We start from the raw sequence: 56,606 nt of genomic DNA, 5'->3' as shown, positions 1-56,606 counted from the left end.
GAGCCGACGAAGAAGCCGGCCACCGCGTACAGCGGAATCAGCAGGTCTGGGCGCGCGCCAATCGTCGTATAGAGCACATAGGCGCTGATGGCGAGCAGCGTGCCGCCCACCGACAGCGTCAGCCGGGCGCCGAAACGGTCGGCCAGCAGGCCGGCCACGATGCAGCCGACCGACAGGCACAGCGTGGCGATGCTGGTGGCCAGTTGCGCGGTGCGGCCGTCGAAGTGATATGACTTCTGCAGGAAGCCCTGCGTCATCAGGATCACCACCACGATGCCGGCGGACAGCATCCACGTGAGCAGCATCGACACGACTACCGCGCCGCGATGGTCGCGCACGACAGACTTCAGCGGCATTTCGGCGGCGAGTGCCTTGCGCTTCTGGAGTTCGGCGAACACGGGCGTCTCGTGCAGCCAGCGGCGCAGGTACATCGAGCCGATGCCGAACACGCCACCCAGCAGGAAGGGCAGGCGCCAGCCATAGTCATGCAGCTCCGCCGGCGTGAACACGGTGTTCATGCCGGTGGCCACGAGCGAGCCGAGCAGGATGCCGGCGGTCAGGCCCGCCGTGAGCGTGCCGCAGGCGTAGCCGATGCGGCGCGGCGGCACGTGCTCCGAGACAAAGACCCAGGCGCCCGGCACCTCGCCGCCGACGGCTGCGCCCTGAAGGATGCGCAGGATCAGCAGCGCGATCGGCGCCAGCAGGCCAATCGTCGCGTAGGTCGGCAGCAGGCCCATCAGCATCGTCGGCACGGACATCAGCAGGATGGACAGCGTGAACATCTTCTTGCGGCCGAGCAGGTCGCCGAAGTGCGCCATGATGATCCCGCCGAGCGGCCGCGCCAGGTAACCGGCGGCAAAAATGCCGTAGGTCTGGAGCTGGCGCAGCCAGTCCGGCACGGAAGGCGGGAAGAACAGCTCGCCAATTACCGTGGCGAAGAAGACGAAAATGATGAAGTCGTAGAACTCGAGCGCGCCACCGAGGGCGGCGAGGGCAAGCGTCTTGTAATCCTGTCCGGTCAGCGGGCGGGCGGCTTGGCCGTCCTGCGCACCCGGTGCCCCGACAGTACTGCTGGTGGTAGGCATGAAATGACTCGCATGGTGAATTCACATGCGAAGCGCGCAACACGGATGACGTGGAGGGGACGGCCGAACGGATGACAGCGCGGAATGGGCAGGCCTGTGGCCGGCGGGTAGGCCGGCGGGGGCGCCACGGGACGCTTCGCAAAGGCGTAAAGATACCAGAACGACCCCTCGCCCATTTGGTTTTGGCCCTGTCGGATTCAAAATCGCCCGTCGGCCTGCCATAATCCGTCACAATAATGCCAAAAGAAGTGAAATCCGGGATACAAAGCGCCATCGGCGAACCATAAAAAGCCGACCAAATTGGCGTGTGGGGTCAAATCTTCTGGGGTGACATGGCTTTCAAGGATTCCATCCAGGCCGCCACCGGGGCGGCCATGGCGACGCCCCGCAGGCGGGTGGCGTTGCGCGTGGCGGGCGGTGCGGTGGCCGCGCTGGCGATTTTCGGACTCGCCGGCTATTTTGGCGGGCCGCCGCTGATCAAATATCTGGTCGAGAAAAACGCGACTGAGGCGCTGGGCCGCAAGGTCACGCTCGGTGCGGCACAGGTGCGGCCGTTCGAGCTGGCCGCGACACTGAACGACCTGACCATCTTCGAGCCGGACGGCAAGACGCCGATGGTGACGCTGGGGCAGATCGAGGCCAATACTTCGGCGGCCTCGGTGTGGCACCTCGCGCCGGTGGTGGACTTCCTCCATATCGACCGGCTGGCCGTGCATGTGGTGCGTAATGCACAAGGGCAGATGAATTTCGCCGATGTGCAGGAGCGCTTCGCCGCGCAGCCGCCCAAGCCGGCGGATAGCAAGCCGGCGCGGTTCTCCGTCAGCAATATCGCGGTGTCCAACACCAGCTTCGTCTACGAGGACAAGGTGCTGGATACGGTGCAGCGCGTGGAGAATTTCACGCTGACGCTGCCGTTCCTCTCCAACCTGCCGCACGACGCCACGATCAACACGCGCCCGACGCTGTTCGCGAAGATCAACGGCACGCCGCTGGCGCTGGCCGGCACCACGCAGCCGTTTGCTGACACGCGCGAGACCAATCTCAACGTCAACCTGGACGGCCTGGAGGTGGCGCGCTATATGGCGTTCGCGCCGCGCCTGAAGGATGCCGAGGTCAAGGGCGGGCTGGTCGATACGCGCCTGAATATCGGGTTCCGGCAGGATAAGGACAAGCAGGACCTGTTCGTCACCGGTACGGTGACCCTGCGCGATGCCGATGTGCGAACCCACGCGGGCGCGGAACTGGTCAAGGCCGGGAAGCTGACCGTGGACGTGGGCCGGCTCGAGCCGCTCGCGCACAAGGTTCAGCTTCGCAGCATCGAGCTGGAAGGTCTGGGTTTGCAGGCCGCCCGGCGCGCCGACGGCACGCTGAACCTCGCCACGGCTTTCCTGCCGGAAGCCGCGAAGACGCCGGCACCTGCCGCCGCCGCGCCCGCTGCGCCCGCCTCCGCCCCGGCCGCTGCCGGCGTGCAGGCGCCACCCAAGGCGGACGAGGTGCCGTGGTCCTATGCCGTGGAGCGCGTGGCGCTCAAGAGTGCGCGGATTGGCTTTGTCGATGAACTCGCGCCGTCTGGCCCCGGCAAGCTCGATCTCGGCCCGATCAACGTGGACGTGGCCGGCCTGGCCAGCACCGGCGACAAGCCGGCGAAGCTCGACGCCACCGTGACCATCGCCGACGGCCAGACGCTCAAGCACACCGGGGAACTGGCGCTGACCCAGGGCACGCTGGCGGGTACGCTCGAATCCACGGGGCTGCGGCCGCAGGGCTTCGCCGCCTGGTGGCCGCGTGCGCTGCGCAGCCAGTTTGGCGATACCGGCATCAATGCCGAACTCCACTACAAGATGGCGTGGTCCCAGCCGGTGTTCCAGTTCACGCTGGAGAAATCGCGGCTGGAACTGTCGCCGGTCTACGTGGCCACGCGCGAGCCGATCGTCCTGCCGGCGACGCCGGCTGCGGCCGAGCGTCCGGCGAATGCCGAACGGCGTGCCGCACGCGCCGAATCGGCTGCCCGAGGCGACAATGCCGGCAACAACGCGGGCAACGGCAGGGGCCGCGGGCTGCGCGTGACGCGCCGCGCCGCCGATCTGGAGGGCGACAAGCTGCCGCTGGTCCGGGCGGAAAAGCTCGTGCTCGAGAACATCAGCCTCGACCTGGCGCGGCAGAACTTCGAGGCCGGGCAGGTCTCGCTCGTGAAGCCGCAGATCGCCGCCACGCGCGACTTTCACGGCGAACTGCTGGAAATGGCCCGCATCTGGGCGGTGGAATCCGCCGAGCAGAAGGCGGCGCCGGCCAGGCCGGCTGTCCCGACGACTCCGGCTGCGCCCGCTGCCGGCGCCACGAATGGCCGCAACAGCGCCGCCGCCCCGCCGGGCTGGAAAGTCCGTCTGGGCAAGGTGTCGGTCGAAGGGGGCGCCGCGCGGCTGGCGGACTACGCGCCGGCCGAGGGCAATCGTGGCCGGCCGGTCATCCATCAATTCCGCAATATCGGCCTGACCACGGGCACCGTGACGTGGCCGCTCGCGGCCGGCGCGATGCCGATGAAGCTGTACGCGGAGAGTGGCCGCAAAGGCGTGATGAGCCTGGACGGCGATGTCACGCCGACGCTGCCGGCCGCGCAATTGCAGGTGGATTTGCGCGACATCGACATGACATCGCTCCAGCCATACATGGCGGATCGCTTCAACGCGGCGCTGCGTAGCGGGTTGCTGTCGGTGAAGGGCAAACTCGGTGTGGTGGCGCCAACCGGCAAGCCGATCGCGGCGCGCTTCAACGGCAACGTGCTGGCCGGCAACGTCCGCACCGTGGACCGCATCAGCGGCGAGGACTTCCTGCGCTGGCGCGCGCTGGCCGTGACGGGCGTCGACTTCAATATGGACGAGGCCAAGGGGCCGCTGCAACTGGGGATCAACAGCGTGGCGCTGTCCGATTTCTATGCGCGCGTGATCCTCAACGCCAATGGCCGGCTCAACCTGCAGGACGTAATGGCCGGCGGCGCGGAGAAGGGCGAGGCGGCGCCCTCCACGAGCCTGACGCAGGCTAACCCCGCTTCGGCGCCCGCGGCCTCCACGCCGGCGGCACAGGCCAAGGCGCCGGCACCCGCAGGCCCGCGTCCGCAGATCCGGCTCGGCGGCGTGGCGATCCAGAAGGGCAACATCAATTTCTCGGACTTCTTCGTCAAGCCGAACTACACGGCGAACCTGACCGACATGAAGGGCTCGGTGTCGAAGGTGTCGTCGGCGGACCCCACGCCGGCGGATCTCGTGCTCGACGGCCGGCTCGACGACGACGCGCCGGTCAGCATCAGCGGCAAGATCAATCCGCTCGGCGAGCAACTGTATCTCGACATCGCCGCGAAGGCCGCGGGCGTGGAGCTGACGCGCCTGACGCCCTACGCGGCCAAGTACGCGGGCTACCCGATCACCAAGGGCAAGCTCACGGTGGACGTGGCGTACAAGATCGAGAACGGCAAGCTGGATGCCCGCAACCACCTCTACCTGGATCAGCTGACCTTCGGCGAGCGCGTGGACAGCCCGGACGCGGTGAAGCTGCCGGTGCTGCTGGCCGTGTCGCTGCTGAAGGACCGCAACGGGGTGATCGATGTGAACCTGCCGGTGTCGGGGTCGCTGTCCGATCCCGAGTTCAGCATCGGCGGCGTGATCGTGCGCGTGATCGTCAACCTGCTGACCAAGGCCATCACGTCGCCGTTCTCGCTGATTGCCTCGGCGTTTGGTGGCAGTGGCGAGGAACTGGGCTATATCGAGTTCGCGCCAGGTTCCTCCACGCTGACCGATGCCGCACGCGACAAGATCGCCACGGTGGGCAAGGCGCTCAACGACCGACCTTCGCTGCGCCTGGAGATCAGCGGGCGCATCGATCCGGCGACCGATGCCGATGGCGCCCGCCGCGTCTGGCTGGATCAGCGGGTGTCCGAAGCCAAGCAGCGCGAGTTGCGCCGCAGCGCACAAGCCGGTGCGCAGGCGGAAGAGGGCGAGGGCGGCCAGCAGGGCGCGCGGGTGACGGTGTCGCCGCAAGAATATCCGAAGTACGTGGAAGCCGTGTACAAGCGCGAGTCGTTCAAGAAGCCCACCAACTTCATCGGCCTGAACAAGTCCTTGTCCCCGCAGGAGATGGAAAAGCTGCTGCTGGAGCACGCCCCCGTGACCGATACCGAGCTGCGGGCGCTGGCCGACCAGCGCGCGCTGGCCGTCAAGCAGGCGCTGGAACGCGATGGCAAGGTGCCGGACGCGAAACTGTTCCTGACTGCACCGAAGCTGACTGCCGAGGGGATCAAGGACAAAGGCGGACCGAACCGCGTCGACTTCTCGATTCGGCAATGAGGGAGGATGGCCGGACGCCGGGTCCGGTCATCAACGCCCCGTCATCCGGGATGGTGGGGTGGCTCGCGGCAGATGCCCACGCGGCGCCTGCGCTCGCGCGCACAGCGCCGGTAGCGCATCCGGTACGGATGGCTGCAGCGCCAAATGGCGCTCGCGACAGTCACGACGAGCAGCGCCGCCATCAGGGCGGCGAGCAGGGTGAGTGACATCGCGCCTCTCCTTCTCTCTCGCAGAGGCGCCTCGCTGCGTGTCCTGGCTAGATCAGCAGCGGCAGCGCCTCGAGAACCAGCACGCCCAGCAAGACCCCGATGATCGCGCCGGCACAACGGCAACTGATGCGCAGCGCCTTGGCAGCCACCGGAATCGCGCCCATCGCCAGTAGTCCGACGAGCGCCATGGGGATCAGAAATACAAGATCGTGCGCCTGTAGGTGAATCATGGCGGTCTCCTGTCTTGTTTCTTTGTGTTTCCAGTATAGGCCGTGTGTGGCGAATACAAGGCCGCCGCTCTCAGGGTTCACCCGTAGCGTTTGAAACGTGCGTGCAGTGCACGCGACACCCCAGGTATCTCCCAAGAGACTTTGCCCGCCCCAAGGTACGCATATCGGCACGGGCGGCTGCTACGCGGGGGCGCGTGTCCTATGCTGGACTCAGCGCACACCCCGGCGCTGCCGGGCGCTGCGCGTTGGATCGGAATCAATGTTCGACGTAGGAGGACGCCATGGAACTTCACATGCAATCGCACCATTACGTGCGCCGCTTGCCAGACTGGACAGCGGCTGCCGTATCGGGACTCGCAGCCGGCGCGCTGCTGATCGTGCTCGAAATGTTCTGGTCGACGATGGTATCGGGGGTCCATCCATGGGGCACCACGCGCATGATCGCTGCCATCGTGCTGGGGCGGGACGTGCTGCAGACCTCGCTGTTCAGCGTGGGCACGGTGGCCGTGGCCGTCATCATTCACTTCGTGCTGGGCGCGATACTTGGCATGGTGCTGTGCGCGCTCATCGCGCCGTTCCAGCTCGACTCGAGCGTGGGTATGTCGATGCTGGCCGGCGCCGTGTTCGGGCTGGTGGTCTACCTGTTCAACTTCTATGTCATGACGCGAGCCTTTCCGTGGTTCGTGGATGCGCGCGGCTGGCACACGCTGATCGGGCACCTGGTTTTCGGCATGGCCATCGCGCTCTGCTACTGGAAGCTGGAGAGCCGCGACGTATCGCACTAGATCCCTGGCGCGTTTGTGCATCGCCGCACGACGACGCGGCGATGTCGCCTTGCAGTGACCTGAGCCCATGCACTAGTCTTATTCCACCTGCGTGACCTGCGCATCCCTCGCGGTACTGCCTCCGCGTGGAGGAGGGTGGATATGGCGATAGCCATCGCACTCGTCGTCATCGTCGTTGCTTCGGTGCTCTTTCATTTCGTGAGCCCGTGGTGGGCGACGCCGCTCGCGTCCAACTGGAAACAGATGGACGATACGTTGACCATTACGCTGGTCATCACGGGCTTTCTCTTCATCGTCATCAACCTGTTCGTCGGCTACATCGTGTGGCGCTACCGCCATCGCGAGGGGCATCGCGCCGCCTATCAGCCGGAGAACCGCAAGCTGGAGCTATGGCTGATCGGGCTCACGGGCATCGGCATCATTGCGATGCTGGCGCCGGGGCTGATCGTCTACGCCGACTACGTGCGGCCGCCGCGCGACGCGATGGTGGTGGAGGTGGTAGGCCAGCAGTGGCAATGGGCATTTCGCTTTCCCGGGAAGAGCGGGCAACTCGGTACATCCGATGCGCGCTTCGTCACGGCGTCCAATCCGCTCGGGATCAACCCGGACGATCCGCGCGGGCAGGACAACATCGTGGTGGTGGGGCCCGAGGTGCATCTGCCGCTGAACCGGCCGGTGAAGGTGCTGCTGCGCTCGAAGGATGTGCTGCACGATTTCTACGTACCGCCGATTCGCGCGCGCATGAACATGGTGCCGGGCATGGTCACCTCGTTCTGGTTCACGCCAACGCAGGTCGGCAAGTTCGACATCCTCTGCGCGCAGCTGTGTGGCGTGGGGCACTACAACATGCGCGGCCACATGGTCGTGGAGGATCAGGCTTCGTTCGACGCGTGGCTCGCCAAGCAGCAGACCTTCGCGATGACGATGGCCAAGACCGCGCCGCCGATCGCCGCGGCGCCGGGCACGGCGGCAACGCCCACGCCGGAGACCACGGTGGCCTCCGGCACCGACCTCGTCGAGCAGGGCCGCGCGCTGGCGCAGAGCAAGGGCTGCGTGGCGTGCCACAGCGTGGACGGCAAGCCCGGCGTGGGGCCGACGTGGAAGGGGCTGTACGGCAGCACGCAGACGTTTGCCGATGGCAGCAGTGCCTCGGTGGATGACGCGTTCCTGAAGACCGAGATCGTCGATCCGCACGCGCGGCTGGTCAAGGGTTTCGGGCCGCTGATGCCGCCATTGCCGGTCACCGATGCGGAAATCGCCGCGCTGACCGCCTATATCCGTTCGCTCGGCAGCGGCGCGGCCGCCGCGCCGCAGGCGGGCAAGTAACGCGCGGGAGGAGGATGAGATGGCTTACGCCGATGATGCCCACCACGGCCCGCAAACCTTCGGGGCGCGCTACATCTGGAGCCAGGACCACAAGGTGATCGCGGTGCAGTACACCATCGTCGCGATCATCGTGGGGCTGGTCGGCGTCGCGCTGTCCAACCTTATGCGGATGCAGCTGGGCTTCCCGGGCAAGTTCGATTTCATCGACGCCAACCGCTATTACCAGTTCGTCACCATGCACGGCATGATCATGGTGATCTACCTGCTGACGGCGCTGTTCCTGGGTGGCTTTGGCAACTACCTGATCCCGTTGATGGTGGGCGCGCGTGACATGGTGTTCCCCTTCCTCAACATGCTCAGCTTCTGGGTCTATTTCCTGTCGGTGATCGTGCTGCTGGCGAGCTTCTTCGTGCCGGGCGGGCCCACAGGTGCAGGCTGGACGCTTTACCCGCCGCAGGCCATCCTGCCCGGCACGCCTGGCTATGACTGGGGCATCATCCTGATGCTGGTGTCGCTGCTCATCTTCATCGTCGCGGCCACGATGGGCGGCCTGAACTACGTGACCACCGTGCTCCAGGCGCGCACCGAGGGCATGACGCTGCTGCGCATGCCGCTCGCCGTGTGGGGCATCTTCATGGCGACCATCCTCGCGCTGCTGGCGTTTCCGGCGCTGTTCGTCTCGGGCGTGATGATGTTGCTCGACAAGACGCTGCACACGAGTTTCTTCATGCCGGCGATGGTGTCGATGGGGCAGCAGCTCGACTACAAGGGCGGCAGCCCGTTGCTGTTCCAGCACCTGTTCTGGTTCTTCGGGCATCCCGAGGTCTATATCGTGGCGCTGCCGGCCTTCGGCATCGTCTCGGACCTCGTCAGCGTGCATTCGCGCAAGAGCATCTTCGGCTATCGCACGATGGTGTGGGCCATCCTCGCCATCGGCCTGCTTTCCGTGGTGGTGTGGGCGCACCATATGTTCGTCAGCGGCATGAATCCGTACTTCGGCTTCTTCTTCGCCACGACCACGCTGATCATCGCGGTGCCGACGGCCATCAAGGTCTACAACTGGGTCATCACGCTGTGGCGCGGCGATATCCACTTCTCGGTGCCGATGCTGTTTGCGATTGCCTTTATCAGCACCTTCGTGATCGGCGGGCTGACCGGCCTTTTCCTCGGCAATGTCAGCGTGGATATCCCGCTGTCCAACACCTATTTCGTGGTCGCGCACTTCCACATGGTGATGGGCGTGTCGCCGATCCTGGTGGTGTTTGGCGGCCTCTATCACTGGTATCCCAAGGTGACCGGGCGCATGCTCAACGACACGCTGGGCCATATCCACTTCTGGGTCACCTTCATCGGCACCTACGCCATCTTCTTCCCAATGCACTACCTGGGCGTGCTGGGCATGCCGCGCCGCTACTACGCGTTCGACAACTACAGCTTCATTCCCGAGTCGGCGCACGTGATGAATATGTATATCTCGATCGCCGCGTTCGTGGTGGCCTTCGCACAGTTGCTGTTCGTCTTCAATCTCGCATGGAGCGTGCGGCACGGACGGCCCTCCGGCTCGAATCCCTGGCGCGCGGCATCGCTGGAATGGCAGACGCCGGAGACGCCACCCGTGCATGGCAACTGGGGGCCGCACCAGCCGGTGGTCTATCGCTGGGCTTATGCATACAGCGTGCCGGACGCGCCCGAGGACTTCATCGCCCAGAACGCGCCGCCTGAGGCCGGTGGGCATGAGCCCGAGCCATACGAAAGCAAGGGGGCCGTGGCATGAACGCCGAATCGATCGCCACGCAAGCGCCGTCAGGCGTGTTCCGGGTCTCACGCGAGGGGCCGAACGGCGGCCCCGGCGGGGGCGGCGCCATGCACGACCGCGAGGTGCGCGCGCCCGGCAGCGTTGGCCTGTGGGCGTTTATTGGTGTCGTTACGTCGCTGTTCTCGCTGTTTCTCGTCGCCTTTGCAATGCGGATGGATAGCCCGGACTGGCACCGCGTGGCGCTGCCCTGGCAGGTGTGGCTGTCCACGGGACTGCTGGCTGCAGCCAGCGTGGCGATGCAGGTTTCCACGCGTGCCGCGCGGGCGGGTCAGATGGAGCGGGCGCGCAGGGCACTGCGCCTGGGCGGTCTTGGCGCTGCGGCCTTTGTGGCGTCGCAGCTCTGGGCCTGGCAGGCGCTGTACGCGCTGCACGTGGTGCCGGCCAATAATCCGGCCGGCAGCTTCTTCTACCTGCTCACGGCCATGCATGGCCTGCACGTGGTGGGCGGGCTGGTCGCGTTCGCGTACGTGGCGATGGATCGCGGCAGCGGCACGCGCACCGTGACGCGTATCGGCCTGTGCACCCGGTACTGGCATTTCCTGCTGGCGCTGTGGATTGTGTTGCTAGGGGCGCTGGGCTGGCTGACGCCCGAGATCGTTCGCTACATCTGCGGCACCGCCTAGCGGAGAGGGGGAATACCGATGACCTCGCAAGTTTCGTCGCCCACATCGCCGACTTCACCCACGCCGCCGGCGAACGGCATGGCGGACCATCTGCCGTCCGGCATGAAGGGCCTGCTCGCGGACTGGTCATCGGACCAGATGGCCTTCAAGGTGTCGTGGGGCAAGGCCATGATGTGGATCTTCCTGCTGTCCGACACCTTCATCTTCAGTTGCTTCCTGACCGGCTACATGACCGTGCGGATGTCGACGACGGTGCCGTGGCCCAATCCGAGCGAGGTGTTCGCGCTGGAGATTGCCGGCCGGCAAGTGCCGCTGATCCTGATCGCCATCATGACGTTCGTGCTGATCACGAGTAGCGGCACCATGGCGATGGCCGTCAACTTCGCCTACCGGCGCCAGCGCCGCGAGTGCGCAATGTTGATGCTGGCCACGGCGCTCCTCGGAGCATCGTTCGTCGGCATGCAGGCGTTCGAATGGTCGAAGCTGATCCACGAAGGCGTGCGGCCGTGGGGCAACCCGATGGGCGCGGCGCAGTTCGGATCGACGTTCTTCATGATTACCGGCTTCCACGGCTTTCACGTGTCGTGTGGTGTGATCTACCTGCTCGTCATCGCCAACAAGGTGCGGCAGGGGCACTACGACGTGACGGGCAACTACCAGCCCGTGGAGATCGCCGGGCTGTACTGGCACTTCGTGGACCTGGTCTGGGTCTTTATCTTCGCGCTGTTCTATCTCTGGTGAGGCTGGCCATGGCATCGACTCCCACCGCTCCCGATCCGGCCATCGAACCCTCGTCGCATGGCGGGCAGGCCCATCCGATCGGCCTGTACCTGAAGGTCTGGATCCTGTTGTTCATCCTGTCCACGATGTCGTACATGGTGGACTACTTCCACGTGCAAGGCTTCCTGCGCTGGGCGCTGATCCTGATCTTCATGGGGCTGAAGGCGGGGCTGATCGTCGCCGTGTTCATGCACATGGCGTGGGAGCGCATGGCACTGATCTGCGCCATCCTGCTGCCGCCGCTGTGCCTGCTGGTGCTGGTATGGCTGATGGCGGAAGAGGCCGACTACACGTTCCTGACGCGGGGGGTGTTTTTCAAGTAGGGAAGGGCACCTGGATGCTCGGTTGCAAAACAAAGGCTGGGTTTCCCCGGCCTTTGTTCTCAGCTTGCGGACGACGCGCGCCCGCTCTTACGCTCAAATCTGCGTAATAAACTTCGTCACCAGATACCCGTCGAACGTCTCCATCCCGCCTTCGCTGCCGATGCCGGAGTCCTTGATGCCGCCGAACGGCGTTTCGGAGAGGGCCATGCCGAAGTGGTTGATGTTGACCATGCCGGCTTCCAGGCCGTTGGAGACCAGGTGGGCCGTCTTCAGCGAGTTGGTGAAGACGTACGAGGCCAGGCCGAAGGGCAGGCTGTTGGCGCGGCGCAGGACTTCCTCGGCGTCCTTGAAGCGCGTGACCGGCGCTACCGGGCCGAACGGCTCGTCCACCATCAGCTTGGCGTCGTCGGGCAGGTCCGTCACCACGGTCGGGGCGAAGAAGAAGCCCTTGTCGCCGATGCGTGCGCCGCCGGCCACGATCTTGCCGCCGCGGTGGTTGGCATCGTCGAGGAACTGTTCCATCGATGCGATGCGCCGCTCGTGTGCGAGCGGGCCCATTTGCGTGCCATCGTCGAGGCCGTTGCCGACCTTGATCGAACCGATGACCTCGGTGAAGCGCGCCAGGAACTTGTCGTAGGCTTTTTCCTGAACGTAGAAGCGCGTCGGGGAGACGCACACCTGGCCGGCGTTGCGCAGCTTGAAGCGCGCCAGCATCTCGGCGGCCGGCTCGATGTCGGCATCGTCGAAGACGAGCACCGGTGAATGACCGCCCAGTTCCATCGTCACACGCTTCATGTGCGCGCCGGCCAGCGCAGCCAGCTGCTTGCCCACCGGCACGGAGCCCGTGAACGAGATCTTGCGCACGATCGGCGATTCGATCAAGTAGGTCGACACCTCGCTCGGCACGCCCCAGACGATGTTCAGCACGCCCGGGGGCAGGCCGGCGTCATGGAACAGGCGCGCCAGCGCCACTACGGCACTCGGCGAATCCTCCGGGCCCTTCAGGATCAGCGTGCAGCCGGCGCCCAGGGCCGCCACGATCTTGCGGATGGCCTGGTTGAACGGGAAGTTCCACGGCGTGAAGGCGGCGCAGACGCCAATCGGCTCCCGCACGACGATCTGGCGCACGGCCGGGTTGCGCGGCGGAATCACGCGGCCGTAGATCCGGCGGGCTTCCTCGGCATGCCATTCGGCGTGCTCGGCGCAGATCATCACTTCGCCCACGGCCTCGGCCAGCGGTTTGCCCTGGTCCAGCGTGATGTCGCGGCCGATTTCCTTGGCGCGCTGACGCGTCAGTTCTGCCACGCGGCGCAGGATCGCGGAGCGCTCCAGCGGCGAGGTCTTCTTCCACGTCTCGAAAGCGCGCTGCGCCGCGGCCAGGGCGCGATCAAGGTCGCCGCGCGTGGCGTGGGGCAGCTTGCCAAGGACTTCCTGGGTCGCCGGGTTGATGACATCCTGCTCGCGCCGGTCGCCTCCCTTGATGAATTCCCCATCAATATAGAGGGCGAGATCCTGGTACATGCGTGTCTCCTGAGTCGGTCGGGTCGAGAAACCGCAAGCTTAACGCGTCGGACCGGAACGCGCACGGGGTCGTAGTGGCCGATAATCGGCCACTTGCCCGCGGGAATCCACGCTAGACTGGCGGACCCGAGATGCCGCATATCGTCCCAACCGCCCTCCATGAAGCCAGACGCCAGACTGACCACGGGCCCGATCGGCCGCACGCTGTTGCTGTTCTCGCTGCCCGTGCTGGGCAGCAACATCCTTCAGTCGTTGAACGCGTCGATCAACTCGGTCTGGGTGGGCCGCTACCTCGGCGAGGCCGCGCTGACGGCCACGTCCAACGCCAATATCATCCTGTTCTTCCTGCTTGGCGTGGTGTTCGGCATCAGCATGGCCAACACGATCATGATTGGCCAGGCCGTGGGCGCCCGGAATATCGACGAAGCGCGCCGCGTGGTCGGCACCGGCACGACGTTCTTCGTGGGCCTGTCGATCCTGGCGGCGGTGCTCGGTTTCGTCTTCACGCCACACATCCTCGCGGCGATGCATACGCCCGACGATGCCGCGCCACTGGCGGTGATCTACCTGCGCATCATCTTCGTGGCGCTGCCGTTCATGTACTTCTACAACTTCGTGATGATGACGCTGCGCGGGGCAGGGGACTCGCGCACGCCGTTCTATTTCATGCTGTTGTCGGTGGTGCTCGACGTGGTGCTGAACCCGGTGCTGATCTTTGGCGTCGGGCCGTTGCCGGCGCTGGGCATCGCAGGCTCCGCGCTGGCTACGCTGATCGCCCAGCTGGTGAGCCTCGTGGCGATGATCGCGGTGCTGTACCGGCGACGCCATTTCCTGCTGCTGCACAAGGAGCAACTGGCGCTGCTGTGGCCCGATCCGGCAATTCTCCGTGCGCTGGTGGCGAAGGGCTTGCCGATGGGCCTGCAGATGGTGGTGATCTCATCGTCCGCGATTGTCATGATGTCGCTGGTCAATACCTATGGCTCGCAGACCACGGCGGCCTACGGGGTGGCCTCTCAGTTGTGGACTTACGTGCAGATGCCGGCCCTGGCCGTAGGCGCCAGCGTGTCGTCGATGGTCGCGCAGAATGTCGGTGCGGGCCTATGGCCGCGCGTGGCCCGTATCACGCGCATGGGTCTGCTGTTCAATCTGGTGATGACCGGGGCGATTGTGGGGCTGATCTACCTGTTCAACCGGCATTCGCTTGGCATCTTCCTGGGCGATGACAGCACGGCAATCGGCATCGCCCAGCACATCAACCGCGTGGTGCTGTGGTCGTTCATCCTGTTCGGCTTCACCATCGTCGTGTTCGGCACGGTGCGCGCCACCGGGGCGGTCATGGCGCCGCTCGTCATCCTGTTCGTGTCGATGTGGGGGATACGGCTGCCGTTCGCATGGCTGCTGGAGCCGCATATCGGCGCGGAGTCGATCTGGTGGAGCTTCCCGGTTGGTTCGATCGTGTCCGTGGCGCTGGCCTTTGCCTACTACCGCTTCGGCAACTGGAAGCGCAGCCACATCATGCCTGCCGAGCCGCATGCGGAGGCCGTCGGCCTCGCGCCCGATACCAGCATGGGCACGCCTTGCGAAGACGCCGATACCACAACGGCGCCCGCGCGGTGATCGGATGACAGGTGGGTGCGCTTTCACCTGAGAGACATTTGAGTCGCCGCGCGCGCCGCGGTGCAGCAATGTAAGGCATTCGAAAGCCACGCCTTCCCCAAATATCAGAACGCCGCTTCATGCGGCGTTCTTTGCTTTCAGTCCCCTTTCGCCCAGCCTTTCAGTTGACTTTCACGCGCTGTCGATCATATCGATTAAATACATCACAACATGATGTATTTGAGTCGGCCCACTTCTGATAACGGAATCAGGAATTACCCTGAAGCCAGACAAATGAAAGGCGCCTGAAAGATCGCGTCTCTACTGTTCGCTCCGTCGCATCGGATGCTTTGCCTGTCATGCATCCGCAGTGCGGGCGCCAGAGCCGGCGTGCCGCGCGGTACCGATTTTCACCACTTTGAGGAGATTCATTTTGCGCATACGCAGCCAAAAGGACTTTGCCTCCGGCCTGATGTTCGTCCTGGTCGGCCTGGGCTTTTCCTTCGTCGCGCGCGGCTATTCCATGGGAACGGCGGCGAAGATGGGGCCAGGATATTTTCCGTTCCTGCTCGGACTCGTGCTCGCCCTGCTGGGCGCGATCGTGACGGTGGGTTCGCTCTCGACGAAGGGCGAAGACGACCAGCTCGCGCGCTGGGACCTCAAGACGCTGTTGTGGATTCTCGGTTCCGTGGTGCTGTTCGGCCTGTTGCTCAAGCCGCTCGGCATGGTGTTGTCGGTCTTTGTGCTGGTGCTGGTCTCGTCGATGGCGAGCCATGAGTTCAGCTGGAAGGGCGCACTCCTGAACGGCGTGGTGCTCGTGCTGATCAGCCTGGGCGCCTTCGTGTACGGCATCAACCTGCAGATGCCGGTGTGGCCTGCCTTCATTACCGGCTAAGGAGCCCGTCCAAATGGAATTGTTCGATCACCTTGCCCTGGGCTTCTCCACGGCATTGTCCCTGCAGAACCTCGCGTACGCCTTCCTCGGGTGCGTGCTGGGGACGCTGATTGGCGTGCTGCCGGGCCTCGGCCCTCTCGCCACCATCGCCATGCTGCTGCCGGTCACGTACACGCTGCCCCCGGTGGCTGCGCTGATCATGCTGGCTGGTATTTACTACGGCGCCCAGTACGGCGGTTCCACCACCGCCATTCTGGTGAACCTGCCCGGTGAGTCGTCGTCGGTGGTGACCACCATCGATGGCTATCAGATGGCGCGGCGCGGCCGTGCTGGCGTGGCGCTGGCCACTGCCGGTCTCGGTTCGTTCTTCGCTGGTTGCGTGGCTACGCTGATTCTGGCGGCTTTCGCAACGCCGCTGTCGGAACTGGCATTCAAGTTCGGCCCCGCCGAGTACTTCTCGCTGATGGTGCTGGGCCTGATCGGTGCCGTGGTGCTGGCCTCGGGCTCGCTGCCGAAGGCCGTGTCGATGATCGTGCTGGGTCTGCTGCTGGGCCTGATCGGTACCGACGTGAACTCGGGTGCCGCGCGCTTCTCGTTCGACGTGCCTGAGCTGACCGACGGCATCGACTTCGTCGCACTGGCCATGGGTATGTTCGGCTTCGCGGAAATCATCGCGAACCTGGAACAGAAGGAAGCCCGCGAGACGTTCACGAACAAGGTGACGAACCTGTTCCCGACCAAGGAAGACTTCCGACGCATGATCCCGGCGGTGCTGCGTGGCACGGCCCTGGGTTCGGCGCTGGGTATTCTCCCCGGCGGCGGTGCGGCACTGGCTTCGTTCGCGGCTTACTCGCTCGAGAAGAAGACCTCGAAGTACGCGCATGAATTCGGCAAGGGCGCCATCGAAGGCGTGGCGGGTCCGGAATCGGCCAATAACGCCGCGGCACAGACGTCCTTCATCCCGCTGCTGACGCTGGGCATTCCGCCTAACGCCGTGATGGCGCTGATGGTGGGCGCGATGACCATCCACAACATCCAGCCCGGCCCGCAGGTGATGACCAGCAACCCGGCGCTGTTCTGGGGCCTGATCGCCTCGATGTGGATCGGTAACCTGATGCTGATCATCCTGAACCTGCCGATGATCGGTATCTGGGTGAAGCTGCTGACCGTGCCGTATCGCTTCCTGTACCCCGCGATTCTCGTGTTCTGCGGCATTGGCGTGTACTCGGTCAACAACCAGACGTTCGACGTGTTCATGGCGGCTGGCTTCGGCGTGATCGGCTATCTGTTCCTGAAACTCAAGTGCGAACCGGCCCCGCTGCTGCTCGGCTTCGTGCTGGGACCGATGATGGAAGAGAACTTCCGCCGCTCGCTGCTGCTGTCGCGTGGTGACTTCACCGTATTCGTGACGCGTCCGCTGTCGATGGGCCTGCTGATTGCTGCTGCCGCACTGGTGGCCGTGGTGGCACTGCCGTCGATCAAGGCCAAGCGCGAGGAAGCGTTCCAGGAGGAATAGCGCTCCGTGGCGCTCTCCTGAGCAACACCGGCTTTTGCCGGGCACACAACGCAAGCTTTCGGGGTGCCTCGTGCACCCCGTTTTTTTAAGGACTTTCCAAAGCGACTGCGCCCATGATCACGCCTTCGCTCGACCGGGTCGTTTCCCGGCTCTACATCCTCAAGCTCGTCCAGGCCAGCCCCTCTACCGTCTTCAGTCTGATGGAGCGGCTGCGCGAGCGCGGCATCGACAAGAACATCCGCGCACTGCGGCCCATTCTGCGCAGCCTGATGATCGCTCGCTCGATCACGGCGGAACTCGTGGAAGGTAACGGCCGCGTCTATACCATCACCGACAGCGGTCGCGCCGAACTGGACGCGTACCTCTCGCACCTCGACGTACTCAAGTCCGACCTGCCGGGCGCAGGCAACCACGCGCAAAAGAAAGACGCCGCCTGAAGCGGCGGCGTCCTGGCCCGAGGAGAGGGCTCTTGCTATGTAGCGGGGCTTACTGCTGGCTGACCAGTTCCTGCGCCGTGGCGTTGCTCGTGCTGCTCTGTGCCACCAGGACCTTGATCTTGTTCGGCACCACGGCACCGAAGCCGTCGGCCGGGATCGTGGTAATCAGCCAGTCGTCGTTCTTGTTCACGGTCAGCGCGCCCGAATCGAAGATCACGGTCTTGGTACCGGCCGCGGTCACGCGCAGGCGATAGGTGCCGCCATCCACATAGATCGAATCCTGACCCGAAGCCGGCACCGCATTCTTATAGCTGATGGCGGCGATCGTCGGGTTCACGGCGGCGATGTCCTGCGCCGGCGTGGTCAGGTACATGTCCACGTTCTGCGCATTGATCGAGGCGTTCAGACCACGAATCCGGGCGGAGGTGTCCAGCAGGCCCTTGCCGTACGGATCGTCGATCTGCAGCACGTCGGCGGCCGTCGTGCCAGGCAGCGCCACCACGGTGTACTTGTGGCCGGTGTGCGCCGAAACCGTGGTCGCACCGATCTGCGTGGACGTGTTGGCCAGGTTGAACGCGAACAGGTTATTGCCTTCCTCGACGTTGAAATAGCCCGAGACTGTCTTGTAGGGGATGTTCCTCAGCGAGGTCAGCGCGCCGTTCTGCAGCACGTCGACGTTGGGGCCGGCCGTCACGGCGTGGATGACGCGCACCGAGGGCTTGCTCAGGCCCACGCGGTCGTCGATGCCGTCATCGCCGCCACCGCACGCTGCCAGGACTGCCGTGGTCGCGAGCGCCAGGCCCAGAATGATGTTCCGCTTGATTTCCATGGTTCTTCACCTCTTTTACGTTGGGATCATTGGGGCGCGCGACACGCACAAGACCTCACACCGACCCAATGCGCCGGTGCTCTCTCGAATGGCGATGGTGGCGTGCCGCGCGGGCAATCGTTACTGTTGCTGCTGGCAGCCGTGCGTGAATGCGCTTGCCTGATGCAACGATAGACATGCGGGGAGAGGGGAGACAGCCGGGCGACTCCGATATCAATGTCGGAGAATTCCCACAGTTCGGTTACAAAGCTGATACAAGTACGCGTTGTGTCGCGCGCATCGAGCATGGGGAATGCCGCGCGAAGACATGGCGCGGCACGTGGTCCAAAAGGGTGAGGTAGTTCTTACACGGCGCTAGGCGTTGTCGGCCGTGGGGCAAGAGGGGTGGCGCGCGGCGCGGTGCCGCGCGCGGGAAATACTTACACCATCACGACCTGATTGCGGCCGTTGCGCTTGGCCTGATAGAGGCCGGTATCCGCTGCCTGCACGAGGCGGCTGGCATCGCCAGTTTCATCGGGCACGATCACCGCGCCGCCGATGCTGATGGTCACCACGCCACTGGTGGGCGACCCGCTGTGCGGAATCTGCAGCGACTCGATCGCGCGCCGCACCTTCTCCGCGAGCAACCTTGCACCGCCCGCCGAGGTGGCTGGCAGGATCATCGAGAACTCCTCGCCCCCAAAACGCGCGGGCAGGTCAGCCGGCCGCGCGCAGTTGTCGCGGATTACGCCCGCCACGCGGCGCAGCACCTCGTCGCCGGCCACGTGGCCGTAGGTGTCGTTGTAGGCCTTGAAGGCATCCACGTCGATCATCAGCAGTGCGAGTTGCGTCTGCTCGCGCTGTGCGCGCCGCCACTCGGCGCCGAGGTACTCGTCGAAATAGCGGCGGTTCGAGAGCCCGGTCAGGCCGTCGGAGTTGGTCAGCCGCTGCAGTTCGAGGTTGGTTTCGAGCAACTGCTGCTGGCTCTGCCGGAGTGCCCGATACGCTTCGTCGCGCTGCAACAGGTTCAGGTAGGAGCGCGAGTGATAGCGGATGCGCGCCACGAGTTCGATGGTGTCCGGCAGCTTCACGAGATAGTCGTTGGCGCCAGCCGCGAACGCGGCGCTCTTCATCGTCGCCTCTTCCTTGGTGGAGAGCACGATGATGGGGATGTCGCGCGTGCCCGGGTTCTCCCGATAGCGCCGCACAAGCGTCAGGCCGTCGGTGCCCGGCATCACCAGGTCCTGCAGGATGACGGTTGGCTGCGTGCGCTCCGCCACGGCCACGGCCTCGTCCGGCTGCGCGCAGTAGTGGAAGTCGATGTCGGGCTCGCCGGCCAGCGCGCGGCGCACCGCTTCGCCGATGATGGCCTGGTCGTCGACCAGCAGCACCATCGCCATGTATTCGTTGTTGGCGCCTTTTGTGCTGTTCGCGCTATTTGCCGCCGCATCGGCTTGAGGTTTAGGTCTTGGCATTTTCATGCATCCTGTGCTTTGTTCTTGTTCTGGTGGCCGCCGCCGCACGCCTTCACCAGCCGCGCGGCAATCCGCGGCAGCGGCAGGATCTCGATGGCGGCGTCCAGCGCCGCAGCCGCCTTGGGCATGCCGTACACCGCGCTGGTGGCCTGGTCCTGCGCAATGGTGAGGTAGCCACGGTCGCGCATCGCCTTGAGGCCGAGGGCACCGTCGCGGCCCATGCCGGTGAGCAGCACGCCGACCGCCTCGCCGCGCCAGTGCTCCACCACCGATTCGAAGAACACGTCGATGGAAGGCCGGTACAGGTAATCGCCCGGCTCCGGGGTGTAGGCCATCCGCGCGGCATGTATCAACCGCAGATGATCGTTCGTGCCCGCCAGGACCACGGTGCCGATTCGCGGCCGCTCGCCGGCGCGCGCGATGCCCACCGGCAGCGCGCACTGGGCGTTGAGCCACTCGGCCATGCCGGGCGCGAACGCCTCGTCCACGTGCTGCACGGCGACCACCGCCGCGCCGAAGTCAGCCGGCAGCGCGCCCAGCAACGTGGCCAGTGCAGCCGGCCCGCCTGCCGAGGCGCCAATCGCCACCAGGCGGGGCGCGGCCGGCGTAGGCGTGGCGGCAGTCAGGGAATGCGATGCGATGGCGCGGCCATTCAGCAGCCGGGCGATGTTGCGGAGCTTGCGCAGCAGCGGCCCCGCCGCGAGTTGCGCGTCCGGTTCGGTCAGGGTGGGCGTGTCCACCGCATCGATCGCGCCGTGACCCATCGCGGCGAACACCTGGTCCGCGTTGCGCCCGAGGTCCATCGTCACCACGACGATCGCGCACGGCGTGGCGGCCATGATGCGCCGTGTGGCTTCCACGCCATCCATGACCGGCATCAGCAGGTCCATCAGGATCAGGTCGGGCGTTTGCGTGGCCGCCATGCGTATGGCCTGCTCGCCATCGCCTGCCACCCAGATGATCTCGTGCGTGGCATCGAGCGCGATGGCGCGCCGCAGCGCCGCCACGGCCAGCGAAGAATCATTGACGATACCGATCTTCATGCACGTGCCTCGCCGATGAGATCCAGCACGGCGTCCAGCAACGCCGTGTCATGGAAACTGCCTTTGGCCAGATAATAGTCCGCGCCAGCCTGCAACCCGCGTTCGCGATCCTGCTCGCGGTCCTTGTACGACACGATCATCACCGGCAACTGACGCAGGCGCGGCTCCTCGCGGATGCGGGTGACCAGTTCGATGCCGTCCATGCGCGGCATGTCCACGTCCGTGATGACGAGGTCGAAGGGCTCCGCGCGCAGGACGTTCCAGCCATCCATGCCGTCCACGGCCACGGCCACATCGTAGCCACGCCCGGCCAGCAGCTTGCGCTCCAGTTCGCGCACGGTCAGGGAATCGTCGACCACCAGCACCCGCTTGCGGCGGACGTCGGCAGTACCGGCGCCGGCCTGGCGCACGCGCTCGATCCGGCCATCCGACACGAGTTTCTCGACCGAGCGCAGCATGTCCTCGACATCGAAGATCAGGACGGGCGTGCCGTCGTCGGTCAGGCTGCCCGCCGCGATGTCCTTGATCTTGCCCAGCGCCTGCGCCAGCGGCTGCACCACCAGCATGCGTTCACCCAGCAGGCGGTCCACGGCAATGCCGTAGACGCGATCCTGCTCGCCGATGATGACTACCGGCACGGTGTCGGCGTCCGGGGTGGCGGTCTCGGGCCGTTGCAGCAGTTGCGCCGCGCTGACGAGGCCTACGGGCCGGCCGTCATGGCGGAAGTGCTGGTGCTGTTCCACCTGCTCGATCTCGTCCCGGCGCACCGCCACGGCACGCATGACGTGCCCGAGCGGGAAGGCATAGGCTTCGCCGGCGACTTCTACCAGCAGCGTGCGCACGACGGACAGCGTAAGCGGCAATTCGAGATGGAAGTGGAGCCCGCTGCCGGGCTGCTGCGAGAGCCGCAGGCTGCCGCGCACGGCGCGCACCATGTCCTGCACCGCATCCAGCCCGACGCCACGCCCCGAGACATGAGACACCGTCTCGCGCAGGCTGAAGCCGGGCAGCAGCAGGAATTCGAGCAGTTCCGTCTCGGACATCCGCGCCGCCGTCTCGGGCTGCGCCAGGCTGCGGCGCACGATGGCCTCGCGCAACGCGTCGAAGTCCACGCCGGCCCCATCGTCGAAGATCTCGATGACAAGCCGCCCGGCGTTATGGCGTGCGTGCAGCGAGACGCGCCCTTCCTCGGGCTTGCCGGCGGCGCGGCGCACTTCGGGCGGCTCGATGCCGTGATCCACCGCATTGCGCAGCAGGTGGGCCAGCGGGGCGTCGAGCTGTTCGAGGATGTCGCGGTCCACCTGGGTTTGTTCGCCCGCCAGCGCCAGATGCACGGGCTTACCGAGCGCGCGGCCGAGGTCGCGCACCATGCGCGAATAGCCCATGATGCCGTCCGAGAGCGGTCGCATGCGACAGGACAGCGCGGTGTCGTAAAGCTGGCGCGACAGCCGGCTCGCCCGATGATCGTACTGGTCGATCTCCTCCACGCGCTGCGAAAGCTGGCCGTGGCTGTCCTCAAGCAACTGGCGCGCTTCGGCCAGCGCGGCGCGTAGCCGTGGCACGGTACCATCGGCACTGGCCAGCAGGGCCTGGATGCCTTCCAGCGCCTGGAGCGCGCGCATTTGCTGGCGCCGCGCCTGCTGCATGGCGCCGCAGAACGGGCGCAGCCAGTGCGTCTCCACCATGGATTCGCCGGCCATGGCCAGCAGCCGGTCCAGCCGGTCCGCGTTGACGCGCAGCATGCGTTCCTGCGGGTCGGCGGCGGCCGTGGCCTGAGGGGCGGGCGGGACTTCGGGGGGAAGAACCTCGGGCGTTGCTGCGGATACCGCCGGCATCCGCGCGGGGGCCGGCTCCAGTTCAGTGCCGTCGAGCAGCGCGTTGAGGTGCGCGACGCAGGCGTCGATCTCGGCCAGTCCTTCCCGCTCGGGCCAGTCGAGCGCGCCGCCCGGGGGATGGCCGATCCGCTGCAGCAGGTCGGTGCCCTGCAGCAGGGCGTCGATATGGGACGGCGTCAGCAGCAGGCCGCCACGCTGCGCGGCGACGAGGCAGTCTTCCATCACATGCGCCACGCGCACGCCGCCATCCAGCCCGACGATGCGCGCTGCACCCTTGAGCGAGTGGGCGGCGCGCATGCACGATTCCAGGTGCGTGGCCGCCGCAGGCTCGCGTTCGAGCGCCAGCAGCCCCGCGTTTAGGATTTCCGCCTGCGCGTCCGCCTCCAGCGCGAACAGTTCGAGCATCGAGGCATCGCGGAGCTGTTCGGGATTCATGACAGGCTCCGCGACAGCGCCTGCCGGAGCAGGTCGGCATCGAGCAGGCCGACCGTGTGGCCGTCATGCTCGAACAGGGCGCGCGTGTAGTGCGCGGAGGCGCGGGCGAGCGTAGCCGGTAGCGGCAGCAGCGCGGCGTGGGGCACGTGCTGCACGCCTGCCACTTCGGCCACAGGCAGCGCAATGGCATTGCGCCCCTGGCCCAGCATCAGGAACCGTCCCGCGCGGCTGGGATCGGCCGCCGTGCCGCCGAACAGCAGCGCCAGCGACACGCAGGTCAGCAGCGCCCCGCGCACCGATGCCACGCCAACCAGCGCCGCGTGGCGGCGGTGCGGCAGCGAGTGGATCGGCGCGGGCGCGGTGACTTCGCCGAGCACGGCGGTCGGCAGCGCGAGCCATTCATCGCCCACGCGGAAGACCACGCAAGACTGCCCTGCGGCACGGTCGACATGGAACGCACTCCTGGTAGGTTGATCGAGCGTGGCGGCATCCACAAGGTCATCGACGGCCAGCGCGTCGAGCAGCGCCGTGGCGGCTTGCGCGTAGGTCGGGCAGTTGCGGCAGTGGACGTGCGTCGCCAGCAGCGGGCACGAGGCGTCGCCGGACACGCCGATGCGTCGCCAGCAATCGTCGATGGCGGCAAGGTTCGGCAGCAGGGTGGCGGAGGTTTCAACCATGGCTCATGCGGGCGTGACGTTGGGCGCGTTCGCGCAGGCGCGCGGCACCGCCGGCGTCGCCCTCGCTATCGAGCAGGGCGGCAAGGTGGTAGAGGGCTTCCTCGTGGCCGGGATCGAGATACACCGCCTTGCGGTAGGCGGCATGCGCATCGGCGACGTGGCCGGCGGCGTCGTGCAGCACGCCGAGCAGGCAGTAGGCGTTGGCGGATGGGCCGCGCTGTGTCAGGTATTGCTCGCACGCGACGGTGGCGTCGGCCACATCGCCACGGTCAGCCATGGCAGCAATCTCCGCGAGCGCATCGCCGCCGGCTTGCTGCGCGGGCGGGCGCGCGTGCGTGGCGGCGGGCGGCGCGGCGCGCAACGGGGGGGCCGGCTGGGGCCGGCGCGCGGGAGCGGCGGGGGAAGCCGGCAGCGGCGCACGGGGTAAGGCCGATGCCAACGACGCCGGCACGTCCCGCACGGGCGGGCGCACCGCGTGGGGATGGAAGGCGAAGGCGAGCGGCACCCCGGCGCCGGCGAGCCCTTCGCGCGTCAGCAGGCTGGCTTCGGCCGGGCCGACGAAGATCAGGCCGTCCGGGCGCGCCAGGCGCACCAGCGCCTGCGCCGCGCGGCGCTGCGTATCCGGATCGAAATAGATCAGCAGGTTGCGGCAGAACACCACGTGGTAGGGCGGCTCGGCTGCGAGCAGCGACGGGTCGAGGAGATTCCCGGATAGCAGCCGGACCTGTGCCCGGACGCCATCGGCAATCTGGTAGCCCGCCGCCACCGGCGCGAAGTAGCGCTCGCGGAAGTCCAGCGGCCGGCCCCGGAACGCGTTGTTGCCATAGTGGCCGGCGCGCGCGCGCTCCAGCGCCCGGGCGCTGACATCCACGGCATCCACGCGAAACCGTTCGGGCGGCACGCCGGCGTCCAGCAGCGCCATGACGATGGAGTACGGCTCCTCGCCGGTGGAGCAGGGCACGCTCAGCACGCGCAGCATCGGCACACCATCGCCGAAGATACGGTGGGCGGCAAAGCTCGCCATGGCCAGCAGCGCTTCACGATGGCGGAAGAACCAGGTTTCGGGCACCACTACGGCTTCGATCAGCGCCTGCAGCTCGTCTGGCACCGCGTGCAGCACGTTCCAGTAGTTGCCGAGATCGGCGGCGCCCACGGCGATCTGACGTTCCAGCACGGCGCGCGCGATGGTGCCGGCGCCGATGGCGCCCGCATCGAGCCCGATGCGTTCTTTCAGCAACACTTCGATGGGCGTGAGCGGGTGCGGGGCGTCGGTCATGCCGGGGCTGGATCGGGAAACAGCAGGTCGTGCACGGCATCGGGCAGCAGCGCGCCCACGCGCACCCATTGCACGAGGCCGCGCGCGTCGTGCAGCACGGGCCCGAGGTAGCGCACCGGGGCAGGGTCGATGCCGCCGTCGACGAAGGCGGCGGGATCGGCGCGCAGGGTTTCCGTGGCGTATTCGAGCCGCAGGCCGAGCAGGCGGGCGGGTTGATCGTGGGTTGTGCGGCGATAGTGCACCAGCACGGTCCGCGTGCTCCGGCGCGCCACGGCGGGCGTGCCCGTGGCCAGCGCCGGGATGTCGATCACCGGCACCGGCTGGCCATGACGCACCATCAGCCCGGCGACCCATGCCGGCGCCCCCGGAATCTGCTTGAGCGTGGTCAGCGGCAGCACCTCGGCCACCTCGGCGGTATCGAGCGCGTAGTGGTCAGGACCGATGCGGAACAGCAGGAAGAGGGCCATGGCGGGACATGCGCGTCGCGGAGCCCGCGCTCACACCTTGAAGCGGGAGACGCCGCTGCGCAGTTCGTTGGCCACGAGGGTCAGCTCGTCGATGGCCTGGCTCGACTGGCGCAGCGACTCCACGGTCTGCTGCGCGGCTTCGGACAGCTGCATCAGCGCCTGGTTGATCTGTTCGGCGCCGCCGGCCTGCGCCTGCATGCCCTCGTTCACCATCTGCACGCGCGGCGCCAGCGACTGCACCTGGCCGATGATCTGGGAAAGCTGGTCGCCCACCTGGGTCACCTCGGACATGCCCCGGCGCACTTCCTCCGAGAACTTGTCCATGCCCATCACCCCGGCCGAGACGGCCGACTGGATCTCGCGCACCATCTGCTCGATATCGTAGGTGGCCACGGCGGTCTGGTCCGCCAGACGCCGGATCTCGGTCGCCACCACGGAAAAGCCGCGCCCGTACTCGCCGGCCTTCTCGGCCTCGATGGCGGCGTTCAGGGACAGCAGATTGGTCTGGTCCGCCACGCGGGCGATGGTGGTCACCACCTGATTGATATTGCCGGCGCGCTCGTTGAGCGTGGCCAGCCGGGCGTTGACCGAGCCGGCGGCCTCCATCACATGGTGCATGGTCGCCTCCATGCGCGACAGCCCGACCTGCCCGGTGCCCGCCAGCCCGGCGGTCTGCTCGGCGGCATGGGAGACTTCGCCCATTGTCCGCACGAGGTCACGCGAAGTGGCCGAGATCTCGCGCGAGGTAGCGCCGATCTGGGTCGTGGTGGCGGCGGTCTCGGTGGCCGTAGCCTGCTGCTGGCGGGCGGTGGCGGCGATCTCGTTGACCGACGTGGTGACCTGGATCGCCGAGCGCTGCGCCTGCCCGACCAGCGTGGTCAGTTCGCCGGACATCTGGTTGAAGCCTTCCTCGACGGCCAGGAATTCGTCGCGCCGCCCCAGCGCCATGCGCTGGCGCAGGTCGCCGCCGCGCATGCCGGTCAGCAGCGAGACGATGCCGCCCATCGGCACGGTAATCGAACGCAGCAGCAGGTAGCCGCAGACCGCGGCCACTACCACCGCCAGCGTCAGCGCCACCTCGATACTCTTCTTGGCGCCATCCACGGCCTTGCTGATGTCGGTGGCGGCGCCGCTCGCGATGGCGTTGTTGTCGTCGACCAGGGATTGCAGCGCCTTGCGGCCGTCGAGCCAGACGTCGTGGGCCTGCCCGCGCAGGGCGGTCTCGGCGGTGGCGGTGTCGCGCCATTTGGTCGGGTCGAGGTAAAGTTGCGCAGCCTGGTCGTATCGTGCGTGAAGTTCCTTGAACGCCGCGAAACGGGCGCGATCGTCCGCGCGGACGATGGATGCTTCATACAGCTGTTCCATGCGGTGGAAACGCTGGGTGGCGTCCTGGTGCTGGGCCAGCAGGCGGTTGCGCGCGCCGGCGTCGTCGGTGGTCACGATCTGCCAGGCCAGCACGTAGAACTCGCCCCAGATGCCGCGCATGCCCGCGCTGTAGTTCAGGCCGGGCAGGGCATCGTTGCGCATGACATCGCTTTCATGCTCGATGGCGGACAGGCGGTTATAGGCGACCACGCCCATCAGCGCCATGACAAGGAGAATGAGGCTGAAACTCGCCAGGATGCGCGAGCGAATGGTCCAGTTGTTCACGGTCGGGTCCGCGTTGGTCTGCTTGAATGAGCCGCTGGCAGGATTCGCGGCGGGGCGCTATCCGCCGGAAGGCGGATGGCCTTGCGGGTGCGGCAGGCGTTTGCGGCGTAGGGTACTGTAAGCGCCCGGCGCTGACAACGTGGGAGGGTGCCGGGCAGCCGCCCGCCAGCCCGCGCCGTTGCGCGGTTGCGCCGCATTTCTGTACCGCTTGATTTTTCCATGGTTTTCGTCACACTTGCCAAATAGCTTGAGCGGGACATATGTTCATCACAACTGATAGGGCAGGGATGGTGGCCAGGTCGGAGGTACAGGCGACTGGCGCCTTGCCGCCGGCGGATCTCGATCCGCTGACCGGCGTGGTCGCTCGCCAGGCATACTTGACGCGACTGGAGGCGCGCCTGCGCAGCGAGGCGCCGCCACGCTTTGCTTTGCTGCTGGTGGGCATCGACGACTTTCGCGCCTTCAACGACATGCACGGGCATGCCGAGGGCGACGCCATTCTCCAGGGCGTGGCCCGGCGGCTGGCCGACGCCTCCCCGCGCGACGCCATCATCGGCCGCGTGGGCAGCGACGAGTTCGGCGTGCTGCTGACCTCCATTTCGGACCCGACGCTGGTGCGCCACGTGAGCGCCGCCATCCTGTCGATGCTGTCCGCCCCCTATGAAATGAACGGCCGCCGGCACCATGTGCTGGCCAGTATCGGCGCCTGCGTGATGCCGGCCGGCGGCGAGAATTCGTCCGATGTCCTGGCGGCGGCCAGCCTGGCGCTGGCCCGGGCCAAGCACGACGGCGGCCGGACCATCCGCTTCTTCAAGCCGCAGATGCGCACCGACGTGACCACGCGGCTGTCGCTGGTGCAGGCGCTGCGCGAGGCCTATGCCCAGCGCCAGTTCGAGTTGCTCTATCAACCCCAGGTGGACCTGCGCGATGGCCGCGTGGTGGGCGCCGAGGCCCTGATGCGCTGGCGCCATCCCACCCTGGGCCTGCTGACGCCAGCCGCCTTCATCGACGCCCTGGCGGCCAGCAGCGTGGCCGGCGACGTGGGCATGTGGCTGCTGCATACCGCCTGCGCCCAGGCGCGGGCGTGGTCGCTGACCTTCGCCGAACCGCCGCGCGTGGCCATCAACCTGTTCGCCGCCCAGCTATCGGAAAGCCGGCTGCTGACCGAGGTGCGCCACGTGCTGCGCGCGCTGGAGCTGCCGGCGAAGCTGCTGGAGATCGAAATCACCGAGACCATCGCCCTGCAGCAGGGCGACGATGTCTCCGACCAGCTCCAGGCCCTGCGCCGGGACGGCGTGACGCTGACCTGCGACGATTTCGGCACCGGCTACGCCTCCCTGAGCTTCCTGAAGACGTTCCCCGTGGACCGGCTCAAGATCGACCAGTCCTTTATCCGCAACGTCACCCACGACGATGTGGACGCCGCCATCGTCCGCTCGGTCATCAATGTGGGCGAAAGCCTGCGCATCGGCGTGGTGGCGGAAGGCGTGGAGACCGCCGAGCAGCGCGATTTCCTGCTCGCCAACCGCTGCATCGAGGCCCAAGGCTACTTCTATGGCCGCCCGATGCCGCCTGACCGGCTGACCGACTTCCTGCGCAACCAGCCGCGCTGAGCGTTTATGCTGCGTCGCAGCAAACCGGTCGTCCTGTCAGCATCTGCAAGACTTGTTTCCGCGCATATCCGCCCGACCTCAGGACGGTGCGGGGGAAATATGTGCTTACAAAGTCAGGTCCGCAAGTCGCGTTCCCTGCCGTTATCCGATATACGGTGACATTACGGCGACACCCGCCAAACGCGGTGGGTGTCCGGAACAGAGATGATTTGCACGATGCAACCCCTTAATCGCCTGGCGATTGCCCTGGCTGCCGCGCTGGCGGCGCACGGCCTGATGGCGCAGGCCCAGGATTACGCACCGCCCGGCTACGCGCAGGGCGCCCCGGACGGCTCCGTCCTCGGCAACCCCGACGCACTGGCGCCGAACGGGCAATATGCCGATCCGTCATCCCGGATCGCCACCCTGACCGATGCAGCCGGCGGCATCAGCTTCGCGCCGGCCGGCTCGGACGAATGGGCGGCCATCGGCCTGAACCGGCCCGTGACCACCGGCGACCGGCTCTGGGTCGATCCGGGCGGCCGGGCCGAAGTCCATGCCGGCACCACCACGGTGCGGCTGGGCGGCGGCACGGCCGCCAGCATCCTCAACCTCGACGACGACACCACGCAGGTCAAGCTCACGCAAGGCTCGCTGCAACTGCGCGTGCGCGCCCTGCCGCAGGGCCAGCAGGTGGAAGTCGATACGCCCAACCTCGCCTTCGTGCCCAATGAACCGGGCGATTATCGGATCGACGTCTCGCCCGATGGCAGCACCACGCTGGTCAGCATGCGCCACGGCAGCGCAGTCGTGTATGGGGATTCGCGCTCGGTCGAGCTGTCGCGCGGCCAGCGCATGCGCTTTGCCGGCACCGACCTTGCCGATGCCGGCGCGGGCGCGTACCCGCCGCCAGACGGCTTCGACCAATGGACCGCCGCCCGTGACGCCCGCGAGGACCAGTCCGTCGCCGCGCGCTATGTGCCGCGCGAGATGACCGGCTACGCCGCGCTGGATGACTATGGCGACTGGCAGCAGGACGCCGGCTACGGCGCGGTGTGGTTCCCGCGCGCGGTGCCGAGCGGCTGGGCGCCGTACAGCACGGGGCACTGGGCCTGGGTGGCGCCGTGGGGCTGGACCTGGATCGATGACGCGCCTTGGGGCTTTGCCCCGTCGCACTATGGCCGCTGGGCCCATTTCGGCAACCGCTGGGGCTGGGTGCCCGGCCCGGCCAGCGTGCGCCCGTACTACGCGCCGGCCGTGGTCGGCTTTATCGGCGGCAGCGCGGCCACTATCCGGATTGGCGGCGGCCCCGGGGTCGCCTGGTACCCGCTCGGGCCGCGCGATGTCTACCGGCCGGGCTATCGGGCCAGCCAGAACTATGTCTCGCGGATTAACTACGCCCCGATCCACCACTATGGGCGGGGCGGGGACGGCCGTGACCGGGACCGGGAGCGCTGGGTTAATCGCAACGTGCCGGGCGCCATCACGGGCATGCCGTCGCGCAATTTCGTCGAAGGCCGGCCTGTGCCGCGCGGGTCCCACCACGACGCGTGGCGGACCTTGCCGGTGGGCGAGGGCCGGGGCGCGCCGCCGATGGCGCCAGTCAAGCGTAGTTATATAGGCGAGGCGCCGACGCGTGCGCTGCCGCCGATGGCGCGGCAGGGGTTCGAGCGGCAGGCCATCGCCACGCACCTGCCGGGCCGTCCGGCGTTCGACGACCGGCGCCCGGGGCGCCCGCCGTCTCAACAGGCGGGGCAGGCCGATAGAGGTGATCGCGGTGACCGAGGGGGGCCGGGCGGCCAAGGTGGACAGGGCCGGCCGGACGTGCGCCTGACCGAGGCCGCGCTGGCAGCCCGCCATCGTGGCGGCGATCCGAGCCGTGACGGCGCGCCGCGCGGCTTCGTGAACCCGGTGCAGGGTGGCGCCCAGCGTCCCGACGACAATCCGCGCGACAACGGCAGGAACTGGAGCACACGCCCGGACCAGATGCGCGGCGTGCCGCCCGAGGCCCAACGCCAGCAACAGGCCGTGCAGCGCCAGCAGTTCGAGCAACAACGGCAGTTGGGCGAGCAGCAGCGGCAATCGGCCGATTTCCAGCAACGCCAGCAGCAGGCGCTACAGAATCAGCGCCAGGAGCAGCAGCGGCAATTGCAGGAGCAGCAGCGCCAGGGGCAGGATCTGCAGCGGCGCCAGCAGTACGACCAGCAGCGTATGGCGCAGGAGCAGCAGCGCCAGCTTCAGGACCAGCAGCGCGAAGCGACCCAGCGCCGTCAGTTCGACCAGCAGCGGGCGCAGCAGGAGCAGCAGCGCCAGCAGCAGGACCAGCAGCGCGAGGCGATGCAGCGCCACCAGTTCGACCAGCAACGGGCGCAGCAGGAGCAACAGCGCCAGCAGCAGGATCAGCAGCGGCAGCAGCGCCAGCAGTTCGAGCAGCAACGCGCGCAGCAGGAGCAGCAACGCCAGCAGATGGAACACCAGCGGGCCGCGCAAGAGCAACAGCGCCAGCAGATGGAGCACCAGCGCCAGGCTGCGCAACAGCAGCGGCAGGCGCAGGAGCAGCAGCGCGCGCAGCAGGACCAGCAGCGCCAGCAGATGGAGCAGCAGCGTCAGGCCCAGCAGCAGCGGCAGGCCCAGGACCAGCAGCAACGGGCGCAGCAGCAACAGCAACAGCAGCAGGAACGCCAGCGGCAGTTCCAGCAGCAACAGCAGCAGCAACAACAGCGCGGCCAGAATGAGCCGGGTGACCGGGGCGGCCACGGCAACCGCGGGGCGATGCAGGCGCGCAACGACGATCGGCGCTAACCCGCGCGACGCGCACCAAAGACAAAGGGCGTCCGGAGCCACCGGACGCCCTTCGCTTTCTCTCCACATTTCACGCCGGCTGTGCCGCCGGCTGGTACCGCCTTGCTACGCCTTCTCCCTCCGTAGAAGCCTGTTGCTGCGCCGCCTGGCTTACTTCGCCAGTTCCGACAGGCGCACCGGTGCGATCTTGCCGTTCTGGACCCAGCCGACCACGGTGTCCGCCACCGAGCCGCCCTTGGCGTCGATGCCCTCCACCTCGTTCGGGTTCACGTCCTTCGGCAGGGCCTTGACGGCCTCCGGAATCTTGGCGCGGATGGCCGCCGAGTCGGTGGTCGTGCCGGCCAGCTTCATCGCATTGGCCAGCGCCCACGTCATCGTGTAGTTCAGGGACATCTCCGTGGTGGCATCGCGGCCATCATGGAGCTTCTTGTACTTGGCGTTGTAGGCCTGCGCGGCCGGGCGCGTGTCGTTGACCAGCGGCATCACGCCGATCGAGCCCTCGAGCATGCCGAGCCCGTTGGTGACCTTGGCCATCTCGTCCATCTTGGCCTGGTCCATGACGATGAAGCCGCCCTTGAAGCCCAGCTCGCGCGCCTGCTTGACGACCAGCGCGGTCGGCTCCGAGGGGCCGCCCACGAACATCACGTCAGGCTTCTCGGCGATGGCGCGCGACACGCCCGTGTAGAAGTCGGTCGCCTTGGTGTACGACATCGGGTTGTTGCCCACGATCTTGCCGCCGGCGCCTTCCCAGGCCGGCACGAAGGCCTGCACCCATGCCTTGGCGTAGTCATGGTCGGCCGGCACCAGTGCCACGTTCTTGCCGTAGCGCTTCATCTGGGCCTTGATAAACGGCTCGATATAGCCGGTATAGGCCGGCGGGATGCGGATGGTCAGCTTGTTGCCGGCATCGGTGATGCGCGGCACGCTCGAGTAGGCCATGACCAGGAACTTCTCCTGCTCGTTGAAGGCCTGCAGCGCGAAGATGCCGCCCGAATGCGGCACGAAGACGGCCGGGGTCTTGTGCTGCTGCACCAGGCGGCGGGCGTTGATGGCGGCCTCGGCCGGCGCGTACTTGTCGTCCAGCGCCACCACTTCCAGCTTGACCTTCTTGCCGTTGACGGCCAGGCCCTGCGCGTTGATCTCGTCCACGGCCATCTGGATGCCGGACAGCACGTTCTTGCCATACAGCGCGGCGCCGCCGGAGAGCGGGCCAGTGTAGCCAATCTTGACCACTTCCTGCGCGAGCGCGGGCGTGGCGGCGAAGAGCGCGGCCACGGCGCATGCGGCCAGCGGGAAGAAACGACCCATCGTCTTGTGCTGCATTGCTGTCTCCTTTTTGGATTTGGTACTGCGCTTGTCTGGTGTTGTTCGATCTACCCGCCGATGTAAGCCTTCCGAATGCCTTCGTCCTTGAGCAGCGACTCCCGGTCGCCTTCCATCACGATCCGGCCGCTCTCGATCACGTACGCGCGGTGCGCGATGCCGAGGGCGGCGTAGGCGTTCTGCTCGGCCAGCAGCACCGTGGTGCCGGCGCGGTTGATGCGCTGGATCACCTCGAACATCTGCTTGACCACCAGCGGCGCCAGCCCCAGCGACGGCTCGTCCAGCAGCAGCGCGCGCGGGCGGCCCATCAGCGCGCGGCCCAGCGCCACCATCTGCTGCTGCCCGCCGGACAGCGAGCCGGCGGGGTCGTCCTTCTTCTGGCGCAGGATCGGGAACATCTCGAAGACTTCCTCGAGCGTCTCCCGGATGCCCGCGCTGTCGCGGCGGTGCACGTAGGCGCCCAGCGTCAGGTTCTTCTGCACGCTCATCGCCGGAAACAGCTTGCGGCCTTCGGGGCAGTGCACCAGCCCGGCCTGCACGATCTGCGACGGCTTCATGCCGGACAGTTCCCGGCCATCGAAGCGCATGCTGCCGCCGCTGGTGCGATGGATGCCGCTCATCGCCAGGAAGATCGAGCTCTTGCCCGCGCCGTTGGCGCCGAGCAGCACCACCAGTTCGCCGGCCTTGGCGTGCAGCGAGACGTTGTCCAGCGCACGGAAGCTGCCGTACGACAGCGAGACGCGTTCAAGCTGCAACATGGTCGGCTCCCAGATAGGCTTCGATGACGCGCGGGTCCTGCTGGACCTGCGCCGGCGTGCCTTCGGCGATCTTCTCGCCGTAGTTGAGCACCATGATCTTGTCGGCCAGCCGCATGATCATGTCCATCTTGTGTTCGATCAGGCAGACGGTCTTGCCGTGCCGCACCATCTTGCGGATCAGTTCGGCCAGCCCCACCGTTTCCTCGGGGTTCACGCCGCCGGCCGGTTCATCGAGCAGCAGCAGTTCGGGGTCCGTGGCCAGCGCCAGCGCGAAGGCCACGCGCTTGCGGGCTTCCTGGGTGATGTCGGCGGCCACCTCATGGGCCAGATGCGTCAGGCCGACGAAGTCGAGCGCCGCCTCGGCCTTCTCGCGGCACAGCCGCTCTTCCTGGCGCAGGCGCCGGGAGTTGAACAGCACGTCGGCCAGCCCCGACGACGTGCGCAGCCGGTGGCCGACGATCAGGTTGTCGAGCACCGTCGCGCGGTCGAACAGGGCCGTGGCCTGGAACGTGCGCGCCACGCCGAGCCGGGCGATCTGGTCCGCGCGCAGGCCGGCCACGTCCTGCCCCTTGAACAGGATCTGGCCAGAACTCGGCGCGTGCGTGCCGGCAATCAGGTTGAAGAAGGTGGTCTTGCCGGCGCCATTCGGGCCGATGATCGCGTTGATATGGCCGGCTTCGAACGCCACGGACACGTCGTGCACCGCGGTCAGCCCGCCGAATTTCTTGGTGAGGTTGCGGATCTCAAGCATTCTCGGCTCCGGGGCGGGTGGTCGGGACGGGCGGCTGCACGTTGCCGGGGCGCGCGGCGGCATGCTGGCCACGGCGTGCGGCGGCGGCGCGGCGGGCCTGCTTCTTCAGGTACGAGCCGACGATGCCATCCGGGAAGAAGATGATCAGCAGGATCAGCACCGGGCCGAACACGAGCATGCGGTAGTCCTGCAGGAACTGGAGCGTCTGGGTGACCCAGGGCACCAGCACCGAGCCGAGCAGCGGTCCGAGCAGCGTGCCGGTACCGCCGACCAGCATCGCCATGACCATGTCGAACGTGACATCGGTACGGGCGATGTCCGGGCCCAGGAAGCGCACCTGCCCCGCGTAGAGTGCGCCGGCATAGCCGGCGAAGCCCACCGACAGCACGAACGACAGCACCTTGGTGCGCATCAGGTTGATGCCCAGCGCTTCGGCCAGCGCGTCGCTGTTGCGTACCGCCAGGAAGCTGCGGCCCAGCAGCGAGCTGACGATGCGATGCATGATGAACATGGCGATCACCAGGAAGGTCAGCACGAGGTAGTACTGCGCCGGCACGCTGTCGAAGGTGATCGGGCCGATGGCCGCCGGCACCGGAATGCCGATCAGGCCGACCGTGCCGTGCGTGAGGCCTTCCCACTTCTCGATCAGCAGGTAGATGATGTAGCCGACGCACATCGTGAAGATCGAGAAGTAATGGCCCTTGAGGCGCAGCGACACCACGCCCACCACGTAGCCGAACGCCATGCAGACCACGCCGGAGAGCGCGAAGGCGAGCCAGAACGGCAGTTGGTGGTCCACGGTCAGGATGCCCACCGTGTAGGCGCCAATCGCCATGAAACCGCCGTGCGCCAGGTTGAGCTGGCCCGTATAGCCGGTCAGCAGGTTCAGGCCGAGCGTGGCGATGCCGTAGATGAACGCCAGCGTCATCACGGTCAGGAAGTAGCTGTTGGGCACGACCAGCGGAAACGCGATGGCGGCCGCCAGCAGCAGGGCCCAGCCGGTCTTTCCTTGCAGTGCTTTCATGGATCGCTCCTTACGCCGTCTTGGCGGCGAACAGGCCCTGCGGGCGGATGGACAGGATGATCACCAGCAGCATGAACGCGATGATGTCCTTGTAGTCGGTGGAGATATAGAAGCCGCCGAAGCTCTCGGCCATGCCGATGATCAGGCCGCCGACGATCGCGCCCGGGATGCTGCCCATGCCGCCGAGGATGATGATCACGAACGCCTTGGTGATGACCAGGTTGCCCATGCTCGGGTAGACGAGGTTGATCGGCGCGTACAGCGTGGCGGCGATGGCGGCGAGCGCGCCCGAGATGGCGAAGACCAGCAGGGTGACGCGCGTGGCGTCGATGCCGACCAGCGCGGCGCCCTCGTGGTTCTGGGCCATCGCCATGATCGTGGAGCCGGTGACCGTGCGCGTCAGGAACAGGTGCAGCAGCACCATCAGGCCGAACGCGGCGACGATGATCAGCAGGCGCTGCATCGGCGCGGTGAGGCCGAGGAACTCCACCATCTGGCCGTACGGCGTGGGCATGCGGTGGAAGTCCGCGCCCCACAGCGCCTGCGCGCCGGCTTCCAGGAACAGCAGGATGCCGATGGCGGCAATCATGTCGTGGATCTCGGGCGCGTTGCGCAGCGGATGAAACACCAGGCGGTCCGCCAGCATCGACAGAACGGCCACCACGGCCGCGGCGGCCAGCATCGCCAGCCAGTAGTTCAGGCCCAGCGTGGTCATGGCGTAGTACGACACATAGGCACCGGCCATGTACAGCGCGCCATGCGCGAAGTTCGGCACGTGCAGGATGCCGTAGACCAGCGTGAGCCCCAGCGCCACCAGGCTATACACGCCGCCCAGCGTCAGGCCGTTGAGAAACTGTTGGAAAAACAATGCCACGGGATTACCTCGTACGGTTCGCGAAACAAGGTGCGCGCCGGCGCGGGACCGGGGCGCGTGGAGGTGCGTTGCCGTTGGGGCGGCAGCGCGGGCCGGATCGGCGTTGCGTCAGCCTGACCGGCGCGGATGCTGGCGGTTCAGCGCTGTCGCGGGGTGGCCGTCGATGTGGCGGGCAAGCGCGGCCAGCCTGGCGCTGGTGCCGCGTGTCGGTTGTCTTGCATGTGTTGTCTCCTTGCGTTGCCGCGCCAGGTGGCGCGCCACTCTCCTGGAACCCGGCAGGGCCGAGGGTCCGGTGACGCCGTGTCGTTGCCGCGAATCCTGTCTCCCGCAGCGGGGCAGTGGAGGCGGTTCGCGTTCTAGCACGGTCGTTCGTTTTCAGCGAATTTGCATGGCGATTCGACCAGCGTCAAGCAATCGGGCGATGCATTCCGCTGTGCGAAATACGCATCCCGCGCCAGTGCTCGGGGTCTTGGTGTTATCCCTGATTCTTTGGGGGTAAACGGGGGGCGGCGTGCGCTGGCGTGGGCATCCGGATTGATGCCTGGCGGGAAACACTGTGCGCGCCGAGTCGGTCTGGCGTGGGGTCCACGCGCCACCTACCATGGTCTCAGGCATCGACCACAGGAGAAACGTCATGACCCAACGTACGAACTACTTCCAGCAATCCCCGGAACTGACCAAGAAGCTCATCGAGTTCGGGGCCCTGTTCCAGAAGACCACGATCGAGGCACCGATCCACGAGCTCGTCGAGATTCGCGCGTCGCAGCTCAATGGCTGTGCGTTCTGTGTCGACATGCACATCAAGATGGCCAAGATCCACGGCGAGCGGGAACTGCGCCTGCACCACGTGGCGATCTGGCGCGAATCGACGCTCTTCTCGCCGCGCGAACGCGCCGCGCTGGCTTGGACCGAAGCGCTGACCCACCTTGCCGCCGACGGCGTGCCCGACGCTATCTACGAGCGCGTGCGCACCCAGTACAGCGAAAAGGAACTGTCGGATCTGACCTTCCTGGTCGGGGCCATCAATGCCTGGAACCGCCTGAACGTGGCGTTCCGCATGGTGCCCGGTTCCTCGGACAAGGCGTTCGGACTCGACAAGGCCAACCTGGAGTAATGCCATGAAGACAGTCGCATCCGTTGCTGCAACCCTGATGCTGTCGTGCCTGATGGTGGCCGGGCCGGCAGCCGCCGCGCCGCAGGCCAGCGTCAAGCAGTTGATGACGAAGCCGTTGCCCGAATATCCGGGCAAGGAAGGCGAGATGATCGTCGTGGACTATCCGCCGGGCGCCGTGGATCCCGTGCATCGCCATGATGCGCACGCCTTCGTCTATGTGCTGGAGGGCAGCATCATCATGGGCCTGAAGGGCGGCAAGGAGGTCACGCTCAAGGCGGGCGATACCTTCTACGAAGGCCAGAACGATATCCACACGGTCGGGCGCAACGCCAGCAATACCGAGCCGGCGAAGTTCGTGGTGTTCCTGATCAAGAAAAAGGGCGCGCCGATCCTGACGCCGGTGAAGTAACCGGACAGGGGCCTCCGCGCGTCCCCGTCAACGTCATCTGACTTGGCAACATTTGCCTGCCCCGGACCCATCCCCTAGGGGGTCGTGCGTTTGGGGCGGGTGTCGTGCACGGTGGAGGGCGGCGGGTACACGTCGTCGCTCGCGGCGATGGGCTCGCGCGGGGGCGGGGGCGTGGAGGAGGTGTCCCGGGGCGGCGTGTCGCAGCCGGCCACGCCAAGCCCGAGCAGGGTAATGAGAATGCATCCGGCCAACGCGCTGCCCAGGGCGCGGCCAGGACGGGGATCTCGGTGATAGGCCATGAATGGTCCCGGTGAATGTGCTGTCTTCCAGCATAGACCACCGGTGTTGCCTGCGGATGACTTGTGAATGCGAACCGATTCTGCCCGTCCCTGGGGCTGACATGCCGGTTCAGCGCGCCTTGGCCCAGCGATCGAACACGGCGCAGGCGAGCAGCAGGGCGCTGGTAACAAAGAACACCGCGCGCATGCCAAGGTGCACGCTGATCTGCGCGCCGATCAACGGCCCGATCACCTGCCCGGAGAACTGCGCGGATTGCAGGTAGCCGAGCATCTTGCCGGACTGGTGCTCCTTGACGGCCTGGCGTACGAGCTTGCCGATGGCGGGGAGCAGCCCGGCGAGCGCCATCCCCATTACGCCGCGCAGCGCGGCCAGCGTCCACCAGTTGGTCACGAACGCCTGGGGAATCAGGACAAGGGCGGTGGCCACAAGGCAACCGATGATGACATGCCAGGCACCGACGCGGTCGGCCAGCGCCCCTAGCCGCGAGGCCGTCAGTACGCTGCCAAATGCCGAGCAGGCCATGACGATGCCGGCCACCGTGGCCAGCCGGTCGTGCGGTACATCGAGTTGTCCGATATAGACGGTGATGATTGGCTCGATCGACATATTGGCCAGCAACACCATCGCCGCGGTCACCAGCAAGGCCGGCAACGCGAAGCGATGCGCGCTGCGGGTAGCACCGTCGGAGGGCACGGGTTGGCTGGCGGCCTTCGGCGGACGCGTGAAATCCTCGCGCACGCCAAAGATCGTCAGCAGCGCCGCCACGCCGATCATGGCGCCGCCGGCGAAGAACGTGCCGCGAATCCCGATCAGGTTCGGCAGCAGGCCCCCAATGAGCGGGCCGACCAGATTACCCGTCAGCGCACCGGTGGACAGCACGCCGAGCGCCCAGCCCGCCCGCTCGGGCGGCGCCTGCGTGCCGATCATCACGGTGGCCGCCGACGCATAGCCGCCGATCAACCCCGCAGCGAAGCGCAGCGCAACGAGTTCATAGACGTTGTGGGCCAGCCCGATCATCGACATCACGATGGCCATGCCCACCGCGGCGCGTACCAGCATCGGCTTGCGCCCGAAACGGTCGGCCAGCTTGCCCCACAGGGGCGCGGTCACGGCGGTCGCAAGGAACGTGATGCCGAACGCCACGCCTGACCACTGCACCACTTCGTCCTGCGACGTCACGCCGAGTTGCTCCACGTACAACGGCAAGAACGGCAGCAGCATGCTGAGGCTGACCAGCGTGGTGAAGGAGCCGAAGACGGCAACCGCCAGATTCCGTTGCCAGTAAGCGGCATTGCGGCCGACGTAGCTGTCAGTCGGGTGCCGGGTTGCGGGAGAGGGGAGGGAGGGGGCGGATTCAGTCATTGCGGCGGACGTCTGCGATCGGTGGGGGGCACGGGCCAATCTAGCTGCCCGGCGCCGAGCGAAGAAGACACATCGCGGATCAACAGTTTTGTGCGTTGGTAAAGAATGCGGCGCGCCGGCCCCCCCGATGGCCGGATATCGAACACCACTTGCGCGGCGCTCGTTGGTTTGGCCGTTGCGTCCCCCATAATGAGCCGCCGACTCGCGCGGCAATTCAAAGAAACAGAATCGGAGACAGCAATTGAGTATCAAGACACGCGCCACGGGCGCCGCACGCATGGCGGCCATCCTCATTGCGGGACTGGCCATCGGCCAGGGGGCGAGCGCAGCAGAATGGCCGACGAAGCCGATCAAGGTCATCGTTCCTTATACGCCGGGCGGGTCGACCGACACCGTGTCGCGCGTGGTGTTCGAGCGGGTCTCGCAGACCCTTGGCCAGCCCATCATCATCGAGAACAAGCCGGGCGCCAACAGCACGCTTGGCGTGGGTGTCGCGGCGCGTTCCGCGCCTGACGGCTATACGTTCGTGTCGGTGCTGGCCGCCTACAGCGCCAACATGTCGCTCTACTCGAAGCTGAGCTACAAGCCGTCTGACCTGGTGCCGGTGGCCGAGATGGCGGAACTGCCGCTGTTCCTGTTTGCCAGCAAGCGGCTGCCGGTAAAGACCGTCGGCGAACTCGTCGCCTATGGGCGCAAGAACCCGGACGCGCTGACCTTCGGCTCGAGCGGCGTTGGCAGCTCGGCGCACCTGACCGGCGAACGTCTGGCGATGGAGTCGAAGCTCAAGATGACGCACGTGCCCTACAACGGTAGCGCGCCGATCCTGCCGGCGCTGGTGTCTGGCGAGGTGTCGATCGCGTTCGATCCGCTGCTGGTGCCCATGCCCCACGTGAAGACCGGCAAGATCAACGTGCTGGCTGTGGCGTCGGCAAAGCGCTGGCCCGGAGAACCGCAGATCCCGACCATGGAGGAGTCCGGCTTCCCCGGGTTTGTCATGAGTTCGTGGACCGGCCTGCTGGCGCCGGCCGGCACGCCGCAGCCGGTGGTGGACCGCATGGCGAAGGCCATCGCCGCCGCCACTACCAGTCCTGAAGTATCGAAGAAGCTGACCGAGCTCGGCTTCGTGCCGGTCAGCGATACGCCGGAGGCCTTCCGCAAGCTGATCGAGCGCGACACGGTGCGGTACGGCGAGATCGTCAAGGCGGGGAAGATCTCGCTGGACTGAGTGGCGTCGCTTTTGTGCACATAGCGGGCAATTGCGCATACGCGGGCGGGCGCGGTAGTAGAATCGCGCCATCCCCACTCAGCGCGCTCGCAGTGTTCCATGTCCGATGAAAAGAAGAGCTTGTCCGAGACCATCCGTACGGCGATCGAGCAAGACATTCTGAGCGGGAAGTTGCCCAGCGGCACGCAGCTGGAGGAACAGCAGTTGCTCGCGCGCTTCAAGGTGTCGCGCACCCCGGTGCGCGAGGCGCTGATCCAGCTCGAATCCGCCGGACTGGTCGATCTGGTGCCGCGTCAGGGCGCCATCGTGGCATCGATCACGCTGCGCGAATACGTGGCGATGAGCGAGATCCTGGTGCAGTTGGAGTCGCTGGCCGCCCGGCTGGCGGCACGCCGCATTTCGGCGCCGCAGCGCAAGGCGATCCAGACGGCACTGGAGGCATGCCGGGCGGCTGCCGAGCAGGCCGATGGCGGGGCGTACCGCAAGGCCAACGACACGTTCCATCACATCATCTACGAAGCCAGCTGTAACGACATCCTGTCGCGCCAGATCCTCACCATGCGCGCACGGATGCGCGGCATGCGCGATCTGCGCTTCGAAAAGCCTGCGCGCATCCGCGCCTCGCTGGCGGAGCACGAGGAAGTGCTGGAAGCGATCCTGCGCGGCAGCGAGGACGCCGCCGCGGCGGCCATGGTGCGCCACATCGCCACGGGCGGCGATGTCTATGCGGACATGATCGCCTCGATGCCCGGCGACGGTGCGGGGCGGGGGCGTGGCCGGCGCTGATCGGCGCCGGGGCTCTTCATCGTCGGATCTTCGTCAATCAAGCTTCACGCCGGCCTGCACGATACGCTCCAGCGCATTGCGCCCATCGGCGGAGGCCCACGCGCCGAACTCCGCCGGCGATTCCGATAGCGACACTTCGCTGCCATTGGCGGCCAGCTTGGCGCGGATTTGCGGGTCGGCCATGACCTTGCGCGTGGCCGCGAAGATCTTGTCCCGAATCTCCGGGGGCAAGCCCGCCGGGCCATAGAGGCCGAACCAGAACGTGAAGTTGAACCCCGGGAGCCCGGTTTCGGCCAGCGATGGCAGGCCGGGCGCCACTTCGGACGGCTTCGGCGTCGTCACCCCAATCATCTTCACGACACCTTGCGTGCCCATCGGCAACACCGAGGCGGCCGTCCCGAATGACATTTGCACTTCACCGGCTGCCACGGCCTGCAAGGCCGGCGCGCCGCCCTTGTACGGCACATGCGTCATGCGCACGCCCGTGGCTTTCTCGAACTGCAGCCCCGCCACGTGCGGCGAACCGCCAATGCCGGACGACGAGTAGTTGAAGCCGCCCGCATCGGCCTTCGCCTTGGCCACGAGCGCCTTGACGTCCGCGACACCCAGGTTCTTGTTGACGGCCAGGATCAACGGCGAGACGGTCAGGCGCGTGATGGGCGTGAAATCCTCCCCTTTATAGCGCGCCTTGTAGAGCCGCTGGTCGATGCCATACAGCGTGGCCGTGGCCAACGCCAGCGTATAGCCGTCCGGCGGGGCGCTGGCCAATGCGGTGGAGGCCAGCGTGCTGCCCGCACCGGGCTTGTTATCGACGACGATGGTCTGTCCGAGTTGCTTGGACAAGGCTTCGCCGAAGATGCGCGCCACGTAGTCGGCCGCGCCGGCCGGCGTGTAGCCCACCAGCACGCGAATGGGGCGATTCGGGTAGTCGTCGGCCGCGAGCGCGGGCGAGGCGAACGTTGCCGCCAGCGCCGCCATCGCGAGTACGCGCCTGGCGCGCAAGTATCGAGGGTTCATCGCTTGTCTCCGCCTATTGTTTTGGCTTGTCGGGTGCGGCCGGTCACGCCGCGATATTGGCTTCACGCAATCGGCCGATGCGGGCATCGTCGTAGCCCAGGTCGCGCAGGATGGCGTCCGTATGGGCACCGGGGTCGGGCGCCGCGCTGAAGAATCGCTCGGGATGCGGCGCGGCGGAGAGGTTGATCGGCGAACGCAGCAGCGCCAGCGGTCCCAGTTCGGGGTGGTCGGCGGGGCGTGTCATGCGCAGGTGCTGGACCTGCGGATCCTCGAACGCCTGGCCGATATCGAAGACCGGGCCGCACGGCACGCCGACGGCGTTGAGCCTGTCCGTCAGCTCCGCAGCGGTGAACGCGGCTGTGCAATCGTTGATTGCCGCGTCGACCCGCTCGCGCTGTGCATTTCGCCCGGCGGCACTGTGCAGCGAGGTATCGGCCAACAGCGCATCCGCGCCGAGCGCCTGGCAGAAGTGGGTCCACATGCGGTCGGTGCTGGCGGCGATGTTGACGACGCCATCCTGGCATCGATACGTGCCCATCGGGGCCAGCGTGGGGTGCGCATTGCCTTGCTGCGTGGGCACCACGCCTTCCACCGTGTAGCGTGCGCCCTGGAAATCGAGCTTGTTCAGCATCGCCTCGATGAGCGAGGTGTGGACCCATTGGCCGCGTCCCGTGCGCTCGCGTTGCAGCAGCGCCAGCAGGATGCCTTGCCCCAGGAACATGCCGGCCGTGGTGTCCGAGATGGCGATACCCACGCGTAGCGGACCGTCCCCGGGCATGCCGGTCACCGAACTCAGTCCGCACATGCCCTGCACGATCTGGTCGAGCCCGGGGCGCTCGCAGTACGGGCCGTCCTGCCCGAATCCGGAAATGCTGGCCAGGATCACACGCGGGTTCAGCGCGCTCAGGCGTTCATAGGTCAGGCCCAGCCGCTCCTTCACCACGGAACGGAAGTTTTCCACCACCACGTCCGCGCGGCGCACCAGCGTGGCCAGGATCTCAGCCCCTTCGGGCGTCTTCAGGTCCAGGCAGAGGCTGCGCTTGTTGCGATGCAGATTCTGTTCGTCCGAGCCCCGGCGGCGCCCGGTGACCGAGCCGCGGTCGCGCGGCGGTGGCGGTTCGATGCGGATGACATCCGCCCCCCAGTCCGCCAGCAGCCGCACGGCAACCGGGCCGGCGCGGGCGATGGAAAGATCCAGGACGGTGTAGCCGGACAGCGGTGCGTCGTGAGTCATCGGTCCTCTTCGAGAATTCGTTATCGCCGGTAAAGTATACGAATAGGCAGCATAAATATACGTATACGGATTTACCATGATGCGACTTGACCGCACATGCGCTACGCTTCCCCCGGCCCACCTACGGCCAATAGGCCACTTTTTGCAGCGGAGCCGGGCATACCTCCCGCCGGCTTGGAGACCACAGACCGTATGCATACGAACGCAGTCCGTATAAGAAAGCATGGCGACGCCGACGTGCTCGAACTCGACGAAGTGCCGGTTGCTGCGCCCGCAGCCGCCGAAGTCCAGATCCGGCAATCGGCTATCGGCCTGAACTTCGCCGACATCTACCAGCGCAGCGGCGCCCATGGCCCGCACACGCCGACGCCGTTTCCCATCACGTTGGGATCGGTCGGCGCGGGCATCGTCACGGCGGTCGGGCGGGAGGTGTCGGGCGTTGTGGTCGGGCAGCGCGTGGCGGCCATGTATCCGGGCGCGTATCAGGTCACGCGCAACGTGCCGGCCGATCGCGTCGTGCCGCTGCCGGACACGATTTCCGAGGAGGTGGCCGGCGCCACCCTGTTGCGGGGACTGACGGCCGAGTACCTGTTGCGGCGGCTGTATGTGGTGCAGCCCGGCGATGGGGTGCTGGTGCATGCGGCGGCCGGCGGAATGGGCGTGCTGCTGTCGCAATGGGCGCGCTCGCTCGGCGCGACAGTGATCGGCACCGTGGGCAGCGAAGCCAAGCGCCGCGTGGCGCTGGACCACGGCTGCCATCACGTGATCTGCTATCGCGACACGGATTTTGTCGCGGAAGTCATGGCGCTGACACAGGGCAAGGGTGTCGCCGTCGTCTACGACGCGGTCGGCAAGGACGTCTTCGTGCCATCGCTGCAATGCCTGAAGCCATGCGGGATGGCCATCAACTACGGCACCGCGTCCGGCGACGTGGAAGCATTCGACCTGCAGCTGCTGCATGCGAAGTCGCTGATCGTGTCGCGGCCGACGCTGCGTACGTTCATCGCCGATGCGGCGTCGCTACGTCGCGCGGCGCTGGCGCTTTTCTCGGCGGTGGAAGCAGGGCACCTGCGATTGGAGGTGGGGCAGCGCTTTGCCTTGTCCGACGTCCGGGAGGCCCATCGCAGCCTCGAAGGCCGCGCCACGACAGGCGCCACCGTGCTGATTCCCTGACCGGAGATCGCCCACATGAGACTGTTCCACGGCTGGTTATCCAGCGCGTCGCGCCGCGTGCGGCTGTGTATGGCGGAGAAGGGCGTCGATTACGAGAGCGTGCCTGTCGATCTGGCCGCGCAGGAGCACCATTCGCCAGCGTTCCTGGCGATGAATCCGAACGGCGTGGTGCCGGCGCTGGTGCTGGACGATGGCCGTTTCCTGTACGAAAGCGGCACGATCTGCGAATACCTCGACGACGCCCTGCCGCATCCCCCGCTGCGCCCGGCCGACCCGTATGCGCGGGCCACGATGCGCAACTTCGTCCGCTGGACCGACGACAAGCTGCTGCCTAACCTGCTGATCCTGAACTGGAGCATCGCGCTGCAGCCCGTGGCGTCGCAATGGAGCGATGCGGATCTGGCGGGGAAGCTTGCGCGCATCCCGACACCGGAGCGGCGCGAAGCCTGGCGCCGTATCGCACGCAAGCCGTACTCGGACGAGGAGAAGCGCGCGGCGCTCGACGCCTTGCTGGCATTGCTGCCGAAGATGGCATCGATGCTCGACAACGGGCCCTGGCTGATGGGCCCACACTATTCGCTGGCCGATATCGCCGCGGTGCCGTTTATCGCGCGGATTGCCGAACTCGCGCCAGAGGCCATGGCGGCAGACCGCATGCCGGCGGTGGCCGACTGGTGGCAGCGCGTGCAGCAGCGTCCGGCCTTCGCGCAGGCGCGCATCGAACGATTCGACGTCGCGCTGCGAGCGCGAGAGACTACCCTTTCTTGATCCGGAGATTTGACGCATGGCTTCCGAAGGTTCGCTTCCCACGCTCGATATTGCCGCCCATGTGGCCACGCTGACGCTGCAGCGCCCCGATGTGGCCAACCGGCTGGGCCCTGACGATCTGCAGGCATTGCTGCAGCACATTGAAACCGTGAACGGCAGCGATGTCCGCGTGCTGATCCTGCGCAGCACGGGCAAGTACTTCTGCAGCGGCTTCGATATCGGCAAGCTCGCCGCCGGCCAGCGTGGCGCGGGCTTCGAGCCGCTGGTCAATGCGATGGAGGATTGCCGCGCGGTGACCATCGCCGAAATCCAGGGTGGCGTCTACGGCGGCGGCACGGACCTGTCGTTGGCGTGCGACTTCCGGCTCGGCACCGACGCCGTGGAGATGTTCATGCCAGCCGCGCGCCTGGGCCTGCATTTCTATGAGCGCGGCATGCGCCGCTACGTGACGAGGCTGGGCCTGAATGCCGCCAAGCGCCTGTTCCTGACCGCTGAACGGATCCAGGCACCCGAGATGCTGGCGTGTGGGTTCCTGACCGAACTGCTCCCCGCGGATCAACTGCGCGAGCGTGCGGCGCAGTTGGCCGGGACCATCGCCGGGCTGGCGCCCATTGCCGTGCAGGGCATGAAGCGGCATCTGAACGCGATCGCGCGCGGAGACCTGGACACCGCGGCGCTTGCCGAGGACATCCGGCGCGCGACGCAATCGGAAGACATCCGCGAAGGCGCGCTCGCGTGGAAGGAAAAGCGCAAGCCAGCTTTTACGGGCAAGTAAGGTCGCATCACGCAGCAGACAAACACAAGACCAAAAGAAAGGGAGGGGCGATGGAGCACAAGGGAATGTCGCGCAGGCAGTGGCTGAAGTCGGCTGCCGTGCTGACGGCGGGGAGTGCGGTCACGGGAAGCGTGCGCGCGATGGCAGAAGATCCGGTGTTCTCGGTGGTCGAGACCGCCGATGGCAAGGTGCGGGGCCTGCGGTCAGGGGGCGTGCACGTGTTCAAGGGCCTGCGCTACGGCGCCGACACAGGCGGTGCCAACCGCTTCATGCCGCCGCAGCCGGTGGCGAAGTGGAGCGGCGTGCGCGATGCCACCGCCTACGGCAACTACGCGCCGCAGATGCCGGCCGACCGGCGCCGTGCCTACGCGGACCTGATCGCCTACGATCTGCAGCCGGGCGGCATGGGCGAAGACTGCCTGGTGCTGAACCTGTGGACGCCATCGCCCGCAAAGGCCGCGAAGCGGCCGGTGCTCGTGCATCTGCACGGCGGCGGGTTCTATGCGGGATCGGGCAATTCGCCGCAGTTCGACGGCGAGATGATGGCGCGCTTTGGCGACGTGGTGTTCATCACCATCAATCACCGGCTTGGCTCGTTTGGCTATCTGAATCTGGCCGAGGCCGGCGGCGAGCGCTATGCGCAGTCGGGCGCGGTGGGCATGCTCGATATTGTCGCGGCGCTGCGCTGGGTGCGGGAGAACGTGGAGTCGTTCGGCGGGGATCCGTCGCGCGTGCTGGTGTTTGGCCAGTCGGGCGGCGGCCTCAAGACCAGCACGCTGATGGCGATGCCGTCGGCGCAGGGGCTGTTTCATCGCGCTGGCGTCATGAGCGGTTCGGGCATTCGTGTGCTGACGGCGGCGCAGTCCACGGAGGTCGCGGCCAAGTACCTGTCCACGCTCCAGATCGGCAAGGGCTCGGTGGACCGACTGCATACGCTGCCGTTCGAGCAACTGCTGGCGGCGCAAATGCGCTTCGAAGCCGCAGACCGATTGAAGGGCGAGGCGCCACGCGCCTTCGCGCCGTCGATAGACGGTGTGGCGATTCCCCGCCATCCGTTCGATCCGGATGCGCCGGCCATCTCGTCGCAGGTGCCGATGATCATCAGCACGACGCTGGACGAGCGCGCGTACCGCCAGATCAATTTCGATCTCGACGATGCCGGGCTGCTGCGATTCGCGCAGACGCGCGTGGGCGACGACGCGTCGCGTCTGGTGGCGATGTATCGGGATGAGGATCCGCGTGCCACGCCGTTCGTGCTGCAGGCGCGGATCGATACGGACATGACGTTCCGTCGCATCGCCCAGCTGCAGGCGGATCGCAAAGCCGCCGCGCACGCCAGTGGCAATAGCGCGCCGGTGTGGACATATCTGTGGAAGACGCCGAGCCCGGCTTACGGCGGCCGCTATGGCGCGCCGCATGGCGTCGATATCGGACCGAGTCTGCACGACATCCGCATGGGGCTGAACGGGCCGAGCGATACCAGCCTGCGTCTGGCCGATCAACTGGCCAGCGCCTGGGTCAGCTTCGCCGCGACGGGCGACCCCGCCAATGCCAAGACCCCGCAATGGCCAGCGTATTCGGCTACGCGGCGCACCACGTTGGTATTCGATGGCGAGGCCTCCGGCACCCGCGCGCAGGAGGATCCTCGCCGGGCGTTCCGGGAGTACTGGGCCGGGCGGCTGTAGGCCACCCGTGCCGGCTAGGGCTTGAAGAACGACACCGGCGTCATCAGCCGGTTTTCCTGGCTGATCAGGTAGGCGGCGTCGGCGCTTATCTTCAGGTACTCGCCCCAGGCCGGATCCTTCTGCAGCGCCTGGCGCTTGGCCTCGCGGTCGGCCGCGCTTTCATAGACCCAGATGTGCGTGTAGCTGTTCACATTGCCGGTCTCGGTTTGCATATAGGCCAGCGGCTTGCCCAGATGGCGGCTCTGGGTCTCGTAGCCGTGCTCGGCATACAGCGCCAGGTGTTTCTTGATCGTGCCGGGGCGGCAGGTGTAGGTGCGAACGTCGTACAGCATGGGGTTTCCTCCAGGGATAGCGATGGCGATGGCGATGCGTGGCGTCAATCGACGGTGGCGCCGGACTGCTTGACCAGCACGGCCCAGCGCGCCACTTCCTGATTCACGTATTTCTGAAATGCGGGTTGATCGTCCCCGACCGGGTCGGCGCCCAGCCCTTTCAGCCGATCCTTGACGGCGGGGTCGGCCACGCTCTGGACGATGGCCTGCGAGAGCTTCTCGACGGCAGCTTTCGGCGTGCCGGCCGGTGCGAACAGGCCGAACCACGAGCGCGCGGTCATGCCCTGGAACGGCGTTTCGGAGAAGGCGGGCACGTCGGGCAGGGCGGCGTGGCGCTTGTTGCCCGTCACCGCCAGTGCCTTGAGCTTGCCGCTCTGCACTTGCGCGAGGACTTCGGGCAGGTTGGCGAACATGACCTGCACCTGGCCACCCATCACGTCATTGAGCGCCTGCGCCCCGCCCTTGTAGGCCACGTGCGTCATCTTCGTACCAGCCAGCGTGCTGAACTGCTCGCCGGCCAGATGGGAGGCGGTGCCGGTGCCGCCCGACGCGTAATTGACACGGCCGGCGTTGGACTTGGCGTAGGCGGCGAGTTCGGCCGCCGAATTGACCGGTACGGTCGGATTCACCACCAGCAGCAGGGGGACGGACGCCAGGTTCGACAACCCTACGAAATCCCGCGTGAGACTGTAGTTGAGCTTCTGGTAGAGCGATGCGTTGATGGCATGGCTCGACGTGGCCATCAGCAGCGTGTAGCCGTCGGCGTCCGCGCGTGCGGCCGAGACGGCGCCGATATTGCCATTGGCGCCGGCCTTGTTCTCCACCACGACCGACTGCCCGAGCCGGGCCGACATGGCCTGCGCCACGGTGCGCGCGATCACGTCGGTGGCGCCGCCAGCGGCGAACGGCACGATGATGCGCAGGGGATGATCGGGGTATTCCGCCATCGCGCTGAAGGGGATAACGGCCAATACGGCGGCCACGGCAAGGCCCCGCAACGGGGCGATGACTCGGTACATGTCTGTCTCCTGTGCTTTTGGTACTTTTTGGTGCTTATGGATGCACCATGAGGAGCACTGTACGCACGCGCGTGGCGGCAGTGTTAGGACGGATCAGACGTTGAGTTGGACTTTTTCGCGCGTTAGTCGAGCGGACGGCAGTGCTTCCTGCGGAAATCGCCCGGCGTGAGGCCGGTCTGCTTCTTGAAGAAGCGCGCGAAGTAGGCCGGATCCTCGATATTGAGCCGGAACGCGATCTCGGCGATGCCGGTTTCGGTGTTGCTGAGCCAGCGCTTGGCTTCCAGCACCACGCGTTCCTGTACCACCTGGCTGGCGGTGCGCGCCAGGGTGCGCTTGACTGCCTCGTTGAGCTGGCGCTCGCTCACGCAGAGCGCCTCGGCGTACTGGCCGATCGTGCCGAAGCGCAGGTAGTGGGTTTCCACCAGCATCGTGAAGCGGCGCGTGAGGGCCTGATGCGGGCCAACGCCGCCGGCGGGCTCGTTCTCGGGGCACAGGCGGCGCAGGCGCGTGAGCAGGATCAGCAGGCAGGCCTGCACCACGTCCGGGAAGCCGGGCTGGCGATTCCGCGCCTCCTGCTCCATCTCGTCGAGCAATGGCAGCAGGCCGTCATGCTGGTCCGGCGTGAGATAGAGCGCGCTCTGGGTGCGCGTGGGGTGGTAGAACGGGAATTTCGCGGCGTCGTCGGCGCGCGGAAACATCCGGGCGAAGAAGTCAGTGCTGAAGTTCAGCACGTAGCCGTGCGGCTTCACGGATGACGTCCAGGCATGCACCTGCCCGGGCGAGAGGAAGAACACCGAGTGGTCGCGCACGTCGAAATGCGCGAAGTCGAGCATGTGCGTGCCGCTCGCCCGGGTCATCCAGAGCAGGTGATAGTAGTTGTGCCGATGCAGGAAGCCGCGCGGGATGTCGTCGCGGTCCTGCAGCCGTACGAGGTCGAAGTAGAACGACCCATCGCCCGCGAAATCCGATGTCTCGAAGGTGGGAATCTCGCCGGCGGGGCTGGCGGGGAGGGCTTCGGGCAAGCGCGGGTCTCCTTGTGTTTCTGATCCTGGTTACCGGCGCCATGCTATCGCAAAACCGTGCTCACCATCCCCCGAAACGAGGCCATTGCGCTTCCACCACAGTGCTGCCCGCGACGACCGTGTAGGCGCCATGCTGCGCCCCAGTGGCGCACGCGTGATTGGGCAGCACGCGCAACAGCGTGCCGACCGGCAGCATCGGCGTGGCGGACGGATCCGTGCGATGGCTGACGATGCCATGCTCCTGGTTGGCATCGACCATCACCAGATCCGGCAGCGGCTTGCCGTCGATATCGCACACCAGCCCGTAGCCCTGGTCGATCGGCTGCTTCGCGGTGCCACGGTCGCGCGACATCGCCATCCATCCCGCGTCCGTGATCAGCCAGCCTTTCTCGCGCTGGTGGCCGATCACCGTGCACAACACCGACAGGGCGATGTCATCCACGTTGCAGACCCCGATGCCGTGCATCACCAGATCGAAGAACACGAACACGCCGGCCCGGACCTCCGTCACACCTTCGAGCGAGCGGGCGAAATGCGCGGTAGGCGTGCTGCCGACGCTCACCACCGGCGCCCGGTAACCGGCGGCGCGCAGCCGTTCCGCCGCCTGGACCGCGCCGGCGCGCTCCTGCTCGGCGACGGCTTCGATGGCCTCGGCCGAACGGCAATTGTAGGAATCGCCCGCATGGGTGAGCACGCCCGCGAGCCAGGCGCCCGTGCCTTCGTCCTTGCCCAGTGCGGCGGCGATATCGAGCAATGCCGGGTCCGCCGGCTTGACGCCCGAGCGGTGCCCGTCGGTATCGATCTCGATCAACACCGGCACGTTCAGGGCGCGTTCGCGACACCAGTCGGCGAGTGCGTGGGCGGCCTCGACGTTGTCCAGCAACAGCGTCAGCGCGGCGCCGCGTCGCAGAAGGTCTTCGACATGGGGCAGCTTGGACGGCACGATGCCCACTGCGTACAGGATGTCGCGCCAGCCGTGGTCGAGGAAGTAGCCTGCTTCCTTCAACGTTGACACGGTGATGGGCGTGCCCGGTGCGCCGATGCGAGACGCGACGTCGGCGGACTTGTTGGTCTTGGCGTGTGGTCGCAGCGTGACGCCGAAGGGCGCAAGGCGGTCTCGCAGCCGCGCGATATTGCGCTCCATCTTCAGGCGGTCCAGCACGAGGACCGGCGTTTCAAGTGCTTGCAAGTTCATGGGAATCCGTTATGCGAGTGCCAGTACGCGCTGGAGGTTCGAGCCTTGCAGTGTAGAGGGGCCGGACCCTCAGGTGGTTAATGCCATAGAATGGCTTCATTCACCTACAGGTTAATAATGAAGCTGGACATCGAGGATCTGCGGTTCATCCTGGCGCTGGACCGTCTGGGGAGCCTGGCCGCCTTGGCCCGGGAAGAGAATGTCACGCCGCCGGCCGTGACCAAGCGGCTGAGCCAGTTGGAGGCGCGCCTGGGGATCCGGCTGGCCCAGCGGACCACGCGGCGCCTGCAACTGACGCACGAAGGACACCTCCTGGCGCAGCACGCCACTGGCGTTCTGGAGCAGATGCAGGTGATCGAAGAGGCGCTACAGCAGCGTAGTCAGGTTGTGGCGGGCAAGCTGAAGGTCCACGGGCCGTTTGGCTTCGGGCGCCGCTACCTCGGACCGCTGTTGGCGCAGTTTCACAGCACCCATCCTAATCTCGAGGTGCAGTTGTACCTGTCGGACAACCTGATGCTGCCGCGCCAACCCGTGCATGGCCGCGATGCCTTCGACGTGCTGGTCAGCATCGGCACGATCCCGGATTCGCGCTGGATTGCGCATCGCCTTGCCCCGAACCGTCGCATCCTGTGCGCCGCGCCCGAATACCTCGCCAAGGCCCCGCCGTTGGAGACGCCGGCGGACCTTGAACGGCACGCCTGCCTGGTGCTCAGGGAGAACGACGAGGATGTGACGCTGTGGCGCTTTGCCGAAGACGACGGCGACGGCGACAGGAACCATCGCCCAGCGCGATCACGGGAACTGACCGTACGGGTGCGTCCCACGATGGAGAGCAATGATGGCGACGTGGTTCATCACTGGTGCCTGACCGGCAAGGGCATCATGGCGCGGTCGGAATGGGATGTGGCCGATGAACTGGCCGCCGGGCGGCTGGTGGCGCTGCTGCCAGCGTACCGGCTGCCCGATGCGGATGTGATGGCGCTGGTGCCGCAGTCACGCCAGTCGTCCATGCGCACGCAACGATTCGTCGAGATGCTGCGCAACGTGCTGGGGCCCAGGCCGCCGTGGCGCATGACCCGCCAGCCGTAGAAGGCGGACGGGTCAAGCCAAGGCAGGTTACGACAGCTGAGCCATGGCCGGATCGCTCACCGTATCCTTGCCGGTCTCGATACGGCCCGCGATACGGCGGCGGAGCGACGGTGCCAGATCGCAACTGATCTCGAAGTCGTACCAGTTGCCGCTGTCACCGAGCGTCCAGGTCAGCTCGCCCACCTTGCCGGCCTCGACCTTCTGGCCCCACGGGCCGTCCGTGCGATAGGCCTTGGCGCTCGCGCTGAACGTGCAGGCCTTGTCGCTGCGGTTGTACAGCTTGACCTGCAGCACGGGCGGATCGCACGGTTCGTAGCAGACCTGGATTTCCGTGCCGCCGGCAGCCGACTGCTCGTTCAGGTCGCCCACGAATTCGCGGTGATAGCCGTTCGGGCCCAGCACCCACAGATCGTACTTGCCGTTGTCGGCCGCCACGTTCCACAGGCCGTCCAGACTCTTGCCCGCCTCCACCACGTAGCGGCGCGGAATGGCGTCGAGGTGCAGCTTGTCGTAGACGTGGAAGACCGTGCCAGCCGTTCCGGTGTTCGAGAACATCAGCGTGACGGTCTTGGCGCCGGCGTCGATGCGGGACGTGGTGTGCAGCTCGTACGGCAGCGCGCGCGAGGGACGCGTGCCGGCCACCTGCGGCGGCAACACGGGCGTGGCCGGCACGGGAATCGCGACCGAAGCCTTTTGCGTCAGCGCAAGGTTGTCGACCGTGACCTTGGTGCTGCGGCCCGCCAGCGTCGGCAGGGCGTCCTTGTTCGGGCTGACGAAGTTGAAGGCCGAGGTCAGGTCACCGCACACGGCGCGGCGATAGGCGCCGATCTGCGGCTCCTTCACGCCGAAGCGTTTTTCCAGGAAGAGCAGCGTGGACGTATGGTCGAAGACCTGCGAGTTGACGAAACCACCGCGGCTCCACGGCGAGACGATCCACATCGGCACGCGCGGGCCCGGACCGTAAGGCTTGCCATCGCTGGCCGACTGGTTCGTCGTGGCGGGCGCGTAGTTGTGATACTCGAAGGCCATGTCGGCATCGCTGAGCGTGCTGCCGCCGGCGAGCGTGGCATCGGCATTGCGCGACGGGGCCGAGGGCGGCGGCAGGTGGTCGAAGAAGCCGTCGTTCTCGTCGTAGTTGATCAGCAGCACGGTCTTGCTGAAGACCTCGGGGTTGGCGGTCAGCGCGTCCAGCACCTGCTGCACGTACCAGCCGCCCTGCGCCGGGCTCGACGGCCCCGGGTGTTCGCTATAGAGCGACGGCGGGATGATCCACGAGATTTCCGGCAGCGTGCCGTTCTGCACGTCGTCACGGAAGGACTGGAGCAGGCCGTCGGGCATGGTGTTGCCAAAGCCCTTGGCGAGCGGGCTCAGCGCGTCGTCGATCGTCGGATCGTAGGCGGGCGAGGTGCCGGGCAGCGCCACCGGGCGCCGTGCCACCGGCATCGACTCCATCGCCGTGCGCCAGTGCTGGAAGCTCATCATCTCGTTGCAGCCGTAGTTGTCGGCCAGGCTCTGATACACCTTCCAGCTCACCCCCGCATCCACCAGGCGGTCGGCGTAGGTCTTCCACGTCCAGCCCTGGGTCGACGGTCCCACGTCATTGCCGCCATTGAACTCGTTGACCATGGCCGCCACGTTGGCGCCGCTCGGGCCGTTCGTGCCGGTCCAGTAGAACAGGCGGTTCGGGATCGTGCCGGTGTGCATCGAGCAGTGGTAGGCGTCGCACAGCGTGAACGCATCGGCCAGCGCGCGCTGGAACGGCACCTCGGCGGTGTCGTAGTACGACATCGACAGCCGGTTCTTGGCCACGGGCCAGCGATTCATGCGCCCGTGGTCCCACGCCGCCTGCCCATCGGGCCAGGTATGCGGGGTGCTGCCCGCGCGCTGCGCGTTGCCCAGCGTGGCGTCAAGCCGATAGGGCGTGATCGTGTTGTTCGTGGCGTCGGTCTGGAAGAACGCGTTCTTGCCGTTCGCCAGAGGGATCGCGAAGCGGTCGCCGTAGCCGCGCACGCCCTTGAACGTGCCGAAATAGCTGTCGAAGGAGCGGTTCTCGAGCATCAGCAGCACCACGTGCTTGACGTCCTGGATCGTGCCAGTGGCGTTGTTCGCCTCGATGGCCAGGGCGCGGCGGATGCTGGGCGGGAACGATGCGAGCGTGGCAGCCGCAGCCGCGGTGCCGAGCGTGTTGCGCAGGAAGCTGCGCTTGGACGGGTTGAATGTCATGCCGGGTCGGTGTCGGTTGGATGGGGAGGGCGCGGGCGGCGCGGGGTTAGCGGTCAGGGAGCGGGCGCGCAGTGCGCCGTGGTGCAGGCAGCGGGCGTGGTGCCGGGGCCGCCGTTGCCACCGTCGCCGCCACCCGGGGCGGGCGGCGGGGTGTTGTTGTCGTCGCCGCCGCAGGCGCTCAACAGCAGGGCCAGACACAGTGCACCGGCACCGAGCACCGGCCTGTATATGCGCGAATGAACAGGTTTTGTGGTTGTCATGGGTTCTAGGTCAGAGAAGTTCAGGTGACGGATCGGGTCGCAATCGCCCGCATTCCGTACGGATTCCACGCCGCCTTTGTCTGCTAATGTCTTGATGGACAAGGATCACCCTACTCAGGTGGGGTGCCGGTGGGCGAGACGTGGAGTCTGTCTTCTTGATATGTCAATGATGTGACCAAATCCATACGAAGCGACCGTTTGAAAGTAAAGACATTTCAAATGAATGTCACTTTTTGGGGGTTGGAGGCAGGTGGCGGGGAGGGCATTTACTGGCATTCGTCGGGGACTTGAACGCCAACGGTGATACCGTGATGCGATTACCGTGGGCGTGCAGAACGGTCTCGATATCTTCACCGCGGCGGCGCAGCCGAAGAGCTATGTGTCGCTCGATGGCGCCGATCATCTGTTGCAGGACCGGGCGTCGGCGGCCTACGCGGCGAACCTGATTGAAGCGTGGTCGCAGCGCTATCTGCCGGCTGGCGATCGAACCTCACTACCGGAGACACCATGACCTCCCTTTCATCCTCCCGCCGACAGGCATTCCGAAAACAGGTGGCGGCGAAACAGGCGCTGCTGGTGCCCGGCGCGTTCAACGCCATGAGTGCGCGCGTGATCGAGGACCTGGGCTTCCAGGCGGTCTACCTGACCGGCGCGGGCGTCACCAACATGTCATTCGGCCTGCCTGACCTTGGCTTCATCGGCCTGAGCGACATCGCCGAACATACCGCGCGCATCCGGGATGCCGTGGCGTTGCCGATGATCGTCGATGCCGATACAGGGTTTGGCAACGCACTGAATGTTCAGCACGCGGTGCGTACGCTCGAGCGCGCCGGGGCGGATGCGATCCAGCTCGAGGATCAGGTGATGCCCAAGAAATGCGGGCATTTCGCGGGCAAGCACGTCGTCAGCACGAGCGAGATGGTCGCCAAGATCCGCGCGGCGGCCGACGCCCGGCAGGATGACGCGTTCCAGATCATCGCCCGTACGGACGCTGCGGCGGTGCACGGCATCGAGGACGCCATCGACCGGGGGCACCGCTTTGCGGAGGCGGGCGCCGATATCCTGTTTCTCGAGGCGATTGAAGACTTGCCCGACATCGAGCGCCTGCCCGGACTCTTCCAGATTCCGTTGCTGATCAATATCGTCATCGGCGGCAAGACGCCCGTTCAGGATCGAGACGCGCTTCATCGGCTCGGCTACGGGCTGGTCCTCTACGCGAACGCGGCGCTGCAGGGCGCGGTACGCGGCATGCAGCAGGCACTGGGCCAGTTGCAGTCGAACGGCCAGATGAACGAGGACCCCGCGATCGTGGCACCGTTCAGCGAGCGCCAGCGCCTGGTCAGGAAGCC

At 66.7% G+C, this 56,606-nt stretch carries 51 protein-coding genes (2 of these 51 only partly in view); 24 read left to right on the top strand and 27 right to left on the bottom strand.

Annotated features, from left to right (window positions below):
- A protein-coding gene (locus AC1EJR_RS05950) for an MFS transporter (protein WP_092294459.1) crosses the window boundary here: on the bottom strand, positions 1–1,085 show its 5' portion. Its footprint begins 226 nt before the window's first position; the window shows 1,085 of its 1,311 coding nt (coding positions 1–1,085); its start codon is at positions 1,083–1,085; the stop codon falls past the left edge of the window.
- 332 nt (positions 1,086–1,417) lie between these two features.
- Between AC1EJR_RS05950 and AC1EJR_RS05945 the strand changes: the two genes are divergently transcribed.
- Positions 1,418–5,422 carry a DUF748 domain-containing protein gene (locus AC1EJR_RS05945; protein WP_092294461.1) on the top strand — a complete coding sequence of 1,335 codons (4,005 nt, stop codon included), beginning with the start codon at positions 1,418–1,420 and terminating at the stop codon, positions 5,420–5,422.
- Positions 5,423–5,463: 41 nt separating this feature from the next.
- Here the strand turns inward: AC1EJR_RS05945 and AC1EJR_RS05940 are convergent, their stop codons facing one another.
- On the bottom strand, positions 5,464–5,631 hold the full coding sequence (locus AC1EJR_RS05940) for a hypothetical protein (RefSeq protein ID WP_177219909.1): 168 nt from the start codon (positions 5,629–5,631) through the stop codon (positions 5,464–5,466).
- A gap of 47 nt (positions 5,632–5,678) precedes the next feature.
- Entirely contained in the window at positions 5,679–5,861 is a 183-nt protein-coding gene (locus AC1EJR_RS05935; protein WP_066736414.1) for a hypothetical protein, read from the bottom strand.
- A 281-nt stretch (positions 5,862–6,142) separates the two neighbouring features.
- On the opposite strand from AC1EJR_RS05935, the gene AC1EJR_RS05930 reads away from it, so the two are divergent.
- From AC1EJR_RS05930 to AC1EJR_RS05905, 6 genes are all read left to right on the top strand, one after another.
- The gene (locus AC1EJR_RS05930) at positions 6,143–6,646 is read left to right on the top strand and encodes a hypothetical protein (RefSeq protein WP_092294463.1); all 504 of its coding nucleotides are present in this window, start codon (positions 6,143–6,145) and stop codon (positions 6,644–6,646) included.
- A gap of 141 nt (positions 6,647–6,787) precedes the next feature.
- Complete coding sequence (locus AC1EJR_RS05925; protein WP_092294465.1) at positions 6,788–7,972, top strand: cytochrome c oxidase subunit II; 1,185 nt, start codon at positions 6,788–6,790, stop codon at positions 7,970–7,972.
- A gap of 19 nt (positions 7,973–7,991) precedes the next feature.
- Positions 7,992–9,746, top strand: coding sequence for a cytochrome c oxidase subunit I (gene ctaD / locus AC1EJR_RS05920; protein ID WP_092294467.1), 1,755 nt, complete (start codon positions 7,992–7,994; stop codon positions 9,744–9,746).
- Positions 9,743–10,411, top strand: a complete 669-nt coding sequence (locus AC1EJR_RS05915; protein WP_092294469.1) for a cytochrome c oxidase subunit 3 family protein — start codon at positions 9,743–9,745, stop codon at positions 10,409–10,411. The genes ctaD and AC1EJR_RS05915 overlap by 4 nt, the downstream gene beginning before the upstream one ends.
- Positions 10,412–10,429: 18 nt before the next feature.
- The gene (locus AC1EJR_RS05910; protein ID WP_477113811.1) at positions 10,430–11,152 is read left to right on the top strand and encodes a heme-copper oxidase subunit III family protein; all 723 of its coding nucleotides are present in this window, start codon (positions 10,430–10,432) and stop codon (positions 11,150–11,152) included.
- An 8-nt stretch (positions 11,153–11,160) separates the two neighbouring features.
- Positions 11,161–11,514: a cytochrome C oxidase subunit IV family protein gene (locus AC1EJR_RS05905; RefSeq protein WP_092294473.1), complete on the top strand. Its 354-nt coding sequence runs from the start codon at positions 11,161–11,163 to the stop codon at positions 11,512–11,514.
- A 93-nt stretch (positions 11,515–11,607) separates the two neighbouring features.
- Here the strand turns inward: AC1EJR_RS05905 and AC1EJR_RS05900 are convergent, their stop codons facing one another.
- Positions 11,608–13,035, bottom strand: a complete 1,428-nt coding sequence (locus AC1EJR_RS05900; RefSeq protein ID WP_092294475.1) for an NAD-dependent succinate-semialdehyde dehydrogenase — start codon at positions 13,033–13,035, stop codon at positions 11,608–11,610.
- Between the two features lie 159 nt (positions 13,036–13,194).
- Between AC1EJR_RS05900 and AC1EJR_RS05895 the strand changes: the two genes are divergently transcribed.
- From AC1EJR_RS05895 to AC1EJR_RS05880, 4 genes are all read left to right on the top strand, one after another.
- A complete protein-coding gene (locus AC1EJR_RS05895; RefSeq protein WP_477105300.1) occupies positions 13,195–14,652 on the top strand; it encodes an MATE family efflux transporter in 1,458 nt (485 codons plus the stop codon).
- Between the two features lie 412 nt (positions 14,653–15,064).
- Positions 15,065–15,526 carry a tripartite tricarboxylate transporter TctB family protein gene (locus tag AC1EJR_RS05890; protein ID WP_092294478.1) on the top strand — a complete coding sequence of 154 codons (462 nt, stop codon included), beginning with the start codon at positions 15,065–15,067 and terminating at the stop codon, positions 15,524–15,526.
- Between the two features lie 13 nt (positions 15,527–15,539).
- The gene (locus tag AC1EJR_RS05885) at positions 15,540–17,042 is read left to right on the top strand and encodes a tripartite tricarboxylate transporter permease (protein ID WP_092294480.1); all 1,503 of its coding nucleotides are present in this window, start codon (positions 15,540–15,542) and stop codon (positions 17,040–17,042) included.
- A 113-nt stretch (positions 17,043–17,155) separates the two neighbouring features.
- Positions 17,156–17,479, top strand: a complete 324-nt coding sequence (locus AC1EJR_RS05880; protein WP_092294482.1) for a helix-turn-helix transcriptional regulator — start codon at positions 17,156–17,158, stop codon at positions 17,477–17,479.
- 49 nt (positions 17,480–17,528) lie between these two features.
- Here the strand turns inward: AC1EJR_RS05880 and AC1EJR_RS05875 are convergent, their stop codons facing one another.
- The 8 genes from AC1EJR_RS05875 to AC1EJR_RS05840 all read right to left on the bottom strand — a co-directional run bounded on the left by AC1EJR_RS05875 (position 17,529) and on the right by AC1EJR_RS05840 (position 27,145).
- Positions 17,529–18,308 carry a DUF4397 domain-containing protein gene (locus tag AC1EJR_RS05875; protein ID WP_092294484.1) on the bottom strand — a complete coding sequence of 260 codons (780 nt, stop codon included), beginning with the start codon at positions 18,306–18,308 and terminating at the stop codon, positions 17,529–17,531.
- A gap of 419 nt (positions 18,309–18,727) precedes the next feature.
- Positions 18,728–19,762, bottom strand: a complete 1,035-nt coding sequence (locus AC1EJR_RS05870; protein WP_477105299.1) for a diguanylate cyclase domain-containing protein — start codon at positions 19,760–19,762, stop codon at positions 18,728–18,730.
- Positions 19,763–19,764: 2 nt separating this feature from the next.
- The gene (gene cheB, locus AC1EJR_RS05865; RefSeq protein WP_477105298.1) at positions 19,765–20,805 is read right to left on the bottom strand and encodes a chemotaxis-specific protein-glutamate methyltransferase CheB; all 1,041 of its coding nucleotides are present in this window, start codon (positions 20,803–20,805) and stop codon (positions 19,765–19,767) included.
- Entirely contained in the window at positions 20,802–23,075 is a 2,274-nt protein-coding gene (locus tag AC1EJR_RS05860) for a response regulator (protein ID WP_477105297.1), read from the bottom strand. The genes cheB and AC1EJR_RS05860 overlap by 4 nt, the downstream gene beginning before the upstream one ends.
- The gene (locus AC1EJR_RS05855; protein WP_441593680.1) at positions 23,072–23,752 is read right to left on the bottom strand and encodes a chemotaxis protein CheW; all 681 of its coding nucleotides are present in this window, start codon (positions 23,750–23,752) and stop codon (positions 23,072–23,074) included. Before AC1EJR_RS05855 ends, AC1EJR_RS05860 begins: the two co-directional genes overlap by 4 nt.
- On the bottom strand, positions 23,745–25,028 hold the full coding sequence (locus AC1EJR_RS05850) for a CheR family methyltransferase (protein ID WP_477105296.1): 1,284 nt from the start codon (positions 25,026–25,028) through the stop codon (positions 23,745–23,747). The genes AC1EJR_RS05855 and AC1EJR_RS05850 overlap by 8 nt, the downstream gene beginning before the upstream one ends.
- On the bottom strand, positions 25,025–25,495 hold the full coding sequence (locus AC1EJR_RS05845) for a chemotaxis protein CheW (protein WP_441592845.1): 471 nt from the start codon (positions 25,493–25,495) through the stop codon (positions 25,025–25,027). The genes AC1EJR_RS05850 and AC1EJR_RS05845 overlap by 4 nt, the downstream gene beginning before the upstream one ends.
- Before the next feature lie 30 nt (positions 25,496–25,525).
- Positions 25,526–27,145 (bottom strand): methyl-accepting chemotaxis protein, encoded by a 1,620-nt coding sequence (locus AC1EJR_RS05840; protein WP_441592844.1) that lies wholly within the window; start codon positions 27,143–27,145, stop codon positions 25,526–25,528.
- Positions 27,146–27,432: 287 nt separating this feature from the next.
- Here AC1EJR_RS05840 and AC1EJR_RS05835 point away from each other — a divergent pair, with 287 nt between their 5' ends.
- Positions 27,433–28,758 carry a putative bifunctional diguanylate cyclase/phosphodiesterase gene (locus AC1EJR_RS05835; protein WP_092294498.1) on the top strand — a complete coding sequence of 442 codons (1,326 nt, stop codon included), beginning with the start codon at positions 27,433–27,435 and terminating at the stop codon, positions 28,756–28,758.
- Positions 28,759–28,974: 216 nt separating this feature from the next.
- Positions 28,975–31,539, top strand: coding sequence for a DUF6600 domain-containing protein (locus tag AC1EJR_RS05830; protein ID WP_441643778.1), 2,565 nt, complete (start codon positions 28,975–28,977; stop codon positions 31,537–31,539).
- Positions 31,540–31,689: 150 nt separating this feature from the next.
- Here AC1EJR_RS05830 and AC1EJR_RS05825 read toward each other — a convergent pair whose 3' ends face one another.
- The 5 genes from AC1EJR_RS05825 to AC1EJR_RS05805 are packed head-to-tail and all read right to left on the bottom strand — an operon-like array spanning position 31,690 to position 36,269.
- Positions 31,690–32,862: an ABC transporter substrate-binding protein gene (locus AC1EJR_RS05825; protein WP_092294500.1), complete on the bottom strand. Its 1,173-nt coding sequence runs from the start codon at positions 32,860–32,862 to the stop codon at positions 31,690–31,692.
- A 50-nt stretch (positions 32,863–32,912) separates the two neighbouring features.
- Complete coding sequence (locus AC1EJR_RS05820; protein ID WP_092294502.1) at positions 32,913–33,620, bottom strand: ABC transporter ATP-binding protein; 708 nt, start codon at positions 33,618–33,620, stop codon at positions 32,913–32,915.
- Positions 33,607–34,371, bottom strand: coding sequence for an ABC transporter ATP-binding protein (locus AC1EJR_RS05815; protein WP_092294504.1), 765 nt, complete (start codon positions 34,369–34,371; stop codon positions 33,607–33,609). The genes AC1EJR_RS05820 and AC1EJR_RS05815 overlap by 14 nt, the downstream gene beginning before the upstream one ends.
- On the bottom strand, positions 34,364–35,395 hold the full coding sequence (locus AC1EJR_RS05810; protein ID WP_441592842.1) for a branched-chain amino acid ABC transporter permease: 1,032 nt from the start codon (positions 35,393–35,395) through the stop codon (positions 34,364–34,366). Before AC1EJR_RS05810 ends, AC1EJR_RS05815 begins: the two co-directional genes overlap by 8 nt.
- 10 nt (positions 35,396–35,405) lie before the next feature.
- The gene (locus tag AC1EJR_RS05805; RefSeq protein WP_477113094.1) at positions 35,406–36,269 is read right to left on the bottom strand and encodes a branched-chain amino acid ABC transporter permease; all 864 of its coding nucleotides are present in this window, start codon (positions 36,267–36,269) and stop codon (positions 35,406–35,408) included.
- A gap of 634 nt (positions 36,270–36,903) precedes the next feature.
- On the opposite strand from AC1EJR_RS05805, the gene AC1EJR_RS05800 reads away from it, so the two are divergent.
- Both AC1EJR_RS05800 and AC1EJR_RS05795 read left to right on the top strand, forming a co-directional pair.
- A complete protein-coding gene (locus AC1EJR_RS05800) occupies positions 36,904–37,383 on the top strand; it encodes a carboxymuconolactone decarboxylase family protein (protein WP_092294510.1) in 480 nt (159 codons plus the stop codon).
- Between the two features lie 4 nt (positions 37,384–37,387).
- Positions 37,388–37,792, top strand: coding sequence for a cupin domain-containing protein (locus tag AC1EJR_RS05795; protein WP_092294512.1), 405 nt, complete (start codon positions 37,388–37,390; stop codon positions 37,790–37,792).
- 74 nt (positions 37,793–37,866) lie between these two features.
- Here AC1EJR_RS05795 and AC1EJR_RS05790 read toward each other — a convergent pair whose 3' ends face one another.
- Positions 37,867–38,091, bottom strand: coding sequence for a hypothetical protein (locus AC1EJR_RS05790; RefSeq protein WP_143093890.1), 225 nt, complete (start codon positions 38,089–38,091; stop codon positions 37,867–37,869).
- Between the two features lie 109 nt (positions 38,092–38,200).
- Entirely contained in the window at positions 38,201–39,454 is a 1,254-nt protein-coding gene (locus AC1EJR_RS05785; RefSeq protein WP_092294514.1) for an MFS transporter, read from the bottom strand.
- Between the two features lie 277 nt (positions 39,455–39,731).
- Between AC1EJR_RS05785 and AC1EJR_RS05780 the strand changes: the two genes are divergently transcribed.
- Together AC1EJR_RS05780 and AC1EJR_RS05775 are read left to right on the top strand one after the other, a co-directional pair.
- Positions 39,732–40,679, top strand: a complete 948-nt coding sequence (locus AC1EJR_RS05780) for a Bug family tripartite tricarboxylate transporter substrate binding protein (protein WP_177219924.1) — start codon at positions 39,732–39,734, stop codon at positions 40,677–40,679.
- 99 nt (positions 40,680–40,778) lie between these two features.
- Positions 40,779–41,465: a GntR family transcriptional regulator gene (locus AC1EJR_RS05775; RefSeq protein WP_092294518.1), complete on the top strand. Its 687-nt coding sequence runs from the start codon at positions 40,779–40,781 to the stop codon at positions 41,463–41,465.
- Between the two features lie 33 nt (positions 41,466–41,498).
- On the opposite strand, the gene AC1EJR_RS05770 is transcribed toward AC1EJR_RS05775, so the two are convergent.
- Positions 41,499–42,482: a Bug family tripartite tricarboxylate transporter substrate binding protein gene (locus AC1EJR_RS05770; protein WP_369823418.1), complete on the bottom strand. Its 984-nt coding sequence runs from the start codon at positions 42,480–42,482 to the stop codon at positions 41,499–41,501.
- 43 nt (positions 42,483–42,525) lie between these two features.
- Positions 42,526–43,716: a CaiB/BaiF CoA transferase family protein gene (locus AC1EJR_RS05765; RefSeq protein WP_092294522.1), complete on the bottom strand. Its 1,191-nt coding sequence runs from the start codon at positions 43,714–43,716 to the stop codon at positions 42,526–42,528.
- Positions 43,717–43,908: 192 nt separating this feature from the next.
- On the opposite strand from AC1EJR_RS05765, the gene AC1EJR_RS05760 reads away from it, so the two are divergent.
- The 4 genes from AC1EJR_RS05760 (at position 43,909) to AC1EJR_RS05745 (ending at position 48,117) form a co-directional block, all read left to right on the top strand.
- On the top strand, positions 43,909–44,889 hold the full coding sequence (locus AC1EJR_RS05760) for a quinone oxidoreductase family protein (protein WP_477113093.1): 981 nt from the start codon (positions 43,909–43,911) through the stop codon (positions 44,887–44,889).
- A 15-nt stretch (positions 44,890–44,904) separates the two neighbouring features.
- Positions 44,905–45,657 carry a glutathione S-transferase family protein gene (locus tag AC1EJR_RS05755; RefSeq protein WP_092294526.1) on the top strand — a complete coding sequence of 251 codons (753 nt, stop codon included), beginning with the start codon at positions 44,905–44,907 and terminating at the stop codon, positions 45,655–45,657.
- 16 nt (positions 45,658–45,673) lie between these two features.
- Positions 45,674–46,432, top strand: coding sequence for an enoyl-CoA hydratase/isomerase family protein (locus AC1EJR_RS05750; RefSeq protein ID WP_441592838.1), 759 nt, complete (start codon positions 45,674–45,676; stop codon positions 46,430–46,432).
- Positions 46,433–46,497: 65 nt separating this feature from the next.
- A complete protein-coding gene (locus AC1EJR_RS05745) occupies positions 46,498–48,117 on the top strand; it encodes a carboxylesterase/lipase family protein (protein ID WP_255370809.1) in 1,620 nt (539 codons plus the stop codon).
- 14 nt (positions 48,118–48,131) lie between these two features.
- On the opposite strand, the gene AC1EJR_RS05740 is transcribed toward AC1EJR_RS05745, so the two are convergent.
- The 4 genes from AC1EJR_RS05740 to AC1EJR_RS05725 all read right to left on the bottom strand — a co-directional run bounded on the left by AC1EJR_RS05740 (position 48,132) and on the right by AC1EJR_RS05725 (position 51,685).
- Positions 48,132–48,449, bottom strand: coding sequence for an NIPSNAP family protein (locus AC1EJR_RS05740; protein WP_092294531.1), 318 nt, complete (start codon positions 48,447–48,449; stop codon positions 48,132–48,134).
- 44 nt (positions 48,450–48,493) lie between these two features.
- Positions 48,494–49,468 (bottom strand): Bug family tripartite tricarboxylate transporter substrate binding protein, encoded by a 975-nt coding sequence (locus tag AC1EJR_RS05735; RefSeq protein ID WP_092294532.1) that lies wholly within the window; start codon positions 49,466–49,468, stop codon positions 48,494–48,496.
- Between the two features lie 122 nt (positions 49,469–49,590).
- Entirely contained in the window at positions 49,591–50,490 is a 900-nt protein-coding gene (locus AC1EJR_RS05730) for a helix-turn-helix domain-containing protein (protein WP_441592835.1), read from the bottom strand.
- A gap of 61 nt (positions 50,491–50,551) precedes the next feature.
- Positions 50,552–51,685 (bottom strand): DSD1 family PLP-dependent enzyme, encoded by a 1,134-nt coding sequence (locus tag AC1EJR_RS05725; RefSeq protein WP_441592834.1) that lies wholly within the window; start codon positions 51,683–51,685, stop codon positions 50,552–50,554.
- A 90-nt stretch (positions 51,686–51,775) separates the two neighbouring features.
- On the opposite strand from AC1EJR_RS05725, the gene AC1EJR_RS05720 reads away from it, so the two are divergent.
- A complete protein-coding gene (locus tag AC1EJR_RS05720) occupies positions 51,776–52,774 on the top strand; it encodes a LysR family transcriptional regulator (protein ID WP_477113092.1) in 999 nt (332 codons plus the stop codon).
- Positions 52,775–52,801: 27 nt separating this feature from the next.
- Here the strand turns inward: AC1EJR_RS05720 and AC1EJR_RS05715 are convergent, their stop codons facing one another.
- Together AC1EJR_RS05715 and AC1EJR_RS05710 are read right to left on the bottom strand one after the other, a co-directional pair.
- Positions 52,802–54,997: a phosphocholine-specific phospholipase C gene (locus AC1EJR_RS05715; protein WP_441592832.1), complete on the bottom strand. Its 2,196-nt coding sequence runs from the start codon at positions 54,995–54,997 to the stop codon at positions 52,802–52,804.
- Positions 54,998–55,050: 53 nt separating this feature from the next.
- A complete protein-coding gene (locus tag AC1EJR_RS05710; protein ID WP_441592831.1) occupies positions 55,051–55,359 on the bottom strand; it encodes a hypothetical protein in 309 nt (102 codons plus the stop codon).
- 220 nt (positions 55,360–55,579) lie between these two features.
- Here AC1EJR_RS05710 and AC1EJR_RS05705 point away from each other — a divergent pair, with 220 nt between their 5' ends.
- Both AC1EJR_RS05705 and AC1EJR_RS05700 read left to right on the top strand, forming a co-directional pair.
- A complete protein-coding gene (locus AC1EJR_RS05705; protein ID WP_177219911.1) occupies positions 55,580–55,768 on the top strand; it encodes a hypothetical protein in 189 nt (62 codons plus the stop codon).
- Positions 55,765–56,606, top strand: partial view of an isocitrate lyase/PEP mutase family protein gene (locus AC1EJR_RS05700; RefSeq protein WP_477113091.1) — the 5' portion only. It continues 43 nt past the right edge of the window; the window shows 842 of its 885 coding nt (coding positions 1–842); the start codon lies at positions 55,765–55,767; its stop codon lies beyond the right edge, outside the window. The genes AC1EJR_RS05705 and AC1EJR_RS05700 overlap by 4 nt, the downstream gene beginning before the upstream one ends.

It is taken from the genome of Cupriavidus sp. 05T42 (assembly GCF_056396345.1).
The sequence above is the reverse complement of the archived record's forward strand: the minus strand, read 5'-3'. Positions and strand labels throughout refer to the sequence as shown.

Bases quoted from the DNA above. Each gene is read 5' to 3' on its own strand.
- AC1EJR_RS05925 (WP_092294465.1), top strand. From the start codon at position 6,788: ATGGCGATAGCCATCGCACTCGTCGTCATCGTCGTTGCTTCGGTGCTC.
- AC1EJR_RS05910 (WP_477113811.1), top strand. From the start codon at position 10,430: ATGACCTCGCAAGTTTCGTCGCCCACATCGCCGACTTCACCCACGCCG.
- AC1EJR_RS05780 (WP_177219924.1), top strand. From the start codon at position 39,732: ATGGCGGCCATCCTCATTGCGGGACTGGCCATCGGCCAGGGGGCGAGC.
- cheB (WP_477105298.1), bottom strand. From the start codon at position 20,805: ATGAAGATCGGTATCGTCAATGATTCTTCGCTGGCCGTGGCGGCGCTG.
- AC1EJR_RS05755 (WP_092294526.1), top strand. From the start codon at position 44,905: ATGAGACTGTTCCACGGCTGGTTATCCAGCGCGTCGCGCCGCGTGCGG.
- AC1EJR_RS05880 (WP_092294482.1), top strand. From the start codon at position 17,156: ATGATCACGCCTTCGCTCGACCGGGTCGTTTCCCGGCTCTACATCCTC.
- AC1EJR_RS05725 (WP_441592834.1), bottom strand. From the start codon at position 51,685: ATGAACTTGCAAGCACTTGAAACGCCGGTCCTCGTGCTGGACCGCCTG.
- AC1EJR_RS05815 (WP_092294504.1), bottom strand. From the start codon at position 34,371: ATGCTTGAGATCCGCAACCTCACCAAGAAATTCGGCGGGCTGACCGCG.
- AC1EJR_RS05715 (WP_441592832.1), bottom strand. From the start codon at position 54,997: ATGACATTCAACCCGTCCAAGCGCAGCTTCCTGCGCAACACGCTCGGC.
- AC1EJR_RS05795 (WP_092294512.1), top strand. From the start codon at position 37,388: ATGAAGACAGTCGCATCCGTTGCTGCAACCCTGATGCTGTCGTGCCTG.
- AC1EJR_RS05915 (WP_092294469.1), top strand. From the start codon at position 9,743: ATGAACGCCGAATCGATCGCCACGCAAGCGCCGTCAGGCGTGTTCCGG.
- AC1EJR_RS05750 (WP_441592838.1), top strand. From the start codon at position 45,674: ATGGCTTCCGAAGGTTCGCTTCCCACGCTCGATATTGCCGCCCATGTG.
- AC1EJR_RS05775 (WP_092294518.1), top strand. From the start codon at position 40,779: ATGTCCGATGAAAAGAAGAGCTTGTCCGAGACCATCCGTACGGCGATC.
- AC1EJR_RS05830 (WP_441643778.1), top strand. From the start codon at position 28,975: ATGCAACCCCTTAATCGCCTGGCGATTGCCCTGGCTGCCGCGCTGGCG.
- AC1EJR_RS05905 (WP_092294473.1), top strand. From the start codon at position 11,161: ATGGCATCGACTCCCACCGCTCCCGATCCGGCCATCGAACCCTCGTCG.
- AC1EJR_RS05885 (WP_092294480.1), top strand. From the start codon at position 15,540: ATGGAATTGTTCGATCACCTTGCCCTGGGCTTCTCCACGGCATTGTCC.
- AC1EJR_RS05870 (WP_477105299.1), bottom strand. From the start codon at position 19,762: ATGCCAAGACCTAAACCTCAAGCCGATGCGGCGGCAAATAGCGCGAAC.
- AC1EJR_RS05745 (WP_255370809.1), top strand. From the start codon at position 46,498: ATGTCGCGCAGGCAGTGGCTGAAGTCGGCTGCCGTGCTGACGGCGGGG.
- AC1EJR_RS05820 (WP_092294502.1), bottom strand. From the start codon at position 33,620: ATGTTGCAGCTTGAACGCGTCTCGCTGTCGTACGGCAGCTTCCGTGCG.
- AC1EJR_RS05855 (WP_441593680.1), bottom strand. From the start codon at position 23,752: ATGGTTGAAACCTCCGCCACCCTGCTGCCGAACCTTGCCGCCATCGAC.
- AC1EJR_RS05720 (WP_477113092.1), top strand. From the start codon at position 51,776: ATGGCTTCATTCACCTACAGGTTAATAATGAAGCTGGACATCGAGGAT.
- AC1EJR_RS05940 (WP_177219909.1), bottom strand. From the start codon at position 5,631: ATGTCACTCACCCTGCTCGCCGCCCTGATGGCGGCGCTGCTCGTCGTG.
- AC1EJR_RS05740 (WP_092294531.1), bottom strand. From the start codon at position 48,449: ATGCTGTACGACGTTCGCACCTACACCTGCCGCCCCGGCACGATCAAG.
- AC1EJR_RS05860 (WP_477105297.1), bottom strand. From the start codon at position 23,075: ATGAATCCCGAACAGCTCCGCGATGCCTCGATGCTCGAACTGTTCGCG.
- AC1EJR_RS05895 (WP_477105300.1), top strand. From the start codon at position 13,195: ATGAAGCCAGACGCCAGACTGACCACGGGCCCGATCGGCCGCACGCTG.
- AC1EJR_RS05850 (WP_477105296.1), bottom strand. From the start codon at position 25,028: ATGACCGACGCCCCGCACCCGCTCACGCCCATCGAAGTGTTGCTGAAA.
- AC1EJR_RS05930 (WP_092294463.1), top strand. From the start codon at position 6,143: ATGGAACTTCACATGCAATCGCACCATTACGTGCGCCGCTTGCCAGAC.
- AC1EJR_RS05825 (WP_092294500.1), bottom strand. From the start codon at position 32,862: ATGCAGCACAAGACGATGGGTCGTTTCTTCCCGCTGGCCGCATGCGCC.
- AC1EJR_RS05945 (WP_092294461.1), top strand. From the start codon at position 1,418: ATGGCTTTCAAGGATTCCATCCAGGCCGCCACCGGGGCGGCCATGGCG.
- AC1EJR_RS05900 (WP_092294475.1), bottom strand. From the start codon at position 13,035: ATGTACCAGGATCTCGCCCTCTATATTGATGGGGAATTCATCAAGGGA.
- AC1EJR_RS05785 (WP_092294514.1), bottom strand. From the start codon at position 39,454: ATGACTGAATCCGCCCCCTCCCTCCCCTCTCCCGCAACCCGGCACCCG.
- AC1EJR_RS05875 (WP_092294484.1), bottom strand. From the start codon at position 18,308: ATGGAAATCAAGCGGAACATCATTCTGGGCCTGGCGCTCGCGACCACG.
- AC1EJR_RS05935 (WP_066736414.1), bottom strand. From the start codon at position 5,861: ATGATTCACCTACAGGCGCACGATCTTGTATTTCTGATCCCCATGGCG.
- AC1EJR_RS05770 (WP_369823418.1), bottom strand. From the start codon at position 42,482: ATGAACCCTCGATACTTGCGCGCCAGGCGCGTACTCGCGATGGCGGCG.
- AC1EJR_RS05765 (WP_092294522.1), bottom strand. From the start codon at position 43,716: ATGACTCACGACGCACCGCTGTCCGGCTACACCGTCCTGGATCTTTCC.
- AC1EJR_RS05800 (WP_092294510.1), top strand. From the start codon at position 36,904: ATGACCCAACGTACGAACTACTTCCAGCAATCCCCGGAACTGACCAAG.
- AC1EJR_RS05810 (WP_441592842.1), bottom strand. From the start codon at position 35,395: ATGAAAGCACTGCAAGGAAAGACCGGCTGGGCCCTGCTGCTGGCGGCC.
- ctaD (WP_092294467.1), top strand. From the start codon at position 7,992: ATGGCTTACGCCGATGATGCCCACCACGGCCCGCAAACCTTCGGGGCG.
- AC1EJR_RS05845 (WP_441592845.1), bottom strand. From the start codon at position 25,495: ATGGCCCTCTTCCTGCTGTTCCGCATCGGTCCTGACCACTACGCGCTC.
- AC1EJR_RS05760 (WP_477113093.1), top strand. From the start codon at position 43,909: ATGCATACGAACGCAGTCCGTATAAGAAAGCATGGCGACGCCGACGTG.
- AC1EJR_RS05835 (WP_092294498.1), top strand. From the start codon at position 27,433: ATGGTGGCCAGGTCGGAGGTACAGGCGACTGGCGCCTTGCCGCCGGCG.
- AC1EJR_RS05790 (WP_143093890.1), bottom strand. From the start codon at position 38,091: ATGGCCTATCACCGAGATCCCCGTCCTGGCCGCGCCCTGGGCAGCGCG.
- AC1EJR_RS05735 (WP_092294532.1), bottom strand. From the start codon at position 49,468: ATGTACCGAGTCATCGCCCCGTTGCGGGGCCTTGCCGTGGCCGCCGTA.